This window comes from Mesorhizobium sp. WSM4815, assembly GCF_055811575.1.
Genome location: NZ_JBVVQS010000102.1, coordinates 610,023 through 666,338 on the forward strand (window position 1 = coordinate 610,023; position 56,316 = coordinate 666,338).

Annotated in this window: 50 protein-coding genes, 1 tRNA gene, 1 other RNA gene and 1 pseudogene (2 of these 53 running past the window's edge); 31 read left to right on the top strand and 22 right to left on the bottom strand. The window is 63.5% G+C overall.

What is annotated here, in order from left to right; translation table 11 throughout:
• A protein-coding gene (locus AC0L2B_RS31670) for an IlvD/Edd family dehydratase (RefSeq protein WP_473748143.1) crosses the window boundary here: on the top strand, window positions 1–1,525 show its 3' portion. The gene continues 281 nt to the left of window position 1, outside the view; 1,525 of the gene's 1,806 nt are visible here — the last part of the coding sequence; the start codon falls outside the window, past its left edge; it ends in the stop codon at window positions 1,523–1,525.
• A 60-nt stretch (window positions 1,526–1,585) separates the two neighbouring features.
• On the opposite strand, the gene AC0L2B_RS31675 is transcribed toward AC0L2B_RS31670, so the two are convergent.
• Window positions 1,586–2,005, bottom strand: coding sequence for a GFA family protein (locus AC0L2B_RS31675; RefSeq protein WP_473748144.1), 420 nt, complete (start codon window positions 2,003–2,005; stop codon window positions 1,586–1,588).
• Between the two features lie 187 nt (window positions 2,006–2,192).
• Between AC0L2B_RS31675 and AC0L2B_RS31680 the strand changes: the two genes are divergently transcribed.
• The 4 genes and pseudogenes from AC0L2B_RS31680 to AC0L2B_RS31695 all read left to right on the top strand — a co-directional run bounded on the left by AC0L2B_RS31680 (window position 2,193) and on the right by AC0L2B_RS31695 (window position 5,402).
• Window positions 2,193–3,011 (top strand): chromate resistance protein ChrB domain-containing protein, encoded by an 819-nt coding sequence (locus AC0L2B_RS31680; RefSeq protein ID WP_473748145.1) that lies wholly within the window; start codon window positions 2,193–2,195, stop codon window positions 3,009–3,011.
• Entirely contained in the window at window positions 3,008–4,435 is a 1,428-nt protein-coding gene (gene chrA, locus AC0L2B_RS31685) for a chromate efflux transporter (protein WP_473748278.1), read from the top strand. Before AC0L2B_RS31680 ends, chrA begins: the two co-directional genes overlap by 4 nt.
• Before the next feature lie 55 nt (window positions 4,436–4,490).
• A complete protein-coding gene (locus tag AC0L2B_RS31690; protein WP_473748146.1) occupies window positions 4,491–4,889 on the top strand; it encodes a hypothetical protein in 399 nt (132 codons plus the stop codon).
• Between the two features lie 256 nt (window positions 4,890–5,145).
• Window positions 5,146–5,402 (top strand): annotated as a pseudogene (locus tag AC0L2B_RS31695) (GIY-YIG nuclease family protein).
• A 146-nt stretch (window positions 5,403–5,548) separates the two neighbouring features.
• Here the strand turns inward: AC0L2B_RS31695 and AC0L2B_RS31700 are convergent.
• Window positions 5,549–7,138 carry a trimethylamine methyltransferase family protein gene (locus tag AC0L2B_RS31700; RefSeq protein ID WP_473748147.1) on the bottom strand — a complete coding sequence of 530 codons (1,590 nt, stop codon included), beginning with the start codon at window positions 7,136–7,138 and terminating at the stop codon, window positions 5,549–5,551.
• Between the two features lie 195 nt (window positions 7,139–7,333).
• Entirely contained in the window at window positions 7,334–8,827 is a 1,494-nt protein-coding gene (gene pdxR / locus AC0L2B_RS31705; protein ID WP_077377077.1) for a MocR-like pyridoxine biosynthesis transcription factor PdxR, read from the bottom strand.
• Between the two features lie 322 nt (window positions 8,828–9,149).
• Between pdxR and pgi the strand changes: the two genes are divergently transcribed.
• Window positions 9,150–10,793 (top strand): glucose-6-phosphate isomerase, encoded by a 1,644-nt coding sequence (gene pgi / locus AC0L2B_RS31710; RefSeq protein WP_473748148.1) that lies wholly within the window; start codon window positions 9,150–9,152, stop codon window positions 10,791–10,793.
• A gap of 5 nt (window positions 10,794–10,798) precedes the next feature.
• On the top strand, window positions 10,799–11,521 hold the full coding sequence (locus AC0L2B_RS31715) for an HAD family hydrolase (protein WP_128244426.1): 723 nt from the start codon (window positions 10,799–10,801) through the stop codon (window positions 11,519–11,521).
• Here the strand turns inward: AC0L2B_RS31715 and AC0L2B_RS31720 are convergent.
• Both AC0L2B_RS31720 and AC0L2B_RS31725 read right to left on the bottom strand, forming a co-directional pair.
• Window positions 11,505–12,266, bottom strand: a complete 762-nt coding sequence (locus AC0L2B_RS31720) for a class I SAM-dependent methyltransferase (RefSeq protein WP_473748149.1) — start codon at window positions 12,264–12,266, stop codon at window positions 11,505–11,507. The genes AC0L2B_RS31715 and AC0L2B_RS31720 overlap by 17 nt on opposite strands.
• A gap of 28 nt (window positions 12,267–12,294) precedes the next feature.
• Window positions 12,295–14,265 (bottom strand): long-chain-fatty-acid--CoA ligase, encoded by a 1,971-nt coding sequence (locus AC0L2B_RS31725; RefSeq protein WP_473748150.1) that lies wholly within the window; start codon window positions 14,263–14,265, stop codon window positions 12,295–12,297.
• A gap of 429 nt (window positions 14,266–14,694) precedes the next feature.
• Between AC0L2B_RS31725 and AC0L2B_RS31730 the strand changes: the two genes are divergently transcribed.
• Genes AC0L2B_RS31730 through AC0L2B_RS31750 form a run of 5 tightly spaced genes read left to right on the top strand, consistent with a single transcriptional unit; the run spans window position 14,695 to window position 19,977 of the window.
• Window positions 14,695–16,287 (top strand): ABC transporter substrate-binding protein, encoded by a 1,593-nt coding sequence (locus AC0L2B_RS31730; protein WP_023802896.1) that lies wholly within the window; start codon window positions 14,695–14,697, stop codon window positions 16,285–16,287.
• A 58-nt stretch (window positions 16,288–16,345) separates the two neighbouring features.
• The gene (locus AC0L2B_RS31735; RefSeq protein WP_023802897.1) at window positions 16,346–17,353 is read left to right on the top strand and encodes an ABC transporter permease subunit; all 1,008 of its coding nucleotides are present in this window, start codon (window positions 16,346–16,348) and stop codon (window positions 17,351–17,353) included.
• Window position 17,354: 1 nt separating this feature from the next.
• Window positions 17,355–18,272, top strand: coding sequence for an ABC transporter permease subunit (locus AC0L2B_RS31740; RefSeq protein ID WP_473620729.1), 918 nt, complete (start codon window positions 17,355–17,357; stop codon window positions 18,270–18,272).
• 2 nt (window positions 18,273–18,274) lie between these two features.
• The gene (locus tag AC0L2B_RS31745) at window positions 18,275–19,150 is read left to right on the top strand and encodes an ABC transporter ATP-binding protein (protein ID WP_287050970.1); all 876 of its coding nucleotides are present in this window, start codon (window positions 18,275–18,277) and stop codon (window positions 19,148–19,150) included.
• Window positions 19,147–19,977, top strand: a complete 831-nt coding sequence (locus tag AC0L2B_RS31750) for a dipeptide ABC transporter ATP-binding protein (protein WP_473748151.1) — start codon at window positions 19,147–19,149, stop codon at window positions 19,975–19,977. Before AC0L2B_RS31745 ends, AC0L2B_RS31750 begins: the two co-directional genes overlap by 4 nt.
• A gap of 76 nt (window positions 19,978–20,053) precedes the next feature.
• Here AC0L2B_RS31750 and AC0L2B_RS31755 read toward each other — a convergent pair whose 3' ends face one another.
• The 3 genes from AC0L2B_RS31755 to AC0L2B_RS31765 all read right to left on the bottom strand — a co-directional run bounded on the left by AC0L2B_RS31755 (window position 20,054) and on the right by AC0L2B_RS31765 (window position 21,532).
• On the bottom strand, window positions 20,054–20,587 hold the full coding sequence (locus tag AC0L2B_RS31755) for a DUF2380 domain-containing protein (protein WP_473748152.1): 534 nt from the start codon (window positions 20,585–20,587) through the stop codon (window positions 20,054–20,056).
• 127 nt (window positions 20,588–20,714) lie between these two features.
• Window positions 20,715–21,041: a hypothetical protein gene (locus AC0L2B_RS31760; RefSeq protein ID WP_023802902.1), complete on the bottom strand. Its 327-nt coding sequence runs from the start codon at window positions 21,039–21,041 to the stop codon at window positions 20,715–20,717.
• A gap of 65 nt (window positions 21,042–21,106) precedes the next feature.
• Window positions 21,107–21,532, bottom strand: coding sequence for a globin family protein (locus tag AC0L2B_RS31765; RefSeq protein WP_473748153.1), 426 nt, complete (start codon window positions 21,530–21,532; stop codon window positions 21,107–21,109).
• Between the two features lie 297 nt (window positions 21,533–21,829).
• Between AC0L2B_RS31765 and AC0L2B_RS31770 the strand changes: the two genes are divergently transcribed.
• Complete coding sequence (locus tag AC0L2B_RS31770) at window positions 21,830–22,957, top strand: PQQ-dependent sugar dehydrogenase (protein ID WP_473748154.1); 1,128 nt, start codon at window positions 21,830–21,832, stop codon at window positions 22,955–22,957.
• A gap of 125 nt (window positions 22,958–23,082) precedes the next feature.
• Here the strand turns inward: AC0L2B_RS31770 and AC0L2B_RS31775 are convergent.
• A tRNA-Thr gene (locus tag AC0L2B_RS31775) sits at window positions 23,083–23,158 on the bottom strand.
• 338 nt (window positions 23,159–23,496) lie between these two features.
• Between AC0L2B_RS31775 and AC0L2B_RS31780 the strand changes: the two genes are divergently transcribed.
• Window positions 23,497–24,729 (top strand): hypothetical protein, encoded by a 1,233-nt coding sequence (locus tag AC0L2B_RS31780; RefSeq protein ID WP_473748155.1) that lies wholly within the window; start codon window positions 23,497–23,499, stop codon window positions 24,727–24,729.
• 106 nt (window positions 24,730–24,835) lie between these two features.
• Here the strand turns inward: AC0L2B_RS31780 and AC0L2B_RS31785 are convergent, their stop codons facing one another.
• Together AC0L2B_RS31785 and AC0L2B_RS31790 are read right to left on the bottom strand one after the other, a co-directional pair.
• Complete coding sequence (locus AC0L2B_RS31785) at window positions 24,836–26,437, bottom strand: cisplatin damage response ATP-dependent DNA ligase (RefSeq protein WP_473748156.1); 1,602 nt, start codon at window positions 26,435–26,437, stop codon at window positions 24,836–24,838.
• Between the two features lie 76 nt (window positions 26,438–26,513).
• On the bottom strand, window positions 26,514–27,524 hold the full coding sequence (locus tag AC0L2B_RS31790; RefSeq protein ID WP_473748157.1) for a ligase-associated DNA damage response exonuclease: 1,011 nt from the start codon (window positions 27,522–27,524) through the stop codon (window positions 26,514–26,516).
• 251 nt (window positions 27,525–27,775) lie between these two features.
• On the opposite strand from AC0L2B_RS31790, the gene AC0L2B_RS31795 reads away from it, so the two are divergent.
• A complete protein-coding gene (locus AC0L2B_RS31795; RefSeq protein ID WP_473748158.1) occupies window positions 27,776–28,075 on the top strand; it encodes a hypothetical protein in 300 nt (99 codons plus the stop codon).
• Here the strand turns inward: AC0L2B_RS31795 and AC0L2B_RS31800 are convergent.
• From AC0L2B_RS31800 to AC0L2B_RS31830, 7 genes are all read right to left on the bottom strand, one after another.
• Complete coding sequence (locus tag AC0L2B_RS31800) at window positions 28,072–29,013, bottom strand: 2-hydroxyacid dehydrogenase (RefSeq protein ID WP_473748159.1); 942 nt, start codon at window positions 29,011–29,013, stop codon at window positions 28,072–28,074. The genes AC0L2B_RS31795 and AC0L2B_RS31800 overlap by 4 nt on opposite strands.
• 31 nt (window positions 29,014–29,044) lie before the next feature.
• Window positions 29,045–30,676 carry an ABC transporter ATP-binding protein gene (locus AC0L2B_RS31805; RefSeq protein WP_473748160.1) on the bottom strand — a complete coding sequence of 544 codons (1,632 nt, stop codon included), beginning with the start codon at window positions 30,674–30,676 and terminating at the stop codon, window positions 29,045–29,047.
• A complete protein-coding gene (locus AC0L2B_RS31810) occupies window positions 30,673–31,812 on the bottom strand; it encodes an ABC transporter permease (RefSeq protein WP_473748161.1) in 1,140 nt (379 codons plus the stop codon). The genes AC0L2B_RS31805 and AC0L2B_RS31810 overlap by 4 nt, the downstream gene beginning before the upstream one ends.
• The gene (locus AC0L2B_RS31815; RefSeq protein ID WP_473748162.1) at window positions 31,812–32,906 is read right to left on the bottom strand and encodes a microcin C ABC transporter permease YejB; all 1,095 of its coding nucleotides are present in this window, start codon (window positions 32,904–32,906) and stop codon (window positions 31,812–31,814) included. The genes AC0L2B_RS31810 and AC0L2B_RS31815 overlap by 1 nt, the downstream gene beginning before the upstream one ends.
• A 174-nt stretch (window positions 32,907–33,080) precedes the next feature.
• Window positions 33,081–34,967, bottom strand: a complete 1,887-nt coding sequence (locus AC0L2B_RS31820) for an extracellular solute-binding protein (RefSeq protein ID WP_473748163.1) — start codon at window positions 34,965–34,967, stop codon at window positions 33,081–33,083.
• Window positions 34,967–36,844, bottom strand: a complete 1,878-nt coding sequence (locus AC0L2B_RS31825) for an extracellular solute-binding protein (protein WP_473748164.1) — start codon at window positions 36,842–36,844, stop codon at window positions 34,967–34,969. Before AC0L2B_RS31825 ends, AC0L2B_RS31820 begins: the two co-directional genes overlap by 1 nt.
• A 159-nt stretch (window positions 36,845–37,003) precedes the next feature.
• Window positions 37,004–37,666 carry a c-type cytochrome gene (locus tag AC0L2B_RS31830; protein WP_287060216.1) on the bottom strand — a complete coding sequence of 221 codons (663 nt, stop codon included), beginning with the start codon at window positions 37,664–37,666 and terminating at the stop codon, window positions 37,004–37,006.
• A 193-nt stretch (window positions 37,667–37,859) separates the two neighbouring features.
• On the opposite strand from AC0L2B_RS31830, the gene AC0L2B_RS31835 reads away from it, so the two are divergent.
• The 4 genes from AC0L2B_RS31835 (at window position 37,860) to AC0L2B_RS31850 (ending at window position 41,070) form a co-directional block, all read left to right on the top strand.
• Window positions 37,860–38,588, top strand: a complete 729-nt coding sequence (locus AC0L2B_RS31835) for a 3-deoxy-manno-octulosonate cytidylyltransferase (RefSeq protein ID WP_473748165.1) — start codon at window positions 37,860–37,862, stop codon at window positions 38,586–38,588.
• A gap of 27 nt (window positions 38,589–38,615) precedes the next feature.
• On the top strand, window positions 38,616–39,479 hold the full coding sequence (locus tag AC0L2B_RS31840; RefSeq protein ID WP_023802077.1) for a prephenate dehydratase: 864 nt from the start codon (window positions 38,616–38,618) through the stop codon (window positions 39,477–39,479).
• A 44-nt stretch (window positions 39,480–39,523) separates the two neighbouring features.
• Window positions 39,524–40,327: an alpha/beta hydrolase gene (locus tag AC0L2B_RS31845; RefSeq protein ID WP_473748166.1), complete on the top strand. Its 804-nt coding sequence runs from the start codon at window positions 39,524–39,526 to the stop codon at window positions 40,325–40,327.
• Between the two features lie 92 nt (window positions 40,328–40,419).
• On the top strand, window positions 40,420–41,070 hold the full coding sequence (locus AC0L2B_RS31850; protein ID WP_473748167.1) for a glutathione S-transferase family protein: 651 nt from the start codon (window positions 40,420–40,422) through the stop codon (window positions 41,068–41,070).
• On the opposite strand, the gene AC0L2B_RS31855 is transcribed toward AC0L2B_RS31850, so the two are convergent.
• Genes AC0L2B_RS31855 through AC0L2B_RS31865 form a run of 3 tightly spaced genes read right to left on the bottom strand, consistent with a single transcriptional unit; the run spans window position 41,067 to window position 42,776 of the window.
• Complete coding sequence (locus AC0L2B_RS31855; protein WP_128174054.1) at window positions 41,067–41,360, bottom strand: Dabb family protein; 294 nt, start codon at window positions 41,358–41,360, stop codon at window positions 41,067–41,069. The two genes, AC0L2B_RS31850 and AC0L2B_RS31855, sit on opposite strands and share 4 nt — an antisense overlap.
• A gap of 18 nt (window positions 41,361–41,378) precedes the next feature.
• Window positions 41,379–42,320 carry an NAD(+) diphosphatase gene (gene nudC / locus AC0L2B_RS31860; RefSeq protein ID WP_473748168.1) on the bottom strand — a complete coding sequence of 314 codons (942 nt, stop codon included), beginning with the start codon at window positions 42,318–42,320 and terminating at the stop codon, window positions 41,379–41,381.
• A 36-nt stretch (window positions 42,321–42,356) separates the two neighbouring features.
• The gene (locus tag AC0L2B_RS31865) at window positions 42,357–42,776 is read right to left on the bottom strand and encodes an HIT domain-containing protein (protein WP_027151663.1); all 420 of its coding nucleotides are present in this window, start codon (window positions 42,774–42,776) and stop codon (window positions 42,357–42,359) included.
• Between the two features lie 363 nt (window positions 42,777–43,139).
• Here AC0L2B_RS31865 and ffs point away from each other — a divergent pair.
• The 12 genes from ffs (at window position 43,140) to AC0L2B_RS31925 (ending at window position 55,994) form a co-directional block, all read left to right on the top strand.
• Window positions 43,140–43,236: signal recognition particle sRNA small type (gene ffs, locus AC0L2B_RS31870), an RNA gene on the top strand.
• 105 nt (window positions 43,237–43,341) lie between these two features.
• Window positions 43,342–45,156, top strand: a complete 1,815-nt coding sequence (locus AC0L2B_RS31875; protein WP_473748169.1) for a DNA polymerase III subunit gamma/tau — start codon at window positions 43,342–43,344, stop codon at window positions 45,154–45,156.
• A gap of 82 nt (window positions 45,157–45,238) precedes the next feature.
• Entirely contained in the window at window positions 45,239–45,562 is a 324-nt protein-coding gene (locus AC0L2B_RS31880) for a YbaB/EbfC family nucleoid-associated protein (RefSeq protein WP_065005911.1), read from the top strand.
• Between the two features lie 399 nt (window positions 45,563–45,961).
• Window positions 45,962–46,849, top strand: a complete 888-nt coding sequence (locus AC0L2B_RS31885; protein WP_287217733.1) for a cell wall hydrolase — start codon at window positions 45,962–45,964, stop codon at window positions 46,847–46,849.
• Window positions 46,850–46,952: 103 nt separating this feature from the next.
• The gene (gene recR / locus AC0L2B_RS31890; protein ID WP_287217734.1) at window positions 46,953–47,558 is read left to right on the top strand and encodes a recombination mediator RecR; all 606 of its coding nucleotides are present in this window, start codon (window positions 46,953–46,955) and stop codon (window positions 47,556–47,558) included.
• A 183-nt stretch (window positions 47,559–47,741) separates the two neighbouring features.
• Complete coding sequence (locus tag AC0L2B_RS31895; RefSeq protein ID WP_473748170.1) at window positions 47,742–49,019, top strand: lytic murein transglycosylase; 1,278 nt, start codon at window positions 47,742–47,744, stop codon at window positions 49,017–49,019.
• 320 nt (window positions 49,020–49,339) lie between these two features.
• Entirely contained in the window at window positions 49,340–50,983 is a 1,644-nt protein-coding gene (locus AC0L2B_RS31900; RefSeq protein ID WP_473748171.1) for an ABC transporter substrate-binding protein, read from the top strand.
• Between the two features lie 18 nt (window positions 50,984–51,001).
• Window positions 51,002–52,069, top strand: coding sequence for an ABC transporter permease (locus AC0L2B_RS31905; protein ID WP_023802089.1), 1,068 nt, complete (start codon window positions 51,002–51,004; stop codon window positions 52,067–52,069).
• On the top strand, window positions 52,066–52,986 hold the full coding sequence (nikC, locus tag AC0L2B_RS31910; RefSeq protein ID WP_128174047.1) for a nickel transporter permease: 921 nt from the start codon (window positions 52,066–52,068) through the stop codon (window positions 52,984–52,986). Before AC0L2B_RS31905 ends, nikC begins: the two co-directional genes overlap by 4 nt.
• Window positions 52,983–53,816, top strand: coding sequence for an ABC transporter ATP-binding protein (locus AC0L2B_RS31915; protein ID WP_473748172.1), 834 nt, complete (start codon window positions 52,983–52,985; stop codon window positions 53,814–53,816). Before nikC ends, AC0L2B_RS31915 begins: the two co-directional genes overlap by 4 nt.
• On the top strand, window positions 53,813–54,562 hold the full coding sequence (locus AC0L2B_RS31920) for an ABC transporter ATP-binding protein (protein ID WP_473748173.1): 750 nt from the start codon (window positions 53,813–53,815) through the stop codon (window positions 54,560–54,562). The genes AC0L2B_RS31915 and AC0L2B_RS31920 overlap by 4 nt, the downstream gene beginning before the upstream one ends.
• A gap of 154 nt (window positions 54,563–54,716) precedes the next feature.
• Window positions 54,717–55,994: a 4-aminobutyrate--2-oxoglutarate transaminase gene (locus tag AC0L2B_RS31925; RefSeq protein ID WP_473748174.1), complete on the top strand. Its 1,278-nt coding sequence runs from the start codon at window positions 54,717–54,719 to the stop codon at window positions 55,992–55,994.
• Window positions 55,995–56,197: 203 nt separating this feature from the next.
• Here AC0L2B_RS31925 and AC0L2B_RS31930 read toward each other — a convergent pair whose 3' ends face one another.
• On the bottom strand, window positions 56,198–56,316 hold the 3' end of the coding sequence (locus AC0L2B_RS31930) for an NAD(P)/FAD-dependent oxidoreductase (protein ID WP_473748175.1). It continues 1,135 nt past the right edge of the window; 119 of the gene's 1,254 nt are visible here — the last part of the coding sequence; its start codon lies beyond the right edge, outside the window — the gene reads right to left on this strand; it ends in the stop codon at window positions 56,198–56,200.

Genomic DNA, 56,316 nt, shown 5'->3' on the forward strand with positions numbered 1-56,316 from the left:
GACGGGCAAACGCCCGACCGCCGCACTCGACCGCAACCTCGCCTATCTCGGCCTGGTCGAGGTGCTCTACGGCTATCCGCTCGACGGCGTCGTGCTCACCATCGGCTGCGACAAGACGACGCCGGCCCTGCTGATGGCCGCTGCCACCGTCAACATTCCGGCTATCGCGCTGTCGGTCGGCCCGATGCTCAACGGCTGGCACAAGGGCAAGCGCACCGGCTCCGGCACCATCGTCTGGGAATCGCGCCAGCGCCTGTCGGCCGGCGAGATCGGCTATGACGAGTTCATGGACATCGTCGCCTCCTCGGCGCCGTCCACCGGCTATTGCAACACCATGGGCACCGCAACCACCATGAATTCGTTGGCCGAGGCACTTGGCATGCAGCTGCCGGGCTCGGCCGCCATTCCGGCGCCCTACCGCGAGCGCGGCCAGATCGCCTATGAGACGGGGAAACGCATCGTCGACATGGTGCGTGAGGATTTGAAACCCTCCGACGTCATGACCCGCCAGGCCTTCGAGAACGCCATCGTCGTCAACTCGGCTATCGGCGGCTCGACCAACGCGCCGATCCACCTCAACGCCATCGCCCGCCATCTCGGCGTGCCGCTCGACAATGACGATTGGCAGACGGTCGGCCTCAAGATACCGCTCATTGTCAACCTGCAGCCGTCGGGCGAGTATCTCGGCGAGGACTATCACCATGCCGGCGGTGTGCCGGCGGTGGTGGCCGAACTGATGAAGGCCGGGCTGTTGCCTCATCCCGACGCCATGACGGTCAACGGCAAGACGATCGGCGCCAATTGCAGCGCGGCCGTCAACGAGAATCTCGATGTTATCCGCACCGTCGCCGAGCCGCTGAAGGACAATGCCGGTTTCATCAATCTTAGGGGTAATCTGTTCGATTCGGCGATCATGAAGACCAGCGGCATCTCGCCCGAATTCCGCGAGCGCTATCTGTCGAACCCGAACGACCCCGAGGCCTTCGAGGGCAACGCCATGGTCTTCGACGGGCCAGAGGACTACCACGCCCGCATCGACGACCCGGCGCAAGGCATCGACGAGCACACCATCCTGTTCATGCGTGGCGCCGGCCCGATCGGTTATCCCGGCGGCGCCGAAGTCGTCAACATGCAGCCGCCGGCCCATCTCATCAAGAAGGGCATCCATGCGCTGGCCTGCATCGGCGACGGCCGCCAGTCAGGCACGTCGGGCTCGCCGTCGATCCTCAACGCCTCGCCCGAAGCCGCCATAGGCGGCGGGCTGGCGCTGTTGAAGACCGGCGACCGCGTCCGCATCGACCTGCGCAAGGGCACTGCCGACATTCTCGTCACCGATGACGAGATTACGCGCCGGCGCGCCGAGCTGCAGAACAGTGGCGGCTATCGCTACCCCAAGCACCAAACCCCATGGCAGGAGATCCAGCGCGGCATGGTCGACCAGTTCTCCGAAGGAATGGTGCTGAAGCCCGCGGTGAAATACCAGGATGTGGCGCACACCGCAGGCGTGCCGCGGGACAATCACTGAACGCCTCTTTTCTTGCCTTCTCCCACAAGGGGAGAAGGGGGAGCCACGCCCAAGCAGCGCCTATAGATAGCCGGTGATCTCCGGCGTCTGGTCCTGCCTGTCGTGCTTGCCGTCCTCGTAGACGATTGGGGCTGCGGCGAGTTCCTCTTCGGTGACGTCGTCGAGGCAGGCGACGTTCACCGCCCAGAAATTCCCGCCCATGAAATCCAGATAGCCGCGCGAGAGAAAATTCGCGCCGCAGTTCGGGCACATATAGTGGTTGATGTCGCCTTCCGGCCAGTTCGACGGCGTCGCCTTGTACTCCCGCATCCGGTCGCGGCCATCCGTCACCCGCACGGCCTCATAGGCGGCGAAGGATTTCCGGTAGCCGAGTTTCCAGCAGAAGCTGCAATTGCATTTGCGGATGCCCTCAGTGAGGTCGATTTCGGCTTCGAAATGCACCGCACCGCAATGGCAACTGCCGTGATAGGTCTTTTTCATGGGTTTCCTCCCAAACGTGTCCTGGCCCCGCCGCCCGCCGGAGCCAGAGCATCCTTTGCTCCAGGCATGGCGCTTGACAAGCGGGCGCGACAAATCCACGATCATGGCAAGGGGTGCATCGCGACGACCCCGTGAGGCGTCAGCCCAACGTTCGCGTCCAAGCTTCTCTCTCAAGGAGGTGGACGCCATGCCGTCGACAACCGCTATCACCGTACCGCAACTGTCCCGTCTGATTGGTCTGCCGGGCGCACCCGCGATCATCGATGTTCGCATCGAAGAGGATTACAGCGCTGATCCGCGCCTGCTGCCGGCCTCAAACCGGCGTGATTTCAAAACCGTGTCGACCTGGGCATCCGAATTCGCCGGCAGCCGAGTGACGGTCGTCTGCCAAAAAGGGCAAAAGCTCTCGCAAGGCGTGGCCGCATGGCTGCGGCATGAAGGCATTGCCGCCGAATCCCTCGAAGGCGGGTTCGAGGCCTGGCGCGATGCCAAGGGGCCTTTGATCGATGCCGGCAAGATACCGCCCCGCGACGAAAGGGGCCGCACCGTGTGGGTGACACGGGCCCGCCCGAAGGTCGATCGCATCGCCTGCCCCTGGCTGATCAGGCGCTTCATCGATTCGGGCGCGGTCTTCCTCTTTGTCGAGGCGGCCGAAGTGTCGGCCGTTGCGGACCGCTTTCAGGCCGTGCCTTTCGACATCGACAATGTGTTCTGGACTCACCGGGGCGAACGCTGCACCTTCGATACGATGATCGAAGAGTTCGGGCTCGAATCCGAGGCGCTCGACCGCCTGGCCATGATAGTGCGCGCCGCCGATACCGCACGCCTCGATTTGGTTCCCCAGGCAGCCGGATTCCTGGCCGCCTCGCTTGGCCTGTCGCGCATGTTTCGCGACGACCTGGAACAGCTGGAGGCAGGCATGCTGCTCTACGACGCGTTTTTCCGATGGTGCCGCGATGCCACCGAGGAGACGCACAATTGGCCAAGCGCGAGCAAGCCATCATGAGCGCCCCGGCTTCTGACAAAACGGGGGCTTCTGACAAAACGGGGGCTTTGGGAAAGACGGCCGAGATCGTCGAAGCGCCGGCTGCGCCAAGCTTCCGTGAAGGCGTGAAACTCTGGGCGAAAATCGGCCTGCTCAGCTTCGGCGGGCCGGCCGGCCAGATCGCGCTCATGCACAGGGAATTGGTTGAGGAACGGCGTTGGATCGGCGAGCAACGTTTCCTGCATGCGTTGAACTACTGCATGCTGCTGCCCGGCCCTGAAGCCCAGCAACTCGCCATCTATATCGGCTGGCTGCTGCACCGGACGATCGGCGGCCTGGTCGCCGGCATCCTGTTCGTCGCGCCGGGCGCGCTTGTGATGCTCACCTTGAGCATCCTCTATGCGCTGTATGGCGACGCTCCGCTCGTCGAGGCACTGTTTTTCGGGGTAAAGGCGGCCGTGCTCGCCATCGTGATCGAGGCGATGATCCGGATCGGACGTCGTGCCCTGAAGAACCGGGTCATGGTTTCGATCGCGCTCGCCGCCTTCATCGCCATCTATGCATTGAACATGCCGTTTCCGCTCATCATCCTGCTTGCCGGCCTGGCGGGCTGGATTGGCAATCGTGTTGCGCCGGCGCTTTTTTCCGGCGCGGCGCACGGCAAGGACGCGGTTCCCGACATCAAGGGCGCGGTCGACCTGATGTTCGAGCGCGGCGAGCTGGCCCACGTCAGGCCGACGCGATGGCATGCGCCGCGCACCGTCGCGATCTGGCTGCCGATCTGGCTCGGGCCGATGCTGCTGATCTGGGCGTTCACCGGGTCCGCCAGTGTGTGGACGCAGATCGGCGGCTTCTTCAGCGTCATGGCGGTCGTCACCTTCGGCGGCGCCTACGCAGTCCTTGCCTATGTCGCGCAGGCAGCGGTCGAGTCGTTCGGCTGGCTCGCCCCCGGTGAGATGGTCGATGGCCTCGGGCTTGCCGAAACCACGCCCGGCCCGCTCATTCTGGTCCTGCAGTTCGTCGGCTTTCTGGCCGCGTTCCGCCAATCCGGATCGTTGAGCCCGTTGCTTGCCGGATCGCTTGGGGCGATGCTCACCTTGTGGGCGACGTTCACGCCTTGCTTCTTCTGGATATTCCTCGGCGCCCCCTATATCGAATCCCTGCGCGGCAACAAGGCGCTGTCGGCGGCGCTGGGCGCGATCACCGCTGCCGTCGTCGGCGTCATCATGAACCTCGCTTTGTGGTTCGGCTTGCATGTCATTTTCGGCGAGGTGCGCAAAGTCGGGCTTGGCATGGACGTGCCGGTGTTCTCGTCCATCGACTGGGGTGCGGCGCTGCTGTCGTGTGCTGCAATGATCGCCATCCTGAAGCTGAAGATCGGCATGCTGCCGACGCTTGCGGGATCGGCCCTCGCCGGTGTTTTGTTGCTGGCGGCGAGCGGTTAGCGGCTCCCTGCGGCCGGCGCTTCGCTGCGGTTTCGGGCATTCGGATAGGAACATCATGGCGAAACGGCGCTCCTCCTTAGGCTTCCTTGGAATGTTCGGCCGCTCAGGCGACCTCAGGCAACTCGACGCCGCGCTACGCGGCGTCGACCTTCATCCCGCCCTTGTGCCGGAAGGAGCAAAGCTCACCATCGTCAATCTGATGAAGGGCCACTGGTCCGACGAGCCGCCGCCACAGGCCTATCCGCCGGTGGCGCAGCTGCTTGGCTATTGTATTGCCGGGCCGGAAGCATTCGAGCAATCCAACGGCCTTCGACATAGGCTGGATGCGGAGCGCCGGCTCGAGGCGGCACTCGAGGCCGGCGACAGCTTCGATGCGCAAATCATACTGATGACGCTGCATGCCAAGCTGATCAGTGGCGAGGTCGTCGACCGCTACGGGTTGAGCGCCGACTAGTTCCTCTGCACAGAGGATTTGGTTCTTTGACTGAGCCTGAAAGGAGGCTGTGATGGTTGCCGCCGACCGATCTCCTCGTGCCAATCTCGAGGGTTTGCGATTAGCCATAAGCCACCACGTCTTCGTCATCCCAGGGCGAAGCAAGGAGCGAAGCGACGCGGCGGAGACCCTGGGATCCATTCCGTGACATCAGCCGAAGAATGCAACGGACCAGAACGGCGCTTGCATCCGCAACGGTGGCAGTTACCTTTCCCCAATGCCCGGCTATGCCTATATGACCGCGAGCCAGAAGCGTGGCACCATCGCATGCCGGAGCACAAGTCCGGCGAAGGCTCGCGCTTCACCAGCCGCTACGGCGTGCAACGCCTAGTCTGGTACGAAGAATAATTCGACATTCGCGATGCCATCCAGCGCGAGAAGTCGCTGAAGCGCTGGCTGCGCCAGTGGAAGATAGAGTTGATTGAGAAGACCAATCCGGAGTGGTTCGAGCTTTTTTGCGGGACCGGAGGGTAGCATTCGGTTCTGCTCCGCTGCAATCTTCGGCTGGCGTAACGGCATGGATCCTAGGTTCTGCGCCGCGTCGCTTCGCTCCTTGCTTCGACCTAGGATGACGAAGGGTCGGGATGGATTAGGCTCTGACCGTTTGACGGGAACCGTCTTCAGCCGCCCATGCCGCTGCGCGGCAGTTGGATCAGATTGCCGAAGCGAGCCCGCAACTTGTCGTCGACCGGCTTCGGCACGTGGCGCGGGAAGCGCTCGGCGAGGATGCGTTTCTTCTCGATGATCGCCCGCTGCAGGATGTCAGGCCTGCCTTTCTCGTTCCATTCCTTCGGCGAAAAGCGGTCGCCGACCGCCGGATAGAAATATTCCGTCTGCATCAGCCGCAGTGTCTGCTCGTTGCCGAGGTAATGACCCGGCCCCTTCAGGCAGACGTCGGCGATGGTGTCTATCGACAGCGACTCATCGGTCACCTCGATGCCGCGCACGCAGCGCAGGCAATGGCCGAGCATGTCGTTGTCGATGATCAGGCTTTCCAGGCAAAAGCCGAGCAGCGAGGCGTGCATGCCGGCCGATTCGTAGACGAGGTTGAGGCCGGCAAGGCCGGCCATCACATCGGTGATGCCCTTTTCGTAACCGGACTGAATGTCGGGCAGTTTCGAGTCCGTCATGCCGGCGGCCGAACCGCCCGGCAGGTCGTAGAATTGCGCCATCTGGGCGCAGGCAGCGGTCAGCACCGCTTGCTCGGCCGAGCCGCCGGACATGGCGCCGGTCCTGAGGTCGGAGACGAACGGCCAGGTGCCGAAGATCGCCGGATGCCCCGGCTTGATGGCGTTGACATAGACGAGGCCGGCGAGCACTTCGGCCACCGCTTGCACCACCGCACCGGCGATCGCCGCCGGCGCCGTGGCGCCCGCCTGGCCGGCCGACAGCAGCAGGATCGGAATGCCGCCTTCGACGCAGGCCTCGAGCACGCCGCAGGCATCCTCGGCAAATTTCATCGGCGGCACGACAAAACAGTTCGAATTGGAGACGAAAGGCCGGGCGCGAAAATTCTCTTCGCCGCCGGCAATCGCATAGAGCATGTCGAGCGCCGGCTTGACGTTCTCGCGCACCGTGAACGATGTGCCGACATGCTTCGACGTGCCCATCACGCAGGCGTAAAGCGTGTTGAAATCCATGTCGAGCGGATCGGGAATGTCGCGCGGCACCATCGGCCGCTGGAAGAAATGGATGTTGTCGAGCCCTTCAACGATGCGCGCCGCGTCATAGATGTCCTGCAGCAGCGACTCGCGATAACAGCGCTTCTCGACGTCGACCAGATGCACCGCGGCGCCCGCCGTGCCGTAATGCACGCGCTTGCCCTGGATCAGCATGTCGTGCTTGGGATCCTGGCCATGCAGGGTGAAATGGCGTGCCGCTCGTCTGATGGTGTCGAGGACGAGCGCGCGCGGAAAACGAATGCGGCCGTCCTCGCTGAGCGTGGCGCCGGCCTCGGTCAGCGCCTCGATGCAGGATGGGATGGCATTGGCGAAGCCGACCGTCTCAAGCAGCGTCAGCACCGCTTCGTGAATGCGCTCGCGGTCGTTTTCGCTGAGCGGTCCGTAGCTTCCGCCTTCAAGGCCTGCGCGCACCGGCTTGATATCGTCGGCAAGGGGTGCTGCCCGCATGGCGCGACGCGCTTCGCGCCCGCCGGAACGCCGCGAACGCTGGTCCGAGGGCGTGTCCGGCTTCTCAACAGCCACTGACATGGGAGGCACTCCACCTTTAGCTGCGAAGCGGGCGGCGGTGGTTGGTCCACCAGGTGGTTGGTCCACCATCGTCCGCTTCGTCCCCTTATCCCTCGAACTATGCCGTCGGCATTGGCACAGCCTATGAGCCAGAGGGTTCCGTCGCATATGCCAGGGGGCTAAACAACGGTGGCCGGTGCCGGCCAGGCCGAGGCTTCAAGCCGCGGCCGGCCTGCGCCCGGCCGCCGTCGCCAGTTCGCGGATGCCGGGCTCGATGTGCTGCAGCGCGATCGAGGAGATGCCGAGCCGCATGAAGCGCGACGGCTTTTCGGTGCGGTCGAAGAAGCGGTCGCCGGGCTCGATGATGACACTGCGCGAGGCGGCGGCCTCGGCCAGCCCGCGCGAATCGGTGCCGCGCGGCCCTTCGAGCCAGAGCGACGCGCCACCGGCGGAATCGGTCGAGCGCCACTCCGGCAGGAAGGCGGAAATCGCATGGATCAGACGCTTGCGCCGTTCGTCGAAGGCGCTCGACAGCCGCCGCACCAGCGCCTCGTGATGGCCAAGCGACAGGAACAGCGCGACCGCGCGCTGGTTGTTGGCCGGCGGATGACGCAGCATGAAGCGGCGCAGCGCGCGAAGCTCGGAGATCAGCCCGGCCGAGGCGACGATGTAGCCGAGCCTAAGGCCCGGAGCCAGCGTCTTCGACATCGAGCCGACATAGATGACGCGGCCGGAACGGTCGAGGCTCTTCAGCGCCTGCTGCGGCGCCTCGTCCAGAAGCTGGCTGTCATAGCCGTCCTCGATGATGATCTGGTTGTGGCGGTTGGCGCGCGCCAGCAGGTCCTGCCGGCGCTCCGCCGACAGCGGCACCATGGTCGGGCAATGGTGGCTGGGAGTCACGAAGACGAAGCCGGAATCGCTGGGAATAGAAGCGGTTACAATGCCGGAATGGTCGACCGGGACCGGTGCGACGTCGGCACCCGCCAGCCGGAAGATCGAGCGTGCGTCGGGATAGCCGGGGTCTTCCATGGCCACCTTGGAGCCCTTGGTCATCAGCAATGTCGCCAGCATGTAGAGCGCGTTCTGCGCGCCGAGCGTGACGATGATCTCATCGGGATTGGCGAAGATGCCGCGCCGCGGCAACAGCCGCGCCTGGATCTGCTCGATCAAAAGCGGATCGTCGCGGTCAACCATGTCGGACGCCCAATTGCGGATCTCGAGCACGGCGAGCGCCATGCGGTTGCACTCGCGCCACTCGGCGGTCGGGAACAGTGCCGGATCGAACTGGCCGTAGACGAAGGGGTAGGACGACTTGATCCAGTTGTCGTGCTTGGCCGGCGGCGGCATGTCGCTGGCCGCGATCTGCCGGCGCGCCTTCCAGTCGATCTCGTTGGCTTGGTCTGGCGCCTTCTGGTGCGGTTTGGCCGGCGTCGCCAGCACGTCCGGATTGACGAAATGGCCGCGCCGTTCGCGCGCCACCAGAAAACCCTGGTCGACGAGCTGCTGGAAGGCCAGCACCACGGTGCCGCGCGCCACGCCGAGTTTCTCGGCCAGGATCCGGCAGGACGGAAGCGGCATCGAAGCGGCGATTTGCCGGTCGAGGATGGCGGCGACGATCGCTTGGCGGATCTGCGCCTGCAGGGTCTGGCCGGATTCCGCCGAAATCCGGAACAGGCCGGACCATATGGCCGTGTCGTTTCGCTGTGGCATGGGGATGTTCCTCGATGGCCAGCCTTTTTCACCTGGCTGGACCAGTCGAATGTACCGGTGGCACAAGGAGTTGCGCCAATCAATTTTTCTGATCACTGGGATTTACGCCAGTGATCCTTCCCAAGGGTGACGCAAAGCGTCATCCCGCTGCCTGACGCAAGGCGCCATCCCCCGCGTGACGTCTTGCGTCATCGCTGCCTGACGCAACGCGTCATCGCGGCGCATTGAAACCGGTGGATTTCGGCTAGATAGTTCGCCGCGACGACACGCGCCGGAAACACCCGGTCTGTTATGTTGGCAATTCAAGGCTCGGAGTGAGGCAGTGGATCAATCGTCCTTTCAGAAACAGCTCGACGCCCTGCGCGATCACCGTCCGGCCAAATCGGGCAGCATGCGCGAGGCCTTCGCCGCCGATCCGCAGCGCTTCGAAAAATTCTCCGCCACCGACGGCGACCTGCTGCTCGACTGGTCGAAATGCGCGGTCGATGCGCAGACGATGGATCTGCTCGAGCAGCTGGCGGCAGCCGCGGATCTCGAAGGCCGGCGCACGGCGATGTTCTCGGGCAAGAAGATCAACGTCACCGAAGGCCGCGCCGTGCTGCACACCGCGCTGCGCAACCTGAACGGCAAGGGCATCGTGCTCGACGGCCAGGACGTGAAGGCGGAGGTTGTCGCCGTGCTCGATGCGATGGGCGGCTTCGCCGATGCCGTGCGCTCCGGCAAGGCGGCCGGCGCCACCGGCAAGAAGATCACCGACATCGTCAACATCGGCATCGGCGGGTCCGACCTTGGCCCGGCCATGGCGACGCTGGCGCTGGCGCCCTATCACGACGGGCCGCGCACGCATTACGTGTCGAACATCGACGGCGCCCATATCCACGACACGCTGAAGGGCCTCTCCGCCGAAACCACGCTGTTCATCGTTGCTTCCAAGACCTTCACCACGATCGAGACGATGACCAATGCCGAGACGGCGCGAGAATGGGTGCAGAAGGCGCTCGGCAAGGAAGCGGTCGGCAAGCATTTCGCCGCCGTCTCGACGGCGCTCGACCTGGTGGCCAAGTTCGGCATTGCGTCCGACCGCGTCTTCGGCTTCTGGGACTGGGTCGGCGGACGCTATTCGGTGTGGGGCGCGATCGGCCTGCCGGTGATGATCGCCGTCGGCCCGAAGAACTTTCGCGCCTTTCTCGATGGCGCGCATGCGATGGACGAACATTTCCAGACGGCGCCGCTGGCCAGCAACCTGCCGGCGCTGATGGGGCTGATCGGCTGGTGGCATCGGGTGATCTGCCAATACCCCGCCCGCGCCGTCATTCCCTACGACCAGCGCCTGTCCAGGCTGCCGGCCTATCTGCAGCAGCTCGATATGGAATCGAACGGCAAGAGCGTCACCCTCGACGGCGGCGCTGTCACGACGCCGACCGGCCCGCTGGTCTGGGGCGAGCCCGGCACCAACGGCCAGCACGCCTTCTTCCAGTTGCTGCACCAGGGCACCGATTTCATTCCGGTCGAATTCCTCGCCGCAGCCATCGGTCATGAGCCGGATCTCAAGCATCACCACGACCTGTTGCTCGCCAACTGCCTGGCGCAGTCGGAGGCGTTCATGAAGGGCCGCACGCTGGAGGAAGCGCGTGCGCAGATGCTGGCAAAGGGCATGGCGCCCGCCGAGGTCGACAGGATCGCCCCGCATCGCGTCTTCTCCGGCAACCGGCCCTCGGTGACGATCCTCTACAGACAACTCGATCCGCATACGTTCGGACGGCTGATCGCGCTCTATGAGCACCGCGTCTTCGTCGAAGGCACGCTCTTCAACATCAATTCCTTCGACCAGTGGGGCGTCGAGCTGGGCAAGGAACTGGCGACCGGGCTGCTGCCTGTCGTGGAAGGCAAGGAGAATGCCGCAAAGCGGGACGCTTCGACTGCCGGACTGGTGGGACACATCCATCGATTGCGCGGATCGGAGTAAGCGGCTTGGCCGAGATCAAGGGAATATTGTTCGACAAGGACGGCACCCTTGTCGACTTCAACGCGACGTGGCTCGGCGTTGCCGATTTCATGGCGATGGATGCGGCGGAGGGCGACCGCTGGAAGGCCGACAGGCTGCTTGCCGCGGCGGGCTACGATTTCGCCACCAAACGCTTCAAGCCCGATTCCATCTTTGCCTCCGGCACCAACATGGATGTCGTCGAGCTTTGGTTTCCGCGACTGTCGGATGAAGACCAGATGCTTGCCGTCGCCCGCTTCAACGAGATCACGTCGGTGCAGGGCTCGTCGATGGCGGTGGCGCTGCCGGGCATCGTCGAGACGCTTGGCGTTCTTCACAGGAAATCCTACCGGCTCGGCGTCGCCACCAACGATTCGACCACTGGCGCGGAGAAGACATTGCTGACGCTGGGCGTCGCGCAGCTGTTCGACGCCGCCTATGGTTACGACGCGGTGGCCAATCCGAAACCGGCGCCCGACACGATCCTCGCCTTCTCGGACCTGACCGGCCTGAGGCCTGCCGCGATCGCCGTGGTCGGCGACAATCGCCACGATCTGGAGATGGCGCGGGCCGGCGGCTGCGGTCTGGCGATTGGCGTGCTTTCCGGCACCGGCACGCGGGAATCGCTGTCGCAGATCGCCGACGTCATTCTGGATTCGGTTGCCGATCTGCCCGACTTTCTTTCGACAAAGGTCAAGGAGACGATCTGAACTCGCCTCCGAGTTGCTCCGGCTCGAACGAGAAGACGCCGCTCGGCTTCGTCGCTGTGCCTTGGCCGACATCCGGCACCTGGTATTCGGCCAGAAGGTGAAGCCGCGAGCGGGGCAAGTAGGCGCGGCCCGGGTCGCCGATCAGCACGTTGATGCCGGCGACCAGGCAGCGGTCGAGGAAGGGGATGACCCGGTCGGCGAGATCTTGCCGGTAAAACAAGTCGCCGGCTGCCACGACGTCCACTGGCGGCGGCGGACCAGCGGTGATGTCCTCGCCGACGACCGTGATTGCGACGCCGTTCGCCGCCGCATTGAGACCGAGCGCGGCGACGCCGTTGCGGTCGATCTCGGATGCAATCACTGCGCTGGCGCCGGCCCTTGCCGCGGCGATACCGACGAGGCCAGACCCGGCGCCGAGATCGAGCACGCGAAGCCCAGCCACGGTCTCCGGTCGATCGAGGATGTAGCGGGCAAGCACCGCGCCGCCGGCCCAGGCATAGGCCCAGTAAGGAGGCTGCGGCTCGGGGCCATCCTCGTCGGCTTCGTTTGCTTCTTCTTCCGGCTCGGCTGCTCGTCCTTGTGGACGCGTCAGCCGCCACAGTCCGCTCGCTGGATGGGCTGCATAAAGCCGGATTTCGGGAAGCGCGGCAACAGGGGCGATACGCATGTTCGCCTTGATGAACGTTAGCGGATCGGGACGGGAAAGCGTATCCGCCGCGTCATCGACAGTAAGGCTATCGGCCAAAATTGTCCTATTCCCGCCCAAATTCTTCCTATTCCCGCAACGCCCGGCGCAGGATCTTGCCCACCGGCGTCTTCGGCAGTTCGGTCCGAAACTCGATGTATTTTGGCCGCTTGTAACCGGTCAGGTTCTCGCGGCAATACACTGTCAGCACCTCTGCGGTCAGCAACGGGTCCTTCTTGACGACGAAGAGCTTCGGCACTTCGCCTGAATGCTCGTCCGGCACGCCGATCGCGGCAACTTCGAGCACGCCCGGATGCAGCGCCACCACTTCCTCGAGTTCGTTCGGATAGACGTTGAAGCCGGACACAAGGATCATGTCTTTCTTGCGGTCGACGATCTTGGTGAAGCCGCGCTCGTCCATGAAGCCCATGTCGCCCGACTTGAAGAAACCGTCCTTGGTCATCACCTTGGCGGTCTCGTCCGGCCGGTTCCAGTAACCGGCCATCACCTGCGGTCCGCGGATGCAGATCTCGCCGACTTCGCCGGGCGGCAAATCATTGCCGTCTTCGTCGCGGATGGCGATCTCGGTCGAGGGCAGCGGCAAGCCGATCGTCCCGGTGAAGTTGCCGTCGCTGAACGTGTTGGCGGTGGCCACCGGCGAGGTTTCCGAAAGCCCGTAGCCCTCGGTGACCGGGCAGCCGGTCAACGCCTTCCAGCGTTCGGCGACACCCTTCTGCACCGCCATGCCGCCACCCAGCGTCAGGATCAGCGGCTTGAAGTCGAGCTTGCGGAAATCCTCATTATTGAGCAGCGCGTTGAACAGCGTGTTGAGGCCTGGAAAGATGTGAATCGGGTATTTGCCGAGTTGCTTGACGAAGCCGGGAATGTCGCGCGGATTGGGAATGAGTATGTTCTGGCCGCCCAGTTGCATGCCCATCAGTGCGTTCACCGTCAGCGCGAAGATATGATAGAGCGGCAACGCGCAGATGAAATTGAGATGCGCCGGCTTCGGCTTGACCGTGAAGGCGTCCTCGATCCACAGCGCGTTCTGCGCCACGTTGGCCAGCACGTTGCTGTGCAGCAGCACCGCGCCCTTCGAAATGCCGGTGGTGCCGCCGGTATATTGCAGGAAGGCGACGTCGTCGGCAGCGACATGCACCGGCTTGAAATTCATGCCGGCGGCTGCCTTCAACGCGGCATTGAACTTGACATGGCCCGGCAGCGACCAGGCCGGCACCATCTTCTTCACGCGGCGCACGACGAGATTGACGATCGTCCCCTTCAGGCCGCCAAGCATGTCGCCCATCGCCGCGACCACGACATGCTTGACCGCCGTATTGGCGATCACCGCCTGCAAGGTGCTGGCGAAATTCTCGAGAATGACGATGGCTTGCGCGCCGGAATCCTTGAGCTGATGTTCCAGCTCGCGCGGCGTGTAGAGCGGGTTGACGTTGACCACGACATAGCCGGCGCGCAGCACTGCCATCATCGCCACCGGATATTGCAGGACGTTCGGCATCATCAGCGCCACGCGTGCGCCTTTCGGCAGTCCCGTCGATTGCAGATAGGCGCCGAAGGCGGCCGATTGCCGCTCGACTTCCACGTAGGTGATGGTCTTGCCCATGCAGGTAAAGGCGGGCCGGCTGGCGTACTGCTTGCAGACGTCGGCGAGCAGATCGCCGATGGAGCCGAAGGGCAGAGCGCCGATCTCGGCCGGAACGACTTTTGGATAGCTTTTGAGCCAGGGTTTTTCCGGCAATCCGGCGGCAACCACATTCGGCAGCCTTGTGGCCGGACCTGGGTTTGACGCCGATGCAGCCGCTGTCGGTGCCGCCTTCGCCGCCGGTTTGACGGCGGCGGGCTTCGCGCCAGGCTTCGGCGATACATTGGTCTTCGCGGATACATTGGTCTTGGTGGACACCGCGGCCGCCTTCGGCTTGGTTTTGGCCGTCGGCGTCTTTGGCCCTTGGCTTGTCGGGGGCTTGTCGGGGCTAGCCGGTTGCGCAGCAGGTTTGGCCTTGGCTGTCGCTGGTGCCGTCGTCTTTGGTGTTTTTGCCACTCGTCCCTCCCTCGATTGTTCTTATTGTCTCTGCCTGCTCGCCGCGTCGCCTCCGAATGACAGAGACGTCCTCCGCTGCTGCCGGCATCCAGGAAATCCAGCCTGTCATCTATGTATTGCGACTATCGGCAGCCGTGCAAGTCTGCCCCTGCGGCAAGGTGGGAAGAAATCGTCCCGTGCCAATGACACGGCGAAGGCGGCGGTTGCTCACCGTCGGATGCGCTGAAGATGATAAAAAAATGCAGTCGTTAACAATATCGTGATCGATGAGTTTTGACATTTCATTCTCGCTTTCGGCGAGCCCGAAGAAAGAAATTCTGCTTCCCATGGGGTAGGCAAACGGGGTGTTCCAAAGCCGGAAAAACGGTGCTTATATGCGCGCTTCGCGAGCCTGATAGAGGGGCTTGGAAGAACATCAGGGAGTCCTCCATGAAAAAGAAACTGACTTTTGCGGCCGCGTTGCTGGCCGCAAGCGTCCTCGGCGGCATGGCCAATGCCAAGCAGCTGGTCTACTGCTCGGAGGCGTCGCCGGCCGGCTTCGACCCGTCGCCGTGGAGCGGTGGCAACGATTTCGACGCGTCGTCGCGAACTATCTATTCGCGCCTGGTCGAGTTCGAACACGGCAAGACCACCATCACGCCTGGCCTCGCCGAGAGCTGGACGGTTTCCGACGACGGTCTCGAATACACGTTCAAGCTTCGGCCGGGCGTGAAGTTCCAGACCACCGACTACTTCACGCCGACGCGCGATCTCAACGCCGACGACGTGATCTTCTCCTTCGAGCGCCAGTGGAAGAAGGAAAACCCGTGGTTCGACTATCTGGCAGGCACCGGCTGGGAATATTTTGCCGGCATGGGCTTCCCGGATCTTCTCAAGGAAATCGTCAAGGTCGACGACCTGACGGTGAAGTTCGTGCTGAACAAACCTGAGGTCGCTTTTCTGCCGGATCTCGGCATGGATTTCGCTTCGATCGTCTCCAAGGAATATGCCGACCAGCTCGACAAGGCTGGCACCAGGCAGCAATTCACCCAGAAGCCGATCGGCACCGGTCCGTTCCAGTTCGTCGACTACCAGGTCGACGCGGTCATCCGCTATGCGGCATGGGACGGCTACTATGGCGGCCGCCAGAAGATCGACGATCTGATCTTTGCCATCACCACCGATCCGGCCGTGCGCGCGCAGAAGCTGAAGGCGGGCGAGTGCGATATCATGTCGTACCCGGCGCCGGCCGACATTGCCGGCCTGAAAGCCGACCCGAACCTCAAGGTCGACGAGCAGGAAGGCCTGAACATCGGCTACATGGCCTACAACACGACGCAGGCGCCCTTCGACAAGGTCGAGGTCCGCAAGGCCCTCAACATGGCCGTCAACAAGCAGGCCATTCTCGATGCCGTCTATCAGGGCGCTGGCCAGGCGGCGATAAACCCGATCCCGCCGACGATGTGGTCCTATAACAAGGAGGTCAAGGACGATCCGTACGATCCCGACGCGGCCAAGAAGATGCTGACTGATGCCGGCGTCACGGATCTGTCGATGAAGATCTGGGCAATGCCGGTCAGCCGCCCGTACAATCCGAATGCCCAACGGGTCGCGGAACTGATCCAGGCCGACTACGCCAAGATCGGCGTGAAGGCCGAGATCGTCAGCTACGAATGGACCGAGTATCGCGAACGCGGCAAGCAGAAGGACCGTGACGGGGCCTTCCAGCTCGGCTGGACCGGCGACAACGGCGACCCGGACAACTTCCTGTTCCTGCTCGGCTGCGATGCCATCGGCCAGTCCAACTATGCGATCTGGTGCAACCAGGAGTTCGAAGCCCTGCTGCAGAAGGGCAAGGCGACCACGGATGTCGCCGAGCGCACCAAGATCTACGAGGAGGCTCAGGTCGTGTTCAAGCGTGAGGCGCCGTGGCTGACCATCGCCCATTCCAAGGTCTTCATGCCGATGAACAAGAAAGTTACGGGCTTCGTCATGGATCCGCTCGGCATTCATCGGTTTGACGGCGTCGACGTCGCCGAATAACTGCTGAGAAATAGAACGGCGACGCTGGACTTAAAGCGCCGCCGTTCTATGAAGCAAGATGCTCCGCTATCTCCTCCACAAGCTCGCCTTGATCATCCCGACCGTGTTCGGCATATCGCTGGCGGCGTTCGCTTTCGTCCGGCTTTTGCCGGGCGACCCGATCACGGCCCTGGCCGGCGAGCGCGGCGTCAGCCCGGAACGCTACGCCGAACTTGTCGAGCGGTTTGGTTACAACCGGCCTTATGTCGTCCAGTATCTGGAGTATATCGGCAGGGTCCTGACCGGCGACTTCGGCATATCGCTCGCCACCAAGCGGCCGGTGCTCGGTGAATTCCAGGCGCTGTTTCCGGCGACGCTGGAACTGGCGACGATCGCGCTGATCATCGCCGTTCTCATCGGCATTCCCGCCGGCATCTTCGCCGCGGTCAAGCGCGGATCCTGGTTCGACCAGGCGACGATGGGCGTGGCGCTGACCGGCTATTCGATGCCGATCTTCTGGTGGGGACTGCTGCTCATCATCTTCTTCTCCGGCTATCTCGGCTGGACGCCGGTTTCCGGCCGCATCGGCCTTCAATATTTCTTCAAGCCGACGACAGGGTTCATGCTGATCGACAGCCTGATCTCCGGCAAGAGCGGCGCTTTCAGGTCCGCCGCCAGTCATCTTGTCCTGCCGGCGATCGTGCTGGCGACGATCCCGCTCGCCGTCATAGCGCGCCAGACGCGGTCGGCGATGCTGGAGGTGCTGGGCGAAGACTACGTCCGTACCGCCCGGGCCAAGGGCCTGGCGCCGCGTCGCGTCATCGGGCTCCACGCTTTTCGCAATGCGCTGATCCCCGTCGTCACCACCATCGGCCTGCAGGTCGGCACGCTGATGGCGGGCGCCATCCTGACCGAAACGATCTTTTCCTGGCCCGGTATCGGCAAGTGGATGATCGACGCGATCGCCAAGCGCGACTATGTTGTCGTCCAGAGCGGCTTGCTGATCATCGCGCTGATCGTCATGGCGGTGAACCTGATCGTCGACGTGCTCTACGCCGTCATCAACCCACGTATCCGGGTGCAGTGAGATGACCGACCAAACCACGGCAGAAGCCACCGCCGCCTCCATTCCGACCGGCGGCCGGCAACGCGCCTTCACCGAGTTCTGGCATTACTACTCGATGAACACCGGCGCCGTCATCGGCCTGGTCGTGTTCACTGCGCTGGTGCTGGTGGCGATCTTCGCGCCGTTGGTCGCGCCGCATTCGCCTGACGAACAGTTCCGCGATGCGCTGCTGGCGCCGCCGGCCTGGCAGGAGGGCGGCAGATCGATGTTCCTGCTCGGCACCGACGCCGTTGGCCGCGACATGCTTTCGCGGCTGATTTTCGGGGCTCGGTTCTCGCTGTTCATCGGTCTGGTCGTCGTTGTTTTCTCGCTGACCAGCGGTATCGTCCTCGGCGTGCTCGCCGGCTATTTCCGCGGCTGGGTCGATACGCTGATCATGCGCGTCATGGACGTCATCCTGGCCTTCCCGTCGCTGCTGCTTGCCCTCGTTCTGGTGGCGATCCTCGGACCCGGCCTGTTCAACGCCATGCTGGCGATCGCGCTGGTGCTGCAGCCGCATTTCGCGCGGCTCACCCGTGCGGCGGTGATGGCCGAAAAGAACCGCGAATATGTGATCTCAGCCAAGGTGGCCGGTGCCAGCCATCTCAGGCTGATGGTGAAGACGATCCTGCCGAACTGCATGGCGCCGCTGATCGTGCAGGCGACGCTGTCCTTCTCCAACGCCATTCTCGAGGCCGCGGCTCTTGGCTTCCTTGGCGTCGGCGCGCAGCCGCCAACCCCGGAATGGGGCACCATGCTGGCCACGGCGCGCGAGTTCATCCTGCGCGCGCCATGGGTGGTGACCTTCCCCGGCCTTGCCATCCTGATCACGGTGCTCGCCATCAACCTGATCGGCGATGGCCTGCGCGATGCCTTCGACCCCAAGCTGAAGAGGTCGTGACCATGCCTCTTCTCGACATCAAGAACCTCACCGTGTCGTTTGATACCGCCGCCGGACCGTTCATGGCCGTGCAAGGCATCGACCTGTCGATCGAGCCGCGCGAGGTGCTGGCGATCGTCGGCGAATCCGGCTCCGGCAAATCGGTGGCGATGCTGGCGGTGATGGGGCTGTTGCCGAACACGGCGACGGTAAAGGCCGATCGCATGGCCTTCGACGGCATCGACCTGCTTGAGCTCAGCCCGTCCGAGCGCCGCAAGATCGTCGGCAAGGACATCTCGATGATCTTCCAGGAGCCGATCGCCAGCCTCAACCCGTGCTTCACCGCTGGTTTCCAGATCGAGGAGGTGCTGCGCTTCCATTTGGGCATGGACCGCGCCCAGCGCCGGGCCCGTGCCATCGAACTGATGAAGCTGGTCGGCATCGCCGATCCGGAAGAGCGGCTGAACTCATTCCCGCACCAGATGTCGGGCGGCCAGTGCCAGCGCGTCATGATCGCCATCGCCATCGCCTGCAATCCGAAGCTGCTGATCGCCGATGAGCCGACGACCGCGCTCGACGTCACCATCCAGAAGCAGATTCTCGACCTTTTGGTCGGCTTGCAGGCCAAATACGGCATGGGCCTGATCATGATCACCCACAATATGGGCGTCGTGGCCGAGACCGCCGACCGCGTCATCGTCCAGTACAAGGGCCGCAAGATGGAAGAGGCCGACGTTCTGTCGCTGTTCGAGCAGCCGAAGAGCAACTACACGCGGGCGCTGCTGTCGGCGCTGCCGGAAAACGCCGTCGGCGACCGGCTGCCGACCATTTCCGACATGCTGTTCGAACCGGCTCCGTCTGCTGCTGGAAGCGGGCCTGCAACGGGAGCCGCGTCATGAGCGTGACGGTTCTCGAAGGCAAGAACATCGTGCGCGACTACCATGTCGGCGGCGGCCTGTTTCGTCCCTCGCGCACGGTGCACGCGGTCAAGGGCGTTTCGTTCAGCGTTGAAAAGGGCAAGACGCTGGCCATCGTCGGCGAAAGCGGCTGCGGCAAGTCAACGCTCGCACGTATCATAACCCTGATCGATCCCGCGACAGCGGGCGAGCTCTTCATCGACGGCAACAAGGTCGACATCGCCAAAAATGGGCTGACGAAGGAGATGCGTCGCAAGGTGCAGATCGTCTTCCAGAACCCCTATGGTTCGCTCAATCCGCGCCAGAAGATCGGCGACGTGCTGGGCGAGCCGCTGCTCATCAACACCGACACGCCAGCCGACGAACGGCGCGATCTCGCCATGAAGATGCTGAAGAAGGTCGGCCTTGGACCGGAGCACTACAACCGCTATCCGCACATGTTCTCGGGCGGCCAGCGCCAGCGCATCGCCATTGCCCGCGCGCTGATGCTCAATCCGAGCCTTTTGGTGCTCGACGAGCCGGTCTCGGCGCTCGATCTGTCGGTGCAGGCGCAGGTGCTCAACCTGCTCGCCGACCTGCAGGACGAGTTCGAGCTGACCTATGTCTTCATCAGCCACGACCTGTCGGTGGTGCGCTACATCGCCGACGAGGTGATGGTCATGTATTACGGCGAGGCCGTCGAATACGGCTCGCGCGACGAGGTCTTTGCCGACCCCAAGCACAGCTACACCAAGACGCTGTTTGCGGCGACGCCGCGCGCCGACGTCGCCAGCATCAAGGCGAGGCTGGCGAAGAAGAAGGCCGCCTGACGCCGCAGTTGCGGTACCCCAGCCCATGCTGAGGTTCAGGGCGCCGGCCGATCAAAGGCTACAGCGACCGCGATTCCTACGGAATGCAGTGCTTCTCGACGTCACGCGCCGTGAACTCTGCTGCTCGCCGCCATGCTTCGTCGGTATCTCCCCGGTAAGTCAGGTATCGATCGCAGACAGGTTTGTTGTTGCTCAAATCCAGCACTGCAAACTTCACCCAGCCGACCAGCGTGCTCATCTTGTGCACCTGACCGATCCGGAGATATTTCGCGCTGGCTGTTTTTGCCTTTTTCGAGAGATCGACAAGGCCGGGGTCCTTGATGGTGCACTGTTCTGCCTGACAGGGTAACGCGACGAGCTTGATCTTCTCCGAAAGGCCATCCTGCAACGCAACGCCAAATGCCTTCAGTCGCGCTTCGTGTTCGGCGGTCTGGTCCCTGACTTCGTCTGATGTATCCCTGAACTCGAAATCCGCGACGGCGAGGGTCGCTGGCTCGACGACATCGGCAAAAGCGGCCGGCGCAAGTAGACCAGCGCCCATCAGGATCAGGAAAAATTGTCCACACTCAAAAAGTCGAAATCGAACTTCCGCACTTTGCACCTTGAGCATCTCGTTTCTCCGAGGTTAGGACGATACCCATCCCAATGACGGTGCCGATTTGTCTCTTCGCGCTGTTGGAAGACGCGGAAGCGGGCGCAGACTACCCGGTTGCGTCGCGACGTCAACTTTCAACCCGTTACTGGGTGGACTCCACCTCCGCGACAACCAGCTTGCCTTTGGCGCGCGAGATTTCGAGTGCCTGTCCGGCCCCTGCCAATTCGCCGGGAACCGAGATCACGAATGCCTGGCCCTCACTGAGGGTCGCGACGAAGCGTACCGGCAGGTTTTCTTCGCCCGCCGCCATCGTGGTGACCACCCGATAGCCGTCCTCCGCCTCGGTGTAGTAGACGACGCCATGAAAATTGCCGAGATCGACGGTCCCACCCTGACGGGCCGTGAGTTCGCCGGCAGAAGCGGAACCTGCCACGACGCAAAGCGCCGCAAGTGCTGTGTATCTGAACATCGAGTTTCTCTCCATTTGGAATTGTCGTTTGGGTGGGTGGTCGCCTGCGGCTGCATCCCCAAAAATTACGCGGCGAGCTGATCCTCACGGGCAGCCGCGATCATTACGCTGGCGAGCAACCCGTAGGCCGCCTCCCAAGCCTCGCGGACAGCCGGCGTAAAAGCCGTGCCGAGGCCGGCTGCCAGCGCCTCGATGAGCGCTTGCCCGACGATCGGGTAATGACGCTCCTCGACACCGTAAGTCACGTGACGCCTGGCGAGCACGCGCACCGTCGGCAGGATGGTGTCGGCACGGTCCAGTCCATGCACGACGAAGCCGAGGCTCGCAATCAGCTTGGCGCCTTGCTTGGTCATGTCTGTCACCGGAAACAGCGCGCGAAGATCCGCGTCGATCGCGAACAGGCGCTCGTAGAACAGCGCGGCGGCGGCCACGCGGATCGGCACGATCTCGCGAAAACTGTCCTGGACAAGTCTGGTCTGGTCGGGTGTCATCGGCGACGCTCCTGCGTTCCTGCTCTTGCGGCGACCATCGCCCCAAAGCGTTTCGCATGCATGTCGCCTGCGCCTGGATGTGTTTCAGTTGTGTCTCAATTGGTTTTCAGTTCGCGCTCATTTGACTTCTTTATCTAGAGGCACGCCGAGAGTGCCAGGCCGAACTCTCGCGGACCTCGACCTGGCCATAGCTGAAAACCTGGGGCGCGGCGCCAGCTTGGAACTGCATCGGCAGTCGGTCATTATATCGGGGAGCCGGCGGCTCCTCCCCTATGCCTCCGTTCGGATGGAGAAATCATGCTGCGGATATTCATTGCTTCGTCTTTTCTTCTCGCCTTCGGTGCGCCCTCGACCACGCTCGCGCAGGACAGCAGCATCGAGAGCGAAACAGGCCGCGTTGCGGTCCAGACCTTTGCCGAAGGGCTCGAGCATCCCTGGGGCGCGACCTACCTGCCCGACGGCGCGTTGCTGGTCACCGAGCGTCCGGGGCGCCTGCGGCTCGTCTCGACCGACGGGGCCGTTTCCGACCCGATCGACGGTGTGCCGGACGTCCTTGCCAGCGGACAAGGCGGTCTGCTGGATGTGGCGCTCGATCCGGACTTTGCCGACAACCGGACGGTTTATCTCTCCTATTCGGAGGAACGCGGCGGCGGCGCGGCCACCTCGGTCGGCCGTGGACGCCTGGACGAGAACGGCAGCGAGCTTTCGAACTTCGAAGTGATCTTCCGGCAGGAACCAGCCGTGTCCAGCCGGCTGCACTACGGCTCCCGCCTGGTATTCGCGCCGGATGGCAAGCTCTTCGTCACGTTCGGTGAGCGCGGCAAGATGCGAGAGGCGCAGGACCCGAACAATCATCTCGGCACGATCGTCCGCATCAACCCCGATGGTTCCGTGCCTGACGACAATCCCTTCGTCGGCAAGGACGGCGCCGACGAGATCTGGTCCTACGGCCATCGCAACGTGCAAAGTGCTGCGCTCCATCCCCAAACCGGCGTGCTCTGGACGGCGGAAATGGGACCGCTCGGCGGCGATGAGCTGAACATTCCGCAAGCGGGCAGGAATCACGGCTGGCCCGTGGTCAGCTGGGGCCGGCACTATTCGGGCGAACGCATCCCCGAACCGTCGACGCGGCCGGAGTTTGCCGACTCCATCCATAGCTGGACACCCGTCATCTCCCCTTCCGGCATGACCTTCTACACCGGCGACATGTTTGCCGATTGGCGCGGCGACCTCTTGATTGGCGGACTGTCGGCGGAAGGCATCGTTCGTGTCAGGATCGACGGAAAGCAGGTCGCCGGCGAGGAAGTCCTCGCTCTCGGCAGGCGTATCCGGGACGTGATGCAGGCTCCCGACGGCGCGATCATGGCGTTGACTGACGAACCAGCGGGAAAGATATTGCGACTGACGCCGGCAGCGTCGCAGTGATGCCGCGCGGTGGCGCTTGGGAAAGGGCCGAACATCATCGCTGCCGCACTTTTTGCCACACTTTTAAATCATTCGAAACGTTGCGTTTCGATACGACAGAAAGCGAAATGATATCAGGGAATTAGTGGTGCCGCTTAGGTGACTCGAACACCTGACCCCATCATTACGAATGATGTGCTCTACCAACTGAGCTAAAGCGGCCCGGGAAGCCAAGGCCTCCAAGATGCGCTGGGTGATAGACGCAACCCGCCACAAATTCAAGATGGGACTTGGCAATTCGTGTCGGCTCATCCCGGGCCTATAAGCGACCGCCCCTCCGACCGGCCATGCGGTTGCGCGAAGCCTCAACGCCAGGTTGTGCTTGTCGTGTTGGCGATGCATCGGGAAACCGGCGAAAAATGTTGATTCTTTTACCGAAAACCGCCGAAATCGGCTTTCGATGCATCGCCAAGGCAGAATGCGGCCGCTGGCCCGTTGATTGATCGGTCGCCTGCGGCTAACGATCATGACAATGTGACCATACGTGCAGGGGGTCCCCGTTGGACGCGATCGAAAAAGCGATCCGGAATGCCTTCGAGAAAGGCAATGCCGAAGACCGCGCGTTTCGCGAGCGGGTGTACCGATCGGCCTTCGCCGCGCTTGATCGTGCCCTGCAGGCCAACCCGAACGTGACGGTGGAAGTCGCCATCAAGCGCCGCAAGGCGGTGCAGGCCAAGATAACCGAAATCGAATCCGAATTCCTGCCGGCGGTTCCCGCTGTCGGCCGGCCGACCGATGACGACGCTGCAGCACCGGCTGTGGAGCAGCCGGCTGGCAGCGAAGCCGATGCCGAACCCGAGGCCGATGCCGAACCGGATGCCGGCGCCGACGCTGAACCGGCGCCGCCGTCTGAGGTCGTTGTCGACGGTCCGGCTGAGCCTCCTGCATCGGTCGCGCCTCCTGCTTCCGACGCACCCCCAGCTTCCGATGCGCCGCGCTCGCGCGTCTTGCCGGTCGTTCCCGACATCATGCCCGAAGCGGCTTTTCCCGATGCTCCGGAGATCGACTTGTCGTCCCCCCAATCGGCCGGGGACGGCGACGCAGAGGTGATGCCCGACCGCGACGACAGGCGGGTGAGAGGTCCCCGCCTGCCTCTCACCGCGATCTTCCTCGGCGTGACGCTGCTTGCAGCCGCCGGCATCGGCCTCTATTTCGCTGCCCAGACCGGCGTCTTCAAGTCGGCGGCCGAACTCGACACCGCCCCGCCGCAAACGCCACCGACGGTGGAAGACGATGATTTCACGCCGCCAGGCGACACGGCCCCGCCGCTGAACGCCGGCGAGGCGGATGAGGCGCGCGACTGGATCAATGTGTTTTCACCGAGCGACCCGACGCTTGTCAGCGCGCCTTCGGACGCCAAGGCCGAAGTCATGCAGGACGACAGCGGTTCTTTCCTGCGCATCCGGTCGGGCGCCTCCGGTTCGGCGATCAGCTTCGACGTCGAGCAAGGGGTCTTGGACAAACTCGCCGGCAAGCAGGCCACGTTCGACATCATCGCCCGCTCCGAGGAGGGCCAGGAGACGCAGATCTCCGTCGACTGCAATTTCGGCGAACTCGGCGACTGCGGCCGCAAGCGCTACGCGGTCGGTCACGAGCGCAACGAATACCTCTTCGATGTGCGGTTTCCCGACAAACGTCCGGGCGCTGCCGGCACCATCGCCATCAATTCCGACTTCGACAAGCAGGGCAAGTCGGTCGACATCTACGAGATCCGCGTCGCGATTGTTCCGTAGAGCTCAACGCATCGGCCCGAAAATCGGAATCGATTTTCGGAAAGCACGATGCGTAGATTATAACTGTTAGAGCGTACTTTGTGCGTCCAATTGGACGCACGTCGCTCTAACTATCGAGCAGCGCCTGCAGCGTCTCGATGCGGTCGGCTTCGGCCGCCGGCTTGTCCCAGCGCAGCCGTGAAATGCGCGGAAAGCGCATGGCGACACCGGATTTGTGCCGTGTCGAGCGGTTGAGCCCTTCGAACGCCACCTCCATCACCAGGCCCTGTCTGCGGTCGGCCCGCACCGAGCGGACCGGGCCGAAGCGCTCGATCGTGTTGTCGCGGACATATTTGTCGATCTGCCTCAGTTCCTCGTCGGTGAAGCCGAAATAGGCTTTCCCCACCGGCACCAGTTCCTCCGATCCTTCCGGGCCGGACCAGACGCCGAACGTGTAATCGGAATAGAAACTCGAACGCTTGCCGTGGCCGCGCTGGGCATACATCAGCACGGCGTCGATTGTGTGCGGATCGCGCTTCCATTTGAACCATGGGCCTTTCGGCCGGCCGGTGAGATAGGGCGAATCCCAGCGCTTCAGCATCACGCCTTCGATGACCGGATGCAGCGGCTTGCGGCGCAATTCCTCCAGCGCCTGCCAGTCGTTGAATTCGACCAGCGGCGAGAGATCGAAGCGGCTCGGATCGAGCGTCTGCACGAAGGCTTCGAGGTGGCCGCGCCGCTCGCGGAAAGGATGCATGCGCAAGTCCTCGTCGCCGATCTGAAGCACGTCGTAGCAGCGCATGAAGGCCGGGTATTGCTGCTGGATCTTCGGTGTCACGCTCTTGCGGTTCAGCCGCTGCTGCAGGTCCGAGAACGTGCCGGTCGCCTGCCGGGGATCGCCGACCAGAAGCTCGCCGTCGAGGGTGGCGGAGAAATCCATCGCCTCTGCGAGGTCAGGAAAAGCCCGGGAGACATCGTCGCCGGTGCGCGAGTAGAGCCGGCGAACACCGCCTTCCGATACCGCCTGGACGCGGATGCCGTCCCATTTCCACTCGGCGGCATAGTCGGCCGGATCGAGCTTTTCGAGGTCGCCGTCGCCGATCGGGTTGGACAGCATCACCGGCCGGAACAGCGCCAGCGCTGTCTTTTTGGGTTTTTCCGCCTTGCCCTCCAGCCAGGCGAACAGCTCGGCATAGGGCGGCGTCAGCCCATGCCAGAGTTCTTCAATCTCGGCGACGTCGACCTTGCCGAGATCGGCCAGCGCCTGCTTGGCCAATCGCGCCGAAACGCCGATGCGCAGGCCGCCGGTGACCAGCTTGATGATGGCGAAGCGCGCCGAGATGCTGGCGCTGTCGAGCAGCCGGGCCAGCACCTTCGGCCCGTCGGAACGGCTCGCCGCCTGCAATTTCGCGACGACCTCGGCGAGCGTCGGCTCATGGTTGGCGATATCCGCCGGCGATTGCGGCCAGACCAGCGACACCGTCTCCGCCAGGTCGCCGACATAGTCGTAGGAATAGCCGAACAGCACCGGGTCCATGCGCTCCATGACCAGCGCGCGCAGCATCGCCGGCTTGACCGCCGCGATGGTCAGGTCGCCGGTGATGGCAGCCAGCGCCAGACCGCGATCCGGATCCTCGACGCTGCGGAAATAATCGCTCAACAGCGTCAGCTTGCCGTTGCGCGACGGCGTCAGCACGAGGCGGTCGAGGAGTTCGGCGAAGCGGTTCATAATGCGGGCCGCGCCAATGGGCCAGCCTTGCGTTCTGTCGCGCCGCCGTGAAGCGCTACATCGGCCGTGACCACCATCAATCGCCCTCATCCTCATAGCCGACGAGATGCAGCGGCCTGGCAGCCATGCCTTCGAGTTCGCACCAGCGCACCAGGGCCTCCTCGCGGCCATGCGTCACCCAGATTTCCTCCGCGCCGGTTTCCCTTATCGTGGCGGTCAGTTCGTCCCAGTCGGCATGGTCGGAAACGATCAGCGGCAGCTCGACGCCGCCCTGCTTGGCGCGCTGGCGGATGCGCATCCAGCCGGAGGCAAAGCACGAGATCGGATCGGGAAAGCGCCGCGCCCAGCGGTCGGCGAAAGCCGATGGCGGGCCGACGACGATGGCGCCGGTGAAATCCTCCTTGCCACTGCTTTCGACGGTCGCCGGCTCCAGCGTCCCGAGCTCGATGCCCTGGCTCTGATAGTAGTCGCTGAGCTTGGCCAGCGCGCCGTGGATATAGATCGGCCTGTCGTAGCCGGCGTCGCGCAGCAAGCGCATGACGCGCTGCGCCTTGCCGAGCGCATAGGCGCCGACCAGATGCGCGCGTTCGGGAAACTGCGCCGTCGATTTCAGCAGCCGGGCGATCTCTTCGGTATCGGGCGGATGACGGAACACCGGCAGGCCGAAAGTCGCCTCGGTGATGAACACGTCGCACTTGACCGGTTCGAACGGCTCGCAAGTCGCGTCCCTCTGGCGCTTGTAGTCGCCCGAAGCGACGATGCATGAGCCCTGATGCACGACCTCGATCTGCGCCGAGCCCAGCACATGGCCGGCCGGATGGAAGGTTACGGTGACGCCGTTCAGCGCAATCGCCTCACCAAGTGCTGCCGCTTGCGTCGTCCCGGCAAAACCCTCGCCGTACCGCAGCCGCATGATGTCCAGCGTCTGTTGTGTAGCCAGCACCGAGCGGTGGCCGGAACGGGCATGGTCGGAATGGCCGTGTGTGATCAGCGCCCGGCTGACCGGCCGCACCGGATCGATGAAGAAATCGCCGGGCGGGCAATAAAGGCCCTCGGGCCGAGGGTGAAGCAGGTCGCTGGCGCGCATGGCTCCAAGATAGTTGCTAATTCCGGCGCGGGAAGCCTGTTGCAAGTGACTGCTGACTCGGCATACAGGCAACTGCCGGCGGGATCTCCATCACGAAATCGCATCAGGCCTTGTCCGGCGACCCTTTTCGTTCACCTGCGCCACGCGTGGCGGCGGCTGCGAAAAAGTCGGATTCGCGTGCCCGAAAGGGCAGGACACTGACACACGGAGGACGTTGCATGCGCTGGAACTTGGTGGTCTTGGCATCTTGCTTGGCAATAGCCGGTTGCGTCGGCACCTCGATTGCCGAGCGACAGGACGCGAATGTCCAGTCCTCGCTGCAATATGACAGCGTGCCTTGCGATCAATTGCTGGCGCAACGAAACCGGCTGGCGCAGCAATACCGCCTTCCACTGGATGCCAAGCCGTCCTTCTCCGATCCCGGGGTGGGCCTCGGCCCGTTCACGCCGGACGCCCGTTCCAAGGCCCAGCGCGACGTCGAACAGGCAAGCGGCCGGATCGACGCCATGAACCGGTCGATCGCCCGCCGCGAATGCGGCAAGCCGGGTTAATACCCGGCGTTGCGATCGACGACGTTCTCGAGCTTCTCGCCGCGCTCGAAGGCGGCCATCTGGCGCAGCATGATCGGCACCAGATGCACGGGATCGGAGGTCGCCGCCGCATGCGGCGTCACGAACACTTTCGGGTGGCTCCACAGCCGGCTGGTCTTCGGCAGCGGCTCGACCTCGAACACGTCGAGGCTCGCCTCCTTCAGCGTGCCGTCCTCCAGCGCACGCAGAATGTCGGCGTCCTTCTGCAACTTGCCGCGCCCGGCGTTGATCAGCACTGAGCCGCCGAGGCCGTTGCGTCTCCTCAACTCCTTCAGCACGCCGTAATTGATGATGCCTTGCGTCTGCGGCGTAAGCGGCAACAGCACCACCAGGATATCGGTGGCGTTGAGGAAGGGGATCAATCCGGCCTCGCCGGCATAGGTCGAAACGCCTTTCACCGGCCTGTCGCTGCGCGACCAGCCATTGACCGCAAAGCCGAGCGACAAAAGCACCGACGCCGCCGCGCGGCCAAGCGTGCCGAGCCCCATGATGCCGATGGAGATGTCGCCGGCCGGCCGCTGCGGCGACTCGTGCCAGATCTTCCTTTGCTGCTGCGACCGGTAAAGCAGGCCCTGCCGATGGTGATCGAGCACCCGCCAGACGACATATTCGGTCATGTACTGGGTCAAATTGTCGGCCACGACCTTGACGATCGGCACGTCGGGCAAGGTGGGATCGGCGAAGATGTGGTCGACGCCGGCGCCGATCGAAAAGACCGCGCGCAGGTTGGGCAGGGACGACAGAAGGTTCGGCCGCTGCTTCCAAACCACCGCATAGGTGATCGAAGGATCGCTGGCGCCTTCCGGCTCGAGCACCACCTCGCGTTCGGCCGCCAAGAGTTCGCGCCAACGGCCTGGATGGATACCGGTGAGGGCAAGCAGGACACGGCCTTTTTCCATGGCGGGTTCTTTTTCCTTTATGCGGTACAGCCTACTCGCTGACGATGCCGACCGGCGCCGTTTCGATCCTGAATGCGGCCGAGATCAGCGCCTTGGTATAGTCGGTCTGCGGCCGTTCGAAAATCTGTTCGGACGGGCCGGCCTCGACGATCCTGCCATTGCGCATGACGATGACGTCGTTGGCAAGCGCACGGATGACCTTCAGGTCGTGGCTGATGAACAGATAGGCGAGGTCGTGCTTCGCCTGCAGGCTGCGCAGAAGGTCGACCACCTGCGCCTGCACGCTCATATCGAGCGCCGAGGTCGGCTCGTCCAGCATGACGAAGCGCGGGTTGAGCACCATGGCGCGGGCGATGGCGATGCGTTGGCGCTGGCCGCCGGAAAACTCGTGCGGATAGCGATTGCGCGTGGCGGGATCGAGCCCGACTTCACCGAGCACATCGACAATGCGATTGTCGCGCTCATCGGGCGACAGTTTCGGCTCGTGGATCTTCAGCCCTTCCTCGATGATCTCGGAGACCGACATGCGCGGACTCAACGACCCGAACGGATCCTGGAAGACGATCTGCAACTCGCGCCGCAGCGGCCGCATGGCGTTGAATGACAGCTCGTTGATATCGCGCCCATCGAACTGAATGGTCCCGGTCGACGAGATCATCCTGGCCAGCGCCAGGCCGAGCGTCGTCTTGCCCGAGCCGGATTCGCCGACGACGCCGAGCGTCTGGCCGGCGCGCACGGTGACGTCGATGCCGTCGACCGCCTTCACATTGTCGACGGTGCGCCGGAAAAAGCCTTTCTTGATCGGAAACCAGACTTTTATGTCCTGGCCGGTCATCACTGGCCTGGCAGCAGCGTTGGCGGCGGGCGGCTTGCCCTTGGGTTCGGCGGCAAGCAAATGCCGCGTATAGCTGTGCTGCGGGTTGGCGAAGATTTCTTTCGTCGGCCCGGTTTCGACGATCCTGCCCTTGGTCATCACGCAGACCCGGTCGGCGATCTTTCTGACGATGCCGAGATCGTGGGTGATGAACAGCATCGACATGCCTTTGCGGCTCTTCAACTCCGCGAGCAGCTCGAGGATCTGCGCCTGCACAGTGACGTCGAGTGCGGTCGTCGGCTCGTCGGCGATCAGCAGTTCCGGCTCGTTGGCCAGCGCCATGGCGATCATGACGCGCTGGCGCTGACCGCCGGAAAGCTGGTGCGGGTAAGCGTCGAGCCGCTTCTCCGGCTCGCGGATGCCGACCTCGTTGAGCAGCTCCAGAGTGCGCGCCTTGGCTTGGCGGTCACCCAGGCCCTGGTGCAGCGTCAGCACCTCGACGATCTGCTGCTCGATCGTGTGCAGCGGGTTGAGCGAGGTCATCGGCTCCTGGAAGATCATGGTGATCTTGTTGCCGCGCACGCGGCGCAATGCCTTCTCGTCGGCAGCGAGCAGATCGGCGCCCTGGAACAGGATTTTTCCCGACGGATGGCTGGCGGCCGGATAGGGCAGCAGCTTCAGCACCGACAGCGCCGAGACCGACTTGCCGGAGCCGGATTCGCCGACCAGCGCCACTGTTTCGCCCTTGGCGATGTCGAAGGAGATGTGGTCGACGGCCATCGACTGGCGGCCTTCCTGCGCGAAGGCGACGCTGAGATCGCGCACGGAGAGGAGAGGGGCTTCGCTCATCTGAACGTCTTGCGCGGATCGAAGGCGTCGCGGGTCGCTTCGCCGACGAAGACCAGCAGCGACAGCATCAGCGAGATGACGACGAAGCCGGAAATGCCCAGCCATGGCGCGTTGAGGTTGCGCTGCGCCTGCTTGAGAAGCTCGCCCAGCGAGGCCGAGCCGGGCGGCAGGCCGAAGCCAAGGTAGTCGAGCGAGGTCAGCGTCGAGATCGAGCCGCTGAGCAGGAAGGGCAGGAAGGTCAGCGTCGCCACCATGGCGTTGGGCAACAGATGCCGGAACATGATAGTACCGTTGGGTACGCCCAGCGCGCGCGCGGCGTTGACATATTCGAAGTTGCGGGCGCGCAGGAACTCGGCCCGCACCACGCCGACCAGCGCCACCCAGGAGAACAGCAGCATCAGCCCGAGCAGGATGAAGAAGCCGGGCGGCAGGATGGCGGCGACGATGAGGAGCAGATAAAGCACCGGGATCGCCGACCAGATTTCTATGAAGCGCTGGAACAGAAGGTCGGTCCAGCCGCCGAAATAACCCTGCAATGCGCCGGCCGTCACGCCTATCACCGCCGAGCCGGCGGTGAGGATCAGGCCGAACAGCACCGAGACCCTGAATCCGTAGATGACGCGCGCCAGCACGTCGCGCGCCTGGTCGTCGGTGCCCAGCCAGTTCCAGTTGCCGACGACGCAATTGGGGTCGGCGCCGCCTTGCGGATACTGGTTGCAACGTGTCTTGGTGTCATAGAGCCAAGACGGCTTGGTTGGGGCGGCCTCGGGAATGGCGTTGTTGACGGTCCGGTAGGAGTAGCGGACGGGCGGCCAGATCATCCAGCCATGAGCATTGATCTCGTCCTGGATGACCGGGTCGCGATAGTCGGTGACCGCATAAAAGCCGCCGAACTTCTCCTCGGGATAAGCGACGACGACCGGAAACAGGATTTCGCCCTTGTAGGAGACGAGCACCGGCTTGTCGTTGGCGATCCATTCGGAAAACAGCGACAGCACGAAAAGCACGAGGAAGATCCACAACGACCAGTAGCCGCGCCGGTTGGCCCTGAAATTCTGCAGCCGCCGCTGGTTGAGCGGCGACAGCCAGGGCCGTGCGCTCCGGCCCGGCGCCGTTTCGGCTGCGGCCCCGGCCATCAGACGTCCCTCCGCTCGAAGTCGATGCGCGGGTCGACCCAGGTATAGATCAGGTCGGACAGCAGCCCGACGATCAGGCCAAGCAGCGAGAAGATGTAGAGATTGGCGAACACCACCGGATAGTCGCGCTCGACCACCGACCTGAAACCGAGCAGGCCGAGCCCGTCGAGCGAAAAGATGTTCTCGATCAGCAGCGAGCCGGTGAAGAAGGCCGAGATGAAGGCGCCGGGAAAGCCGGCGACGACGATCAGCATGGCGTTGCGGAAGACGTGACCGTAGAGAACCCGCCGTTCCGACAGACCCTTGGCGCGCGCGGTCACCACATATTGCTTGCGGATTTCCTCGAGGAACGAATTCTTGGTCAACAGCGTCGTGGTGGCGAAGGCCGACAGCACCAGCGCCGTCAGCGGCAAGGTCATGTGCCAGAGATAGTCGACGATCCGCGCCGGCCAGGACAACTGGTCCCAATTGTCGGAGGTGATGCCGCGTAGCGGGAACCAGTCATAGAACGATCCGCCGGCAAACAGCACCATTAGCAGGATGCCGAACAGGAAGCCCGGAATGGCGTAGCCGACAATGACGACGCCGCTGGTCCATACGTCGAATGCCGAGCCGTCCTTGACGGCCTTGCGGATGCCGAGCGGGATCGAGATCAGGTAGGACAGCAGCGTGATCCACAGTCCGATCGAGATCGACACCGGCATCTTCTCCAGGATCAGATCGATCACTGAAATGTCGCGGAAATAGCTGTCGCCGAAATCGAACCGGAAATAGTTCCACAGCATCATGCCGAAGCGCTCGAGCGGCGGCTTGTCGAAGCCGAACTGCTTTTCCAGCTTGGCGATGAACTCGGGGTCGAGCCCTTGCGCGCCGCGATATCTCGAACTGGCATCGCCGGCCACGTCGATATTGCTGGCGCTGGCGTCACCGCCGCCGCCGCCAAGGCGATCGCTGCCGCCCTGGTTGGTCAGCCGTGCGATGACCTGCTCGACCGGTCCGCCCGGCGCGAACTGGATGACGGCGAAAGAGACTGCCATGATGCCGAACAAGGTCGGGATCATCAGCAGGATGCGGCGCAGGATATAGGCGCCCATCAGTCTTTACCCTCCCCCTTGTGGGGAGGGTCGATCCGCGAAGCGGAGCGGGGTGGGGGTGCTTTCAAGTCAATGCATGCGCCGGCACCCCCACCCCGGTTCGCCATCCGCGCAGTGCGCGGACTGCTCACCGACCCTTCCCACAAGGGGGAGGGTGAAGTGCTGCGCAACATTTTACCCTTTGCCAATCTTTGCCGCCTTGTCCTTGTCGAACCACCACAGCGCCTCGACCGGAAAGCCGAAATCGGGCTTCTCCTCGGGAAAGCCGAACATGTCCCAATAGGCGACTCGGTGATTCGCGAGATAATAAGTTGGAATCCAGTCTAGCCGCGCGCGCAAGACCCGATCGAGTGCTTTGAGCGCCGTGATCAGTTCGATCCGGCTCTGCGCCTTGCCGGCTGCCTCGATCAGTGCATCGATGGCCTTGCTTTCCGTGCCGGGATAATTGCGCATCCCCGGCGTTTTCGCCATCCGCGAATCGTAGAGTATCTCCAGGCCGTCGGCAGTCGGCGTCGCCCCGATCGACCAGGCGAGCAGGGTGAAATCGAAATCGAAATTGCTCTGCCGCTGTTCATATTGCGTCGAATCGACCTGCCGGATCGAAGCGTCGATGCCGATCGTTTTCATGTTCTCCGCCCACGGCGACAAAAGCCGAACGATGCCGTCGTCCTCGGCCAGCATTTCCACCTGCAGTGGCTCGCCCTGTTCATTGACGACGAAATTGCCCGCCCGCTTCCAGCCGGCTTCGGCAAGCAGTCTCGAAGCCGCGCGCAGCAGCTTGCGGTCGTGCCCCGAACCGTCGGAGACAGGCTGCATCACCGCTTCGCCGAATGTTTCCGGCGGCAACTCGGCTCGAAACGGCTCAAGCGGGGCCAATTCCTCGGGCGAGGGCAGGCCCTCGGCCTTGTAATCCGACCGCTCGAAGTTCGATTGCGAGCGCTCGTAGGCGCCGTAAAACAGAACCCGCTTGGTCCATTCGAAATCGAAGCAATTGGCGATCGCGCGTCTGACGCGCACATCGCGGAATTGAGCACGACGCTGGTTCAGCGCGACAGCCTGCATGGACGGCGTTTTCTCGCCGGGAAATTCGCGTTTGACGACCCGGCCGTCCTTCAGTGCCGGAAAGTCGTAACCGGTTGCCCATACCCGCGAGGTAAATTCTTCGCGAAAATGCGTGTCCCCCTTCTTCAGGGCTTCAAACGCTGCCTGGCGATTGATGTAAAAATCGATGCGGATGCGGTCGAAATTATAGACGCCGCGGTTCACGGCCAGATCCCTGCCCCAATAGTCGGCGACGCGCTCATATTCGACGGTCTGTCCGGCCGCCACGCGCCCTATTTTGTAAGGTCCGGAGCCGAGCGGCGGTGTCATCGTCGAGGCATCGAAATCATTGACCGTATAAAAGGCTTTGGACACGATCGGCATGGCGACGATCGCAAGGATATTCTGCGCGGATTGTTTGCCGTTGAAGGTGAGGTCCACGGTAACCGGATCGGCCGCAACCGCTTCCGTCATATGCCGCAACGCCTGGGAGAGGTTCGGATGGCCCTTGTCCTTGTAAAGCTTCAATGCGAAGGCGACGTCCTCCGCGGTCATTGGCGAGCCGTCATGGAAGCGTGCTTGCGGTCGTAGGCTGAAGCGGAAGCCATTGCGGTCCGGCGACAAGGTAACCGACTCGGCAAGCCGGCCATAGACCGCATCCGGCTCATCGAGTGCGCTAGCCATCAGCGAATCGAAACAGAGTTCGGTGCGCGGCGGCGATTCCCCTCTCAACACCAGCGAATTCAGCGTGTTGAACGTCAGGAAGCTCTGATTGAAGGTGGAGTTCGGCGGTGCGAAATTCATCTGGCCGCCCTTGGGCGCGTCCGGATTGACATAGTCGAAATGCGTGAAACCTGGGGAATATTTGAGGTCGCCGAAGGCCGACAGACCATGCAGCTTGACCCCCGTCGGGATGGCGGCGAAGGCGCGGCCGGGCAACAGCGCTGCCGTCGTGGCCGCGACGCCCAAGGCCAGAAAGTCGCGGCGGGCCAGCGAGACGCGGCGGGGGAGCGCCGCCATCAATTGCCACTCTTGTATTTTGCCGCCAGCGCCTTTTCCTTGTCCGCATCGATCCACCAGGAATTCTGGTCGACGCCGCTATAGGCCGGTTGCTTTTCCGGGATGCCGAACTTGTTCCAGTAGGCCATCCAGACCACCGACCGATGGTGTTGCGGCACAACATAGTAATTCCACAGCAGCACCCGGTCGAGCGCATGGGTGGCAGCAACCAGATCGTCACGGTCGGTCGCAAAGATGACGCGGTCGACCAGCGCATCGACGACCGGATTCTTGATCCCGGCGTAGTTGCGGGATCCAGGCGTGTCTGCGGACTTGGAACTCCAGAAGTCACGCTGCTCGTTGCCAGGCGAATCCGACTGCCCCAACTGCGATATGGTGACGTCGAAATCGAAATTGTTGACGCGGTTGATGTATTGGGTCTGGTCGATCAGCCGCAGCGTGGCGTCGACGCCGATCTTGCGCAGATTGGCGATATAGGGACTGGAAAGGACCTGGTCGGTATCGTTCCAGCCGAGGATTTCGAACTTGAAAGGCTCGCCTGTCTTGGCATTGACCATCTTGCCGCCCTTGATCACCCAGCCCGCCTTGGCGAAGAGATCGACCGCAGTCTTGAGATACTTACGCTCGGCCTGTGGCGAGTCGTAGACCGGCAGCTTGAATTCCTGGGTGAAGACTTCGGGCGGCAGCTTGTCGCGATATGGCTCGAGGATTTCCAACTCCTTACCTTGCGGCAGGCCGCTCGATGCCAGTTCGGTGCCTTGGAAGTAACTGCTGGTACGGGTGTTGGAACCGAAGAACAAGGTACGATTCATGGCCTCGAAGTCGAGCGGGTAAGTCAGCGCGGCGCGCACCAGACGATCCCCAAACAGCGGACGCCTCGTGTTGAGCATGAAGGCCTGCATCGGTTCGGGTGAGGCGGTCTTGAATTCCTGCTTGATAACGTCGCCGGCCTGGACCGCCGGGAAATTATAGGCGGTGTTCCAGCGCCTCGAACTGTTTTCTGGCCTGATGTCATGCAGTCCGCCCTTGGTGAAGGCTTGCCAGGCGGCATTGTCGTCGAGAAAGTAGCTGAAACGCTGCCTGTCGAAATTCTCGCGGCCGATCTTCACCGGCAGTTTGGCAGCCCAGTAGTCCGGAACCCTCTGCCAGATGATTTCAGAGCCCGGCTTGAAGCTGGCGATCTTGTAGGCGGCCGAGCCGAGCGGAGGCTCCTGCGTCGGCCTGGTGACGTCGCGTTTCTTGCCGGTGGCGTCGGTACCTTCCCACCAATGCTTTGGCAGCACGACGAGATCGCCGAGAATCTTGGGCAACTCCCGGTTGCCCTTCTGGTCGAAATGGAATTCTACCTCGCGATCGGAAACCGCGACCGCATCGGTGACATTCTCGAAATAGCGGCTGTACATCGGGCTGTTGGCCTTCAGCACCTGAAACGACCAGATTACATCGTCGGTGGTGATCAGCTTGCCGTCATGCCACTTGGCCCGCGGGTCGAGGCGGTATGTTGCCGACGAATAGTCGTCCGGATGTTTGTAGGCGTCGGCGATCAGCGGATGGCTGACACTGCCTTCGTCGGTTGCCTGCTCCATCAGCGTGTCGTAGAGCAATCCGCCGCCGAACGGGGCGAATCCAGCCGCGGCGGAACCCTGGACGATGTAGGGATTGAAGCTGTCGAACGTGCCAAGCACCACCGAATTCAGCGAGCCGCCCTTCGGCGCGTTCGGATTGACGTAATCATAGTGCTGGAAGTTGTCGCCATATTTGGAGTCGCCGATCAGCGACGCGGTGGTGCGCCATTCGTCCGCCAAGGCTGCCTGCAGGCCGCCGGCGAAAGCCGCCACAACCAGCATCGATTTGAGAAACGTTCGGCCAACCGTCATGCCTTCTCCTCTGTGCGATAGCTGCTAGCGGACAATCTAGTTCATTTGACGCTCATGAAAACCGCGACAGGCCGGCTTTGTCGCCGTACATGCGCTTTTCCCATTGAAAAAGCCGGGCTGAACCCGGCTTTTTCAAGGAATGTTTCGATTACAATTGCGTTATTGCGCCGGAGCTGGTGCGGGAGCAGCAGGGGCTGCCGGTGCTTCGCCCTCTGCCGGCTTGGCCGGCGCCGCGCCTTCGGCGGGCGCGGCTGCATTCTCGGCCGAAGCGCCGGGTGTCGGCAGCGGCTTCGGACTGTCCGACAGCGTGCGCAGATAGGCGATGACGTTGGCGCGGTCCTCGTCTTTCGGCAGGCCGGCGAAGCCCATCGCCGTGCCCTTCACCAGCTTCTTCGGCGAAAGCAGAAAGTTATTGAGGTGGTCGTACGTCCATTTTTCCGCGCCGCCCTTGGAAAACTCTTTCATGCCGGCCGAATAGGCGAAGCCCGCATGCTCGGCGATGGGACGGTCGACGATATCCCAGAGATCAGGGCCGACCTTGTTCGGTCCGCCTTTTTCGCCGGTGTGGCAGGCCTGGCACTTCTTGAACACGGACGCACCCGCCTCGACATTGGCGTTGGCCAGGAGGTCGGCGATCGGCTTGGCTTCGGCGGGGGCTGCCGGGCCGCCCTCGGCAGGCTCCTCGGTCGCCTCGATGGCGTAGCCGGGTTTTTCCGGTGCTGGGGAGGCGAACAGCGCGTCGGATATGATGCCGACCGAGAAGACGACGAACACAGTTCCGAGCAGGCCGCCGATCAGCTTGTTGATTTCGAAAGAGTCCATACGCCCCAGGCTCCCTTTTCCGGCGGACCGATCCGTCCACTCCGTCCGTCGGTAATCGTGAACCACCCCGCGAGGCGGTCAAATCGGGCGGAAACTAGGTCTTTTGCTCTGGGGTTGCAACACCTATAAGGGCGCTTCCAGTGAGACCTTTTGCCACTTTTCCCTTCCTCTTTTTCGGATGCTTCATCACCCGATGTCCACGCTCATCCTCATCCCGGCCCGCATGGCCTCGACCCGCCTGCCGGGCAAGCCGCTGGCCGACATCGCCGGCGTTCCGATGATCGTCCATGTCGCCCGCCGCGCCGCCGAGGCCGGGCTCGGCCGGGTGGTGGTCGCCACCGATACCCAGAGCGTGGCGGAGGCGGTGCGCACGCACGGTTTCGAGGCGGTGATGACGCGCGTCGGCCACGAATCGGGCTCCGACCGCATCTTCGAAGCGCTGGCCACGCTGGATCCCGGGCGCAAGGTCGAAACCATCGTCAATGTGCAGGGCGACCTGCCGACCATCGATCCCGACATCATCAAGGCCGCGCTGAGGCCTTTCGAGGATGCGACGGTCGACATCGCCACGCTTGGCATCGAGATCGTCCGCGACGAGGAGAAGACCAATCCGAATGTCGTCAAGATCGTCGGCTCGCCGCAGTCGGAGACACGGCTGCGGGCGCTCTATTTCACCCGCGCCACCGCACCCTGGGGCGATGGGCCGCTCTATCATCACATTGGCCTCTATGCCTATCGCCGCTCAGCGCTCGAGCGCTTTGTCGCGCTGCAACCGTCGCCGCTGGAACGGCGCGAGAAGCTCGAGCAGTTGCGGGCGCTCGAGGCCGGCATGCGCATCGATGCCGAGATCGTAAAGTCGGCGCCGTTCGGCGTCGACACGCCGGACGATCTCCAACGCGCCAGAACCGTCCTTTCAACCTGAGACATTTGGACACCTGAGACATTTGGCATGCCTGAAAAAACCAACAGAATAGCCTTCCAGGGCGAGCCGGGCGCCAATTCCGACACCGCCTGCCGCAACATGTTCCCTGATATGGAGCCGTTGCCGTGTCCGACCTTCGAGGATGCTTTCAACGCGGTCGAGACCGGCAAAGCCGACCTCGCCATGATCCCGATCGAGAACACGATTGCCGGGCGCGTCGCCGACATCCATCATCTCCTGCCGGAATCGAAACTGCACATCGTCGGCGAATATTTCCTGCCGATCCATTTCCAGCTGATGGTTCTGCCGGGCGTCAGGCGCGACCAGATCAAGACCGTGCACAGCCACATCCATGCGCTCGGCCAGTGCCGCAAATATATCCGCAAGAACGGCTGGAAGCCGGTGGTCGCCGGCGACACGGCGGGCGCCGCCAAGCTGGTCGCAGAGCTGAAGGACCGCACCATGGCGGCGCTGGCGCCGGCTCTGGCCTCGACGCTCTATGGGCTCGACATCATCGAGCAGAATGTCGAGGACACCGACAGCAACGTCACCCGCTTCGTCGTGCTGACCAGGAACAGGCAGTGGGCCGAACGTCCCTCGGCCGATGCCAGGATGATGACGACGTTCATCTTCCGCGTCCGCAACGTGCCGGCCGCGCTCTACAAGGCGATGGGCGGCTTTGCCACCAACGGCATCAACATGACCAAGCTGGAGAGCTACCAGCTCGGCGCATTCACCGCGACCCTGTTCTACGCCGATATCGAGGGCCATCCCGACGATCCGCTGGTAAAACTGGCGCTCGACGAGCTTGCCTTCTTCTCGCGCGAAATGCGGATTCTGGGCGTCTACCCGGCCAGCCAGTCGCGTGAGCAGTGGAAGGTGGCGGACTAGCTCAGCACCTTGCCAGGTGACGAGCATCGGGCGACATTGCTGCGATGTGGCTTCTGAAACTGACGCTCGCGGTCGCTGGATTGTATGCGGTGATTGTTGCGGTCGTGTATGTGCTCCAGTCCTGGCTGATCTTTCCGGCCGGCCTTGCGGCTTTCGGACCCGATCTGCCGGCTGGGGCACGCCATGTCGAACTGGCGACTGAGGATGGCGAGCGCGTCGTTCTGGTCCGCCTGCCGGCAAGGCAGGCGCCGGCCGAGCCACGCCCCCTGCTGCTGGGGTTCGCCGGCAATGCCTGGAACGCCGACGCACTTGCCTTCATGCTGCACCAGCTATTTCCCGACCATGAGGTCGCTGCGCTGCACTACCGTGGCTATGCGCCGAGCAGCGGCAGCCCATCGGCCGCCGCCCTGCTCGAGGACGCCCGACGCGCCCATGACCAGCTGGCCAGCGATGCCAAAGCAGGCATCCTCGCCATCGGCCTTAGCATCGGCGCTGCGGTTGCGGCCGATCTGGCGACGTCCCGGCCGTTGCGCGGCATCGTCATGGTGACCCCCTTCGATTCGCTGAGAGAACTCGCCGCTCACCACTATCCCTGGCTGCCGGTGCGCCTCTTGCTGCGGCACCGCATGGAGGCAGCGGCATCTCTGCGCGACCTCGATGTGCCCACGGCCGTCATCACCGCCGAGAACGACACCATCGTACCTACGGCGCGTTCGGCGCCCCTGCGCGAGGCTGCCCGCGACCTGCGCAGCCACATCGCCATAGCGGCTGGCCACAACGACCTCTATGACCATCCCGACTTCGCCGGAGCGCTACGTGCCTCCGTCGCGGCGGTCATGAGCGATTGAAAAACAATTCGCAGATGTCGGAATTCCGGCGCGACATTCGTCCTTTGCTTGCCGCAACCGAAGAAGGGAGACGACGAGATGAAGGCCTGCCCATGACCCCCACCATCACCGCCTTTGAACAGTCGCCCGATCGCGGCAGGGGACTGGCGCGCGACATGCGTGTTCGCTGGGCGCTTGAAGAAGTCGGCCAGCCCTACAAGGTTCGTCTTGTTTCGTTCAAAGCGATGAACGAACCCGCGCATCTCGCGCTTCACCCTTTCGGGCAGATTCCGACCTATGAGGAAGGCGATCTTGCGCTGTTCGAGTCGGGGGCGATCGTGTTCCATATCGCTGAGCGCCATGCTGGCCTGCTGCCAGACGATGCGAATGCCAGGGCGCGCGCAATCTCATGGATGTTTGCCGCGCTAAACACCGTGGAGCCGCCGATCCTTGAACGCCAAACCGCCGTGCTCCTGGAGCGCGACGAGACCTGGCACGAACAGCGCCTGCCTATGGTCGATGATCGCATCCGTGACCGGCTGGGCGAGCTTTCCGGTCGTCTTGGCGATGCCGACTGGCTCGATGGCGCGTTCAGCGCCGGGGACCTGATGATGGTGCATGTGCTGCTAAGGTTGAGCGGGTCGGGTATACTGGACGAATATCCGAACCTCTCCGCCTATGTCGCCCGCGGCGAAGCCCGGCCCGCCTACAAGCGTGCTTTCACCGCTCAACTGGCGGTTTTCACCAGCAAGTCACCAACTTAACTCAGCGGCGCGTAGTCGATCTCCAAAAACGCCGCGACTTCCGGGATCCAACGGTCGCGGACGAAGGCGACGTGGTCGGGATGGTCGTTGTAGCCGGAATAGGCGGCTTGGTCGGCAAACTCCATCGAGAAGCCGAAACGATAATCGTTCTTCGGGCTGACCTGCCGCAACTGCTCGAATTTCTCGACGCCCGGTATCGCCGCCAGTATTTTGGCGTCTGCCAGAAATTTTGCCTCCTCGGCCGAGTTCTCCTTGTGCTTCAGCCTGAACACCACTGTATGACGGATCATTTTTGCTTCCCCTGCAGGCTATGCGCTGTCGGCCCAGGCGCGGATGAGGTTGTAGGCGATCGCCCCCTTCGGCGGCGTGACCAGGCCGCCCGGATGCTCGCGGGCCAGCATCGACAGCACCTCGTCGCGAAAGAACCAGCGGCAGTCTTCCAACTCGTTGAGGTCGGCCTGGATGTCGTCGTTGAGCGGCTCGCCGAAGCAGCCGATCATCAGCGAATAGGGAAACGGCCAGGGCTGGCTGGCGTGATAGACGACGCGGCCAAGCCGGATACCGGCTTCCTCCAGCGTTTCACGGCGCACCGCCGCCTCGATCGTCTCGCCAGGCTCGATGAAGCCGGCAAGCGCCGAATACATGCCGGGCGCGAAATGCCGGCCGCGGCCGAGGAGGCACTTTTCACGCGTCGCCGTCAGCATGATCGCCACCGGGTCGGTTCGCGGAAAATGCTCGGTGGCGCAGGCCGGGCAAAGCCGCTTGTAGCCGCCGGCCCGCATCGCGGCTTCTGCGCCGCATTTGCTGCAGAAGCGGTGGCTGGCATGCCAGGCGAGCAGCGCTGCTCCTTGCGCCATCGCGCCGGCCGCCGCCTCGTCGATCAGCCCCTGCATGTAGACCGAGCGATAGTCGATGGCCTTGATGGTATCGGGCAGCTGTTCGGGGTCGATGCCGGCCGGTACGGCGAGCACCGGGCCGCTGTCGGAAAAACCGAGCAGGACGCCACGGTCGAGCGACGCCTCGAGCGGCTGGCTTTCCTCGGCGCCGAACCAGGGGTCGAAGCCGCCACCAATGAGCTTCAGGTAGATCCGCCCGCCATGCATCAGCAAAAGCCTGGCTGAAGGATCGGCGAGCGCCTTTTCGACGGAATCGTCGGCGCGGTTTTCCGATTGCCGGTCGATCATGTTGCCGGCGAAGCCGACGAACTGGCTCGGCTCGTGCAAGGGCGCGTCAAACAGGCGGAAGCTCATCGCAGACTCAAGGTTCAGGATGGACACGGGACAGGCTTATAGCGCTGCCTTTATCTTCTGCGCAAACCGCCGCAGGTCCGAGCGCTCATAGGGCTCGCGCATGCCGTGCCCCCACACCGGGCCGGGCCAGCCGGGATCGCCTTCCGAGCGCGCGACGACATGGACATGCAACTGGCGGACGATGTTGCCGAGTGCGCCGCTGTTGATCTTGGTGCAGCCGGTCACGCTTTTCAGCGCCTGCGCCACCATATTGGTCTCGAACGTGAGCATCGCCTGGTCGAGCGGCGTCAAATCATGGATTTCCTCCGCGCCCGGCCGCTGCGGCACCAGAAGCAGCCATGGCCAGCGACGGTCGTTCATCACCCGCAACTCGCACAGGCCGAGCCACATCAACTGCTCGCTGTCGGCCTCCAGACGAGCATCCAGCGTGAATCCGGCCTCGAGGCCCGGCGACATCGGCGTTTTCCTTCACTTTTGTAGTATTTTTTACTCCATGGACGCTAGAGCGGCTGCCGTTAGCCCGCAAGAGGGCGGCAAGCGAATCAAGGGCTATCATGGCGATGATGGTACGGCGAAGAACTCGGGGTATGGCCTGTCAAGACCTGGGCTGGAATGAAGTCACCATCTCGCCCCCTCTGGTCTGCCGGCCATGTCTTTCGCTCATCTGTTCTTGCTTTGTGCCGGCCGCTATGCCAGTAGTTTCAACATGGTGCTTAATCGCGCCAGCGATCCGCCTCCGAGGCGGTTTTTTATTTTCTGGTTTCGCCGCCCGTCACTGCGCCCTTGCATTTCATCGCCGGATTGCCGATATGAAAAGCGGGAGGTTGGTGGTGGACGGTCCACTCGCCAACCGGGTCAGGTCCGGAAGGAAGCAGCCCTAACGAGCCCGGAACGGGTCATTGTTCCAGCCTCCCACCTCTTCGCCTTTCTCCCGCGACATTGACGGCGCCAAGCCCTGCGGGCGAAACTATGCGCAGGAATCGGCCGCTTGCAGGCGCGGCCCTTGGAGCTTTACGGGCGAATGAGCGAAGCCGGAAATTCGGGAACGGAAAAGGCCGCTGCCTACCGCGTTCTGGCGCGCAAATACCGTCCTGCCAATTTCTCCGAACTGATCGGCCAGGAGCCGATGGTCCGCACCCTCACCAACGCTTTCGCCACCGGCCGCATCGCCCAGGCCTGGATGCTGACCGGCGTGCGCGGTGTCGGCAAGACGACGACGGCGCGCATACTCGCGCGGGCCCTGAACTACAAAACATCTGATGTCGACCAGCCTTCGGTCGATCTTGCCGTGCCGGGCGAGCATTGCCAGGCGATCATGGAAGGCCGCCATGTCGACGTCATCGAGATGGACGCCGCCTCGCACACCGGCATCGACGACATCAGGGACATCATCGAGCGCGTGCGTTACGCGCCGGTGTCGGCGCGCTACAAGGTCTACATCATCGACGAAGTGCACATGCTCTCGACGCAGGCCTTCAACGGCCTGCTGAAGACGCTGGAAGAGCCGCCGCCGCACGTCAAATTCATCTTCGCCACCACCGAAATCAGAAAAGTTCCGATCACCGTTCTGTCGCGCTGCCAGCGCTTCGATCTCAGGCGTATCGATGCCGGCACGTTGGTCGCGCACCTCTCCTCGATCGCCGCAAAAGAAGGCATCGCGGTCGATGACGACGCGCTGGCGATGATCGCCCGCGCGGCCGAGGGCTCGGCGCGCGATTCGCTGTCCATTCTCGACCAGGCGATCGCCCATGGCAGCGGCGCGGTCAGCGCCGAAGCGGTGCGCGCCATGCTCGGGCTGGCCGACCGCGCCCGCATCGTCGACCTGTTCGAACATGTGATGAAGGGCGATGTGGCGGCCGCACTGGCCGAATTCCGCAACCAGTACGACACCGGCGCCGATCCGGCCGCTGTGCTGACCGACCTGGCCGAGTTCAACCATCTCGTCACCCGGCTGCGCTTCGTGCCGACAGCCCTCGACGACGCCTCGCTGTCGGAGGACGAGCGCCGGCGCGGCGCCGATTTCGCCAAGGCGCTGTCGGTCAGGGTGCTGTCGCGGACCTGGCAAATGCTGTTGAAAGGCATTCCCGAGGTGCAGTCCTCCAACCGGCCGGTCAGCGCCGCCGAAATGGTGCTGATCCGGCTGGCGCATGCCGCCGACCTGCCGACGCTGGACGAGGCGCTGAAATCGCTGGAGAGCGCAGCGTCGGTGCCGAATGGCGCGCCACGCTCGAACGGTGCGCCCGCAAGCTCTGGCCCAGCAAATCCCGGTAATGGTGGCGCCAGCGCCGTGGCGCAGGCGCGGATGCCGACGGCCAATGGCGGCGCCCAGACGATGCGGCTGGTCGAACCCGAGCCGATGCCTGCGCCTTTCGTTCCGGCGCCGGAGCCGGTCGCCGATGCGCCGCCAGTGCCGGTTAAATCGCTGGCCGACATCGTCGCCCTTGCCGACGCCCAGCGCGACATCGCTTTCAAGGTGCTGGTCAAGCGCTGCGTGCGCCTGGTGCGCATCGAGCCGGGCCGTATCGACGTCAGCCTGACCGATGACGCGCCGAAGATGCTGCTCAATGATCTGACCGCCAAATTGCGCGCCTGGACCGGCCGCAACTGGCTGGTGTCGCTGTCGAAGGAAGCGGGCGGCCAGACGCTGGCCGAGATGGAATCGACCAAACGCGAAAACGCCCTCCTCGATGCCAAGAGCGACCCGACCGTCGCCGCCATCCTGGCGCGGTTTCCCGGCGCCAAGATCATCGACGTGCGTATTCCCGACGCACCGGAAGCCGATGCGGCGGAGGCAGAGGTTCCGATCGAGCCGGCCACCGACGAAGACGAAACCTGAGCATGATTCCGAAGGGTGGGAGCCGGTTTTCGGAGAAGATCGTGCTTAAACAAGAAACAAATCAATCGTAGAGGACAACGCGATGAAAGATCTTCTCGGCCTGATGGGCAAAGCGAAAGAAATGCAGGCCAAGTTCCAGGCCATGCAGGACGAGATCGCCACGCTGGAAGCCACCGGACAGGCCGGCGGCGGCTTGGTCAGCGTGACGCTGACCGGCAAATTCGAGATGAAGGCGCTGAAAATCGACCCATCGCTGTTCAAGGAGGACGAGGTCGAGATTCTGGAGGATCTGCTCCTCGCCGCCCACAATGACGCCAGGGCCAAGGTCGAGCAGATGATGCAGGAAAAGACCCAGGCGCTGACCGCCGGACTGCCGATACCGCCGGGAATGAAGCTGCCGTTCTAAGAGGCTGCTTGGAACTCTACTCCGGCGGCCATCTGATAGCGGTTTCTGCGCTTCCGGTGCTCACGGACCCAAATGTCCGCTCCGCTCCGGTTCTCGAAACCACCACCATATGACTCGCCGGAGCGACTTTCCAAACAGCCTCTGAGCTGTGTTGATAGGTATGCCGGTCGAGCGAGCCCATGGCTTTGGCCCGGCCGGCCACGCTGCGAAGGCTGCGACGCTCGAAGGTCATGCCGTTACAATGGCCGAAGAGCGCAGCGGTCAACGCCCGCCTGACGGCCAGCTGTGTCCATTAGGCAACTCCGCTCACTTAATAACGCTTTAGCCATCTTTTTGCCCGAAAGTGTCTCATTCTTGCCGCAACCAGAGGCGGGCTGGCGACAGAATGAGGGGATATCTTTGATCGCGACCCGATGGAAGACGCCGTTGCTGCTTGGCGTCGTCACCTCTCCGCTGTTTTTGGCCGCCTGCAGTCAGACCACGCACGGCCTGTCCGTGGCCAGCCTGACCGATACCGTCAGGTCGCGGCCCTACAGCCACACAGCGAAGGACAAGGAGTGCCTCCAGCGCGCCATGTTCTTCGAATCCAACCGGTCGAGCCGCGACGGCATGATTGCTGTCGGCACGGTGGTGATGAACCGGCTGCGCTCCGGCAAGCACGGCAACACCATCTGCCAGGTGGTCGGCGAACGCGGCCAGTTCGCGCCGGGCGTGATGACACGGCCGATGAATTCGAAGGCGATGCCCGATGTCGAGGAAGCCGCGGAGGCGGTGCTCAAGGGCGAGCGCAAGGCCAAGCTGAAGAACTCGATGTTCTTTCACACGGCCGGCCTGCGTTTCCCCTACAAGAACATGCACTACACCATGGTCGCCGGCGGCAACGCCTTCTACGAAAAGCGCGGCCGGAACTGGAAACCGTTGCCGGACGAGCCCACGGTCGCCGTGGCGCAGGCCACGCCGCGGCGGTCGCGCGCCGCACCGGTGACGCTCATGGCCTCTGCGGCGCCGGCCGCCAAGTTAACGGCGACCAAGGCAACCTATGTGACTGCAGTCGCATCGCAACCGGCAAAGGCTGTTCCAGGGAAGGCAACGCCGGAGAAGGTGACCTTTGTGGCGATGCAGGAGCCGGACGCCGCCCGTTTCGGCGGAACCGCCGGTGCGCAACCGGTCACGTCATTCCCGGCGGCGTCGGCCGAGCCGACGATGTCGTTTGAATCGACACCCGAGAACACCGATGCCATCGGTGCGATGATCGCCGGCCAGGGCAGGCCGCTGGAAACCTACTGAGCTATCGATAGTCGACGTAGGCAGCGCAAACCTCAGCGATTGTTCGCAACAGCCGCGCCGCTGCGGTGTTCCAAAACCCGTTGAAAAATCCTAAACCGATGCGATGTCGAAGCGAATCGCCGGTCCCGAGATCGAACGCCTGATCCAACTCCTGGCCAAGGTGCCGGGGCTTGGGCCGCGTTCGGCCAGGCGGGCAGCGCTTCACCTCATCAAGAGGAAGGAGCAGTTGCTGTCGCCGCTCGCCGCCGCCATGAGCGAGGCGGTCGACAAGGTGCGCATCTGCTCGACCTGCGGCAATGTCGATACGTCCGACCCCTGCATGATCTGCACCGATCCGCGCCGCGACGCCGGCACGCTTATCGTCGTCGAGGACGTGGCCGACCTGTGGGCGCTGGAGCGGGCCGCCGCCATGAATGTCCGCTATCATGTGCTCGGCGGCTCGCTGTCGCCGCTCGACGGCATCGGCCCCGAGCAGCTCAACATTCGCTCGCTGGTTGACCGCGTCGCCGGCGGCGAGGTCAAGGAAGTGATCCTTGCCGTCAACGCCACCGTCGAGGGCCAGACCACCGCTCATTATCTCACCGACCAATTGTCCGGCTTCGATATCAAGGTGACGCGGCTGGCGCATGGCGTCCCGGTCGGCGGCGAACTCGACTATCTCGACGAAGGCACGCTGGCCGCCGCGCTGCGCTCGCGGACGGCGTTTTGAGGGGGGCGGATGATGGCTGCTACGCGTCCTACAAAGCCGGCACTCCGTCCCACCCCCCTCTGTCCTGCCGGACATCTCCCCCTGAAGGGGGGAGATTGGCTGTCACGCCTGCTTTCGCCAGTCTTCAATGTTGCAAGATTGGCGGCGAGGTTGACGCTGCCAATCTCCCCCCAAGTGGGGGAGATGTCCGGCAGGACAGAGGGGGGCGCGACGGAACGGAAACTTTTCAGATTGGTCCTGCTCTCGCTCTTTGCAGCCCTTGTTGGCCTCCTCCTCGCCACCCCCGCCTCCGCCACAAAACTCGACACCCAGTTCCGCGCCTGGCTCAACAACGACCTCTGGCCCGAAGCCAACGCCAAAGGCATCTCCAGAAAAACCTTCGACGCCGCCTTCGACGGCATCAAACCGAACCTCAAACTGCCCGACCTGGTGATGCCGGGCAAAAAGGCGACGACGCCGAAAAAGCAGCATCAGGCGGAGTTCGGTTCGCCCGGCGCCTATTTCGCCGAAAAGACGGTTCGCGCCGTGACCGCTGGTGGCCGCACGCGCAAGGCGGCCAATGCCAGGACGATCGCCGCGATCGAGAAGCGCTACGGCGTGCCGGGCGAGGTGCTGCTGGCGATCTGGGGCCGCGAGAGCGGCTTTGGCGCGGCGAAGATGCCCTACGACGCTTTCGAAGTGCTGGGGACCAAGGCGTTCATGGCGACCAGGAGGGACTTCTTCCGCACCGAGCTTATGGCAGCGCTCGAGATCGTCGAGCGCGGGCTGGCCCCGGTCGGCGCGATGAAATCGTCATGGGCCGGCGCACTCGGCCAGCCGCAGTTCATGCCGAGATCGTTCCTCAAACATGCCGTCGACGTCGATGGCGACGGTCGGGTCGACATTTGGAACTCGGTGCCGGACACGCTGGCCTCGATCGCCAACTACCTCGTCCATTATGGCTGGGTGAAGGGCCGCGGCTGGGGTTTTGAGGTGACGGTGCCGGAAGCGGTCTCCTGTTCGCTCGAAGGTCCGGACCAGGGCAAGAGGATTTCCCAGTGGGCTGACATGGGCATCAAGCGTGTCGCGGCAAGACCGTTCCCGGCGCGCGAATTGAAGGCCGAAGGATTCCTTCTGATGCCGGCCGGGCGCAGCGGTCCGGCCTTCATCGTCACGCCCAATTTCTACGTCCTGAAGCAATACAACACCAGCGATCTCTACGCGCTGTTCATCGGCCACGGTGCTGACCGCATCGCCAATGGCGACAGCAATTTTTCTGGGCGCTGGGGTGCTGTCGGCGGGCTCCACAGGTCCGACATCGCCACCTTGCAGCGGGCGCTGGAGGCCGAGGGCTACGACGTCGGCAGCGCCGACGGCCTGCCCGGTTTCAAGACGCGCCGGTCGATCGGCAAATGGCAGGCAAGGAACGGTCGCGCCGCCACCTGTTTTCCCGACGCCGACCTGGTCACCGCGTTGAAATAGGGCGACTGCGGGTGTCGATTCCGGCGGCGGCGGCTGGCTGATCCTGGCCCAACAAACAGCTTTGCAAATGCTCGTTGCCGCGCCTGAAACCGCCGGATATGGTGAGGCGGAACTGGATAAATATCACCAGGACGACCGGTTCGGGGTCACCGTTCGATTAGAGCGCCGCGCGTCCGTTGGACGCGCAAAGGACGCTCTAAGACTTTGAACTACACATCGTGCTTTCCGAAAATCGATTCCGATTTTCGGGCCGATGTGTCAAGTGAATGCCAAACCCTGAGCCGGGAACTCAGGTCAACAAAAACAGGGAACAGTCAAAAATGATGATGGAAAAGTTTGCTCTACGCTCCCGCGTCCTGCTCGCCGGCGCAGCCATGTCCGCGCTGCTTCTGGCCGGTGCTCCTGCCCTTGCTGTCACGCCGGCCGACACGCTGGTCGAGGGTTTCGCCATCGACGACATCATCTCCATGGATCCGGGCGAGGCGTTCGAGCTGTCGACCGCAGAGGTCACCGGCAACACCTACGATCTTCTTGTCCGCCTCGACTTGAGCGACACCTCCAAGGTCAAGGGCGATCTCGCCGAAAGCTGGACTGTCTCCGACGACGGCCTGACCTACACTTTCAAGCTCAAGCCCGGCCTGAAATTTGCATCGGGCAATCCGATCACCGCGGCTGATGTCGCCTATTCGTTCGAGCGCGCCATCAAGCTCGACAAGAGCCCGGCCTTCATCATCGGCCAGTTCGGCATCAATGGCGACAACGTCACCGAGAAGGCCAAGGCCGTCGATGACACGACGTTCCAGTTCACGGTCGACAAGGCCTATGCGCCGAGCTTCGTCCTGAACTGCCTGTCGGCAACGGTCGCGTCGGTCGTCGACGCCAAGCTGGTCAAGGAACATGCTGCCGCGGTGACGCCCAGTGCCGACTACAAATACGACAACGACTTCGGCAACGCCTGGCTGAAGACCGGTTATGCCGGCTCCGGCGCCTTCAAGCTGCGCGAATGGCGGGCCAACGAGGTCGTCGTCATGGAGCGCAACGACAATTACCACGGCGAAAAGGCCAAGCTCGCCCGCGTCATCTATCGCAACATGAAGGAAAGCTCGGGCCAGCGCCTGGCGCTGGAGGCCGGCGACATCGACGTTGCCCGCAATCTCGAGCCGAACGACCTCGACGCCATCGCCAAGAACGCCGATCTCACCACCACCAGCGCGCCGAAGGGCACGGTCTTCTACATCAGCCTCAATCAGAAGAACCCGAACCTCGCCAAGCCGGAGGTTCGCCAGGCCTTCAAATATCTCGTCGACTATGATGCCTTGAGCTCGACCATCCTCAAGGGCATCGGCGAGATCCACCAGACCTTCCTGCCGAAAGGCGTGCTTGGCGAGCTGGACGAAAATCCGTTCAAATTCGACCTCGCCAAGGCCAAGGAACTGCTCGCCAAGGCCGGCTTGGCCGACGGCTTCAGCGTCACCATGGACGTACGCAACACCCAGCCGGTGACCGGCATGGCGGAATCGTTCCAGCAGACGCTCGGCCAGGCCGGCGTCAAGCTGGAGATCATTCCCGGCGACGGCAAGCAGACGCTGACCAAGTACCGCGCCCGCAACCACGATATCTATATCGGCCAGTGGGGTCAGGATTATTTCGATCCGAACTCCAACGCCCAGACCTTCGCCAGCAACCCCGACAATTCGGATGAAGGCAAGACCAAGACGCTGGCCTGGCGCAACGCCTGGGATATTCCGGAATTGACCAAGCAGACCGAAGCGGCCCTGCTCGAGAAGGATCCGGCCAAGCGCGCCGCAATGTACCAGGATCTGCAGAGGAAGATTCTCGAAACCAGTCCTTTCATCATCGTTCACCAGCAACTGGAAGTGGCCGGCCTGCGCAAGAACCTCAAGGGTTTTGCGCTCGGCCCGAGCTTCGACACCAATTTCGTCAGCCAGATCTCCAAGGAGTGACGCCGGCGGACGCGCCGCATGAGTACGGTTGAAAGCGAAGCGACGGCAGGGCGCGGCAGCGCCCGCGCCGTCGCTGTCGCGTCGTCGATCGCCCGTTTCCTGGTCATCGCGATAACCACCTATCTCGGTCTTCTCGCGGTGACCTTCTTCATCGGCCGGGTGATCCCGATCGACCCGGTGCTGGCGGTGCTCGGCGACCGGGCGCCGGCCAATGTCGTCGAGCGGACGCGCCGCGAGATGGGGCTCGACCTGCCGCTGATCGAGCAGTTCTACATCTATGTGAAGAATGCCCTGAACGGCAATTTCGGCACCTCGGTGCTGACCACCAATCCTGTCATGACCGACATCCGCCGCGCCTTTCCGGCGACGATCGAGCTGGCGACGCTGGGAACGCTGATCGGTGCTTTGCTTGGTGTGCCGCTCGGCGTGCTGGCCGCGGTCCGGCGCGGCAGCATCATCGATCAGATCGTCCGCATCATCGGACTGGTCGGCTACTCCGTGCCGATCTTCTGGCTGGGACTGCTGGCGCTCGTGCTGTTCTACGCCAGGCTGCAATGGGTGGCTTTTCCCGGCCGCCTCGACATCGTCTACGAATATACCTTCACGCCGATCACCGGCTTTTATCTCCTGGATGCGCTGTGGCAGCGGCAGTGGGATGTGTTTCGCGATGCCTTCCGCCACATCATCCTGCCGGCCTCGCTGCTTGGCTATTTCTCGCTCGCCTATATCAGCCGGATGACGCGATCGTTCATGCTGAACGAGCTTGCACAGGAATATATCGTCGCGGCGCGCGCCAAGGGCCTGTCGGAAACGCGCATCATCTGGGGCCACGCGCTGCGCAACGCGGCGGTGCCGATGGTCACCGTGATCGCGCTTTCCTATGCCGGTCTGCTCGAAGGCTCGGTGCTCACCGAGACCGTGTTTTCCTGGCCGGGCATCGGCCTCTACATCACCAATTCCCTGCAGAACGCCGACATGAACGCCGTGCTCGGCGGCACCATCATCATCGGCTCGGTGTTCATCGGCATCAATCTGCTGTCCGACCTGCTCTACCGGGTGCTCGACCCAAGGACCAAGGTACGATGAGCGCTGAAGCAATCCAGAGCCGCCGCGACTGGCTGCTCAGCGAGCGGCCGGCGTCGCGCATGCAGGCCAGGCTCGGCCGCGCCTATGTCGCGTGGCGGCGCTTTTCAGCCAACCGGCTGGCGTTTCTCGGCCTGCTCATCATCATCGCTTTGCTGGTGGTCGCCGCCTTTGCCGATGTGCTGGCGCCCTATTCGCCGACATTCGGCGACCTCAAGGGCTCGCGGCTGCTGGCGCCAAGTGCCGAGCACTGGTTCGGCACCGACGACCTCGGCCGCGACATCCTTTCGCGCGTCATCTTCGGCTCGCGATGGACGCTTTACGTCGTCATTCTCGTCGCAGTCATCGCCGCTCCTATCGGCCTGCTGGTCGGCACCGTCGCCGGTTATGCCGGCGGCTGGATCGATGCGATCCTGATGCGTATCACCGACATCTTTCTCGCCTTTCCGAAGCTGATCCTGGCGCTGGCCTTCGTCGCCGCACTCGGCCCCGGCATCGAGAATGCGGTGCTCGCCATCGCCATCACCTCATGGCCGCCCTACGCCCGTATTGCGCGTGCCGAAACGCTCACCGTGCGCAATTCGGATTACATCAAGGCGGTGCAATTGATGGGCGCCTCGCCGTTCCGCATCGTGCTGCGCCATATCATGCCGCTCTGCATCTCGTCGCTGATCGTCAGGGTGACGCTCGACATGGCCGGCATCATCCTGACCGCCGCCGGTCTCGGCTTCCTCGGCCTCGGCGCGCAACCGCCGCTGCCGGAATGGGGCGCGATGATCGCGTCGGGCCGCCGCTTCGTCCTCGACCAATGGTGGGTGGCCGGTGCACCGGGCTTTGCCATCCTCATCGTCAGCCTCGGCTTCAACCTGCTCGGCGACGGCCTGCGCGACGCGCTCGACCCCCGCAGTGGTGACCAATGAGCACGCTTCTCGAGGTCGACGATCTGCGCGTCACCTTCCCGACGCGCACCGGCCGCATCGAGGCGGTGCGCGGCGTCTCCTTCTCGCTCGGCCGCGAACGGCTCGGCATCGTCGGCGAGAGCGGTTCCGGCAAGTCGCAGACCGGCCGCGCCATCATGGGTCTGACCCCGCCGCAGGCCGAGGTCACGGCCAAGAAACTTGCCTTCGACGGCATCGACCTGCTCGCGGCCTCGCCCCGCGACCGCCGGGCGCTGCGCGGCAAGCGCATCGCCATGATCCTGCAGGATCCAAAATACTCGCTCGACCCGGTGATGAGCATCGGCCGCCAGATCGTCGAGACGCTGCGCACGCATGAGAAGGTCGGCAAGGCGGAGGCCCGCGACCGGGCGCTCGCCATGCTGGAGGCGGTGCAGATCCGCGATCCCGCCCGTGTCTTCGACCTGCATCCGCACGAGGTGTCGGGCGGCATGGGCCAGCGCGCCATGATAGCCATGATGCTGATTGCCGGGCCGGAGATGATGATCGCCGACGAGCCGACCTCGGCGCTCGACGTCACCGTTCAGCTCGACGTGCTCGGCATCCTCGACAGGCTGGTCAGCGAGCGCGGCATGGGGCTGATCTTCATCTCGCACGATCTGCGCCTGGTCTCGTCCTTCTGCGACCGGGTGATCGTCATGTATGCCGGCAAGGTGGTCGAGCAGCTCAAGGCGTCGGAGCTCGGCCGCGCTCAGCATCCCTATACGCGCGGCCTACTCAACTGCATGCCCAAGATCGGCGCCGACCGTCACCCGCTGCCGGTGCTCGACCGCAAGCCGGAGTGGTTGGCATGACGGCAGCACTTTCTGTCGACAGGCTGGAGGTGGTCTTCGACCGCTTTCGCGCGCTGAAGGGTGTCAGCCTCGAGGTGCAATCCGGCGAATCCTTCGGCCTGGTCGGCGAATCCGGCTCCGGCAAATCGACGCTGTTGCGCGCGATTGCCGGCCTCGCCCCGGCCGCTTCGGGCAGCATCACCGTCAACGGGAAAAAACTCGGCAAGCACCGCGACAAGGCCTTCTATCGCGAGGTGCAGATGGTCTTCCAGGACCCCTACGGCTCGCTGCATCCGCGCCAGACCGTCGACCGCCTGCTGCAGGAGCCGCTCGCCATCCACGGCTTTGCCGATGGCGAGAAACGCATCCAGCGGGCGCTCGACGAGGTCGGGCTCGGCACCGGCTTCCGCTTCCGCTATTCGCATCAATTGTCGGGTGGCCAGCGCCAGCGGGTGGCGATTGCCCGGGCGCTCATCCTCGAACCGGCGATCCTGCTGCTCGACGAGCCGACCTCGGCGCTCGACGCTTCCGTGCAGGCGGAGGTGCTCAACCTGTTGGAAGACATCCGGCGGCGGCGCAACCTGACCTTCCTGATGGTCAGCCACGACCTCGCCATCATCACCCATATGTGCGAGCGGCTGATGGTGATGCAGAACGGCGAGGCGGTCGAGCATCTCACCGCTGATGACCTCGTCGAGCGCCGCGTCAGCAAGGATTACACGCGCAATTTGCTCAGGGCGAGCGAGGGGTTTGTGCGGACTGCGTGAGTCAAATCAGCTGTCCGCGAAGGAATGCGACCTTAGCGGCGGCAGGCCCAATCGCCTGGTGGCGGTGCCAACTTGAGGAAAACGTGAAATAAGGTCAGAACAGGTCTTAGCATATACCAAACGGGAACGGGCGCCGGCCCGGTGAGGGAACATCATGAAGAACTCAGCCATCTCCGAACGCAAGAACCAGTCGATCTCGCGCGGCGTCGGCATGACCACGCAGATTTATGCCGACCGCGCCGAGAACTCGGAAATCTGGGATGTCGAAGGCCGGCGCTACATCGATTTCTCGTCCGGCATCGCCGTCGTCAACACCGGCCATCGCCATCCCAAGGTGATCGAGGCGGTCAAGGTGCAGCTCGACCGCTTCACCCACACCTGCCACCAGGTGGTGCCCTATGAGAGCTATGTCAGGCTGGCCGAACGGCTGAACGGCATGCTGCCGGGCAAATTCGACAAGAAGACGATTTTCGTCACCACCGGTGCCGAAGCGGTGGAGAACGCCATCAAGATCGCCCGCAACGCCACCGGCCGGACGGCGGTCATTGCCTTTGCCGGCGGCTTCCATGGCCGCACCTTCATGGGCATGGCGCTGACCGGCAAGGTCGTGCCCTACAAGGTCGGATTCGGCGCCATGCCGGCCGATGTTTTCCACGCCCCGTTCCCGGTGGCGCTGCATGGGATCACGGTCGCCGATTCGCTGGCCGCGCTCGACCGCCTGTTCAAGGCCGATGTCGATCCGGCCCGCGTCGCCGCCATCATCGTCGAGCCGGTGCAGGGCGAGGGCGGATTTTACGAGGCGCCGCGCGACTTCATGACCGCGCTGCGCAAGATCTGCGACCAGCACGGCATGCTGTTGATCGCCGACGAGGTGCAGACCGGTTTTGCCCGCACCGGAAAGATGTTCGCCATGGATCATCACGAAGTGGCGCCCGACATCACCACCATGGCCAAGAGCCTTGCCGGCGGCTTTCCGCTGTCGGCGGTCACCGGCCGCGCCGAGATCATGGATGCGCCCAACCCCGGCGGGCTCGGCGGCACCTATGGCGGCAGCCCGATCGGCGTTGCCGCGGCGCACGCCGTGCTCGACGTGATCGAAGAGGAAAAGCTCTGCGACCGCGCCAACACGCTAGGCAACCGGCTGAAGCAGCGGCTGCAATCGATCCGCGACGACACGCCGGAGATCGTCGATATCAGAGGCCCGGGCTTCATGAACGCGGTCGAGTTCAACGATGTGAAGAAGGGCCTGCCGTCGGCCGAGATCGCCAATGCGGTCCGGCTGGAGGCGCTCGACAAGGGCCTGATCCTGCTCACCTGCGGCGTTTACGGCAACGTCATCCGCTTCCTCGCGCCGATCACCATCCAGGACGGCGTCATGAACGAAGCGCTCGACATCCTGGAAAGCTCGATCCGCGAGGTCCGTGCCGCCTGAGCGGACCCTTCTTCCCTTCTCCGCTTGTGGGAGAAGGTGGATCGGCGCGGAGCGCCGAGACGGTTGAGGGGTGTTGGACGGAGTGCTGTCGAGCTGGAGCACCCCTCATCCGACCTCGCTTCGCGAGGCCACCTTCTCCCACAACAAGGGGAGAAGGGAAGGATCAGCGGAGGAAGCCGCCGTTCGCCGGCATCAACACATCCTTATTCGGCGGCGCGGACGGGCTCTACCTGCTGGAAGGCGGCGAGCGCCGCCTTCAGCCCCTCCGGTCCCGTCGCGACCGTCTGCGGCGTCGGCGAGAAGCCGGCGCCGAGCATCTTGC

What these genes read in the sequence shown, in the direction of transcription:
- AC0L2B_RS31875 (WP_473748169.1), top strand. Translation starts at nt 43,342, where the DNA reads ATGAGCGAAGCCGGAAATTCGGGAACGGAAAAGGCCGCTGCCTACCGC.
- AC0L2B_RS31820 (WP_473748163.1), bottom strand. Translation starts at nt 34,967, where the DNA reads ATGGCGGCGCTCCCCCGCCGCGTCTCGCTGGCCCGCCGCGACTTTCTG.
- AC0L2B_RS31900 (WP_473748171.1), top strand. Translation starts at nt 49,340, where the DNA reads ATGATGATGGAAAAGTTTGCTCTACGCTCCCGCGTCCTGCTCGCCGGC.
- AC0L2B_RS31800 (WP_473748159.1), bottom strand. Translation starts at nt 29,013, where the DNA reads ATGGAAAAAGGCCGTGTCCTGCTTGCCCTCACCGGTATCCATCCAGGC.
- AC0L2B_RS31790 (WP_473748157.1), bottom strand. Translation starts at nt 27,524, where the DNA reads ATGCGCGCCAGCGACCTGCTTCACCCTCGGCCCGAGGGCCTTTATTGC.
- AC0L2B_RS31845 (WP_473748166.1), top strand. Translation starts at nt 39,524, where the DNA reads ATGTGGCTTCTGAAACTGACGCTCGCGGTCGCTGGATTGTATGCGGTG.
- AC0L2B_RS31865 (WP_027151663.1), bottom strand. Translation starts at nt 42,776, where the DNA reads ATGTCGCCGGGCCTCGAGGCCGGATTCACGCTGGATGCTCGTCTGGAG.
- AC0L2B_RS31730 (WP_023802896.1), top strand. Translation starts at nt 14,695, where the DNA reads ATGAAAAAGAAACTGACTTTTGCGGCCGCGTTGCTGGCCGCAAGCGTC.
- AC0L2B_RS31675 (WP_473748144.1), bottom strand. Translation starts at nt 2,005, where the DNA reads ATGAAAAAGACCTATCACGGCAGTTGCCATTGCGGTGCGGTGCATTTC.
- AC0L2B_RS31835 (WP_473748165.1), top strand. Translation starts at nt 37,860, where the DNA reads ATGTCCACGCTCATCCTCATCCCGGCCCGCATGGCCTCGACCCGCCTG.
- AC0L2B_RS31825 (WP_473748164.1), bottom strand. Translation starts at nt 36,844, where the DNA reads ATGACGGTTGGCCGAACGTTTCTCAAATCGATGCTGGTTGTGGCGGCT.
- AC0L2B_RS31770 (WP_473748154.1), top strand. Translation starts at nt 21,830, where the DNA reads ATGCTGCGGATATTCATTGCTTCGTCTTTTCTTCTCGCCTTCGGTGCG.
- AC0L2B_RS31895 (WP_473748170.1), top strand. Translation starts at nt 47,742, where the DNA reads ATGTCCGGCAGGACAGAGGGGGGCGCGACGGAACGGAAACTTTTCAGA.
- AC0L2B_RS31850 (WP_473748167.1), top strand. Translation starts at nt 40,420, where the DNA reads ATGACCCCCACCATCACCGCCTTTGAACAGTCGCCCGATCGCGGCAGG.
- AC0L2B_RS31740 (WP_473620729.1), top strand. Translation starts at nt 17,355, where the DNA reads ATGACCGACCAAACCACGGCAGAAGCCACCGCCGCCTCCATTCCGACC.
- AC0L2B_RS31915 (WP_473748172.1), top strand. Translation starts at nt 52,983, where the DNA reads ATGAGCACGCTTCTCGAGGTCGACGATCTGCGCGTCACCTTCCCGACG.
- AC0L2B_RS31760 (WP_023802902.1), bottom strand. Translation starts at nt 21,041, where the DNA reads ATGTTCAGATACACAGCACTTGCGGCGCTTTGCGTCGTGGCAGGTTCC.
- pdxR (WP_077377077.1), bottom strand. Translation starts at nt 8,827, where the DNA reads ATGCCACAGCGAAACGACACGGCCATATGGTCCGGCCTGTTCCGGATT.
- AC0L2B_RS31735 (WP_023802897.1), top strand. Translation starts at nt 16,346, where the DNA reads ATGCTCCGCTATCTCCTCCACAAGCTCGCCTTGATCATCCCGACCGTG.
- AC0L2B_RS31810 (WP_473748161.1), bottom strand. Translation starts at nt 31,812, where the DNA reads ATGGCCGGGGCCGCAGCCGAAACGGCGCCGGGCCGGAGCGCACGGCCC.
- chrA (WP_473748278.1), top strand. Translation starts at nt 3,008, where the DNA reads ATGAGCGCCCCGGCTTCTGACAAAACGGGGGCTTCTGACAAAACGGGG.
- AC0L2B_RS31680 (WP_473748145.1), top strand. Translation starts at nt 2,193, where the DNA reads ATGCCGTCGACAACCGCTATCACCGTACCGCAACTGTCCCGTCTGATT.
- AC0L2B_RS31830 (WP_287060216.1), bottom strand. Translation starts at nt 37,666, where the DNA reads ATGGACTCTTTCGAAATCAACAAGCTGATCGGCGGCCTGCTCGGAACT.
- AC0L2B_RS31815 (WP_473748162.1), bottom strand. Translation starts at nt 32,906, where the DNA reads ATGGGCGCCTATATCCTGCGCCGCATCCTGCTGATGATCCCGACCTTG.
- AC0L2B_RS31700 (WP_473748147.1), bottom strand. Translation starts at nt 7,138, where the DNA reads ATGTCAGTGGCTGTTGAGAAGCCGGACACGCCCTCGGACCAGCGTTCG.
- AC0L2B_RS31925 (WP_473748174.1), top strand. Translation starts at nt 54,717, where the DNA reads ATGAAGAACTCAGCCATCTCCGAACGCAAGAACCAGTCGATCTCGCGC.
- recR (WP_287217734.1), top strand. Translation starts at nt 46,953, where the DNA reads ATGTCGAAGCGAATCGCCGGTCCCGAGATCGAACGCCTGATCCAACTC.
- AC0L2B_RS31905 (WP_023802089.1), top strand. Translation starts at nt 51,002, where the DNA reads ATGAGTACGGTTGAAAGCGAAGCGACGGCAGGGCGCGGCAGCGCCCGC.
- AC0L2B_RS31755 (WP_473748152.1), bottom strand. Translation starts at nt 20,587, where the DNA reads ATGCTCAAGGTGCAAAGTGCGGAAGTTCGATTTCGACTTTTTGAGTGT.
- AC0L2B_RS31805 (WP_473748160.1), bottom strand. Translation starts at nt 30,676, where the DNA reads ATGAGCGAAGCCCCTCTCCTCTCCGTGCGCGATCTCAGCGTCGCCTTC.
- AC0L2B_RS31745 (WP_287050970.1), top strand. Translation starts at nt 18,275, where the DNA reads ATGCCTCTTCTCGACATCAAGAACCTCACCGTGTCGTTTGATACCGCC.
- AC0L2B_RS31840 (WP_023802077.1), top strand. Translation starts at nt 38,616, where the DNA reads ATGCCTGAAAAAACCAACAGAATAGCCTTCCAGGGCGAGCCGGGCGCC.
- nudC (WP_473748168.1), bottom strand. Translation starts at nt 42,320, where the DNA reads ATGAGCTTCCGCCTGTTTGACGCGCCCTTGCACGAGCCGAGCCAGTTC.
- AC0L2B_RS31690 (WP_473748146.1), top strand. Translation starts at nt 4,491, where the DNA reads ATGGCGAAACGGCGCTCCTCCTTAGGCTTCCTTGGAATGTTCGGCCGC.
- AC0L2B_RS31855 (WP_128174054.1), bottom strand. Translation starts at nt 41,360, where the DNA reads ATGATCCGTCATACAGTGGTGTTCAGGCTGAAGCACAAGGAGAACTCG.
- AC0L2B_RS31785 (WP_473748156.1), bottom strand. Translation starts at nt 26,437, where the DNA reads ATGAACCGCTTCGCCGAACTCCTCGACCGCCTCGTGCTGACGCCGTCG.
- AC0L2B_RS31880 (WP_065005911.1), top strand. Translation starts at nt 45,239, where the DNA reads ATGAAAGATCTTCTCGGCCTGATGGGCAAAGCGAAAGAAATGCAGGCC.
- AC0L2B_RS31765 (WP_473748153.1), bottom strand. Translation starts at nt 21,532, where the DNA reads ATGACACCCGACCAGACCAGACTTGTCCAGGACAGTTTTCGCGAGATC.
- AC0L2B_RS31920 (WP_473748173.1), top strand. Translation starts at nt 53,813, where the DNA reads ATGACGGCAGCACTTTCTGTCGACAGGCTGGAGGTGGTCTTCGACCGC.
- AC0L2B_RS31750 (WP_473748151.1), top strand. Translation starts at nt 19,147, where the DNA reads ATGAGCGTGACGGTTCTCGAAGGCAAGAACATCGTGCGCGACTACCAT.
- nikC (WP_128174047.1), top strand. Translation starts at nt 52,066, where the DNA reads ATGAGCGCTGAAGCAATCCAGAGCCGCCGCGACTGGCTGCTCAGCGAG.